The organism is Thermovenabulum gondwanense (assembly GCF_001601575.1).
Classification (GTDB): Bacteria; Bacillota; Thermosediminibacteria; order Thermosediminibacterales; family Thermosediminibacteraceae; genus Thermovenabulum; species Thermovenabulum gondwanense.
This window is the reverse complement of record NZ_LOHZ01000023.1, coordinates 57,672-115,342: the sequence shown is the minus strand read 5'-3', so window position 1 is coordinate 115,342 and position 57,671 is coordinate 57,672. Positions and strand designations below refer to the sequence as shown.

Here is a 57,671-nt window from a genome sequence, read left to right as displayed (position 1 = left end):
TGCTTCAGGACACTAAATTAATCACCCAGCCCATGCCGGTGGTGAATAAACCCGGTGGTGGCGGTGCTGTAGGGCTCGCTTACATGCAGGAGAAAAAAGGAGACCCGTATGAGGTGATAGTATTTTCACCGCCTCTATTATTAATTAATCTTACCGGACAAACCCAATATTCGTATAAAGATTTAACTCCACTTGCAATGTTAATACACGATTACGGTGCTTTTGCGGTGCCTAAAAATTCAAAATTTAATAGTATTAACGAAGTTATGGAAGCCCTCAAAAAGGACCCCAAAAGCGTAAAAATCGGCGGCGTTTCTTCACCCGGCAGCATGGACCACATACAATTTTTAGCCGCGGCAAAAGCTGCTGGGGTTGAAAACTTGAAGGACATACAATACATTTCTTTCCAGGGCGGGGAACACCTCGCAGCCTTGATGGGCGGTCATATCGACCTTTTATCAACGGGAATGGCCGAAGTGGTAGGGCCAATGCAGAGTGGTGATATTAAAGTGCTCGCGGTAACGGCACCCGAAAGAATAAAAGAAGGGCCTTTATCTCAGGTTCCCACTTTAAAAGAACAGGGAATAAATGCAGAATTTATTAACTGGAGAGGGCTTTTTGGTCCGCCAGAGATGCCGGATTATGCAGTAAAGTATTTAACGGATGCCTTATCAAAAATGGTAAATACTCCCGAATGGGATGAAATGGTTAAAAAATACGGTTGGACAAAAGCATTTATGGGAAGCGAAGAATTTAAAGCATTTTTAGAAAAGACCAACGAAAGCTATAAGGAAATATTAAAGGAAATTGAAATGTACAAAGGACAGTAATGATTAGCTTGCTCCGCAGGTTTTTAGCCTGCGGAGCGCTTTAAAAAAGGGGTGTGATAATCATGAAAAAGGATATGGTTACCGGACTAAGTGCAATAATTTTAGGACTTTTATACACTTACAAAGCATTGAGCCTTCCTAAGGCATCCATTGGTAATCCGATGGCTCCATTATATTTTCCACTTAGCCTTGGTGTTTTGATGATTTTAATAGGAGTAATAGTAGTTATTGTAGAAAAGAGTACGAAAATTATTTCCGAAAGTAAAAAAGAGGCAATAGACGAAAAAGATAAAGGCTATATTAAACTTATAATCGGGACAATAATTGCATCTATAATATATGCTATACTTTTTGATAAAATTGGGTTTATTATTTCGACTATTTTATTCTTAAGTTTTATTCTTTTTATGATTAATGGCAAAGAAAAGTGGGTAACAAATATTATAGTTTCAGTATTATTTACATTTTCAGTTTGGTATATATTTGAAAAATTAATTAATATAAGTTTACCGTAAGAGAGGTGCCGTTTTATGGATATTTTGCAATATTTACTTTACGGTTTTAAAGTTGCTATGACCCCGGTAAATATAATTTGGCTTATCTTTGGCTCTATTTTAGGGACCGTCCTTGGAATGCTCCCCGGTATTGGACCAACAACTGGCATTGCCCTTTTACTCCCTTTAACCTTTACAATGAATCCTACTACAGCTTTAATTACTATGAGTGCTGTTTATTACGGGGCAATGTTTGGAGGGTCAAGAAGCTCAATTCTTTTAAATATACCAGGCGATGGTGCAGCAGTAGCTTCTTGCTTTGATGGTTATCCCATGGCAAAGAACGGTCAAGCGGAAGCAGCCCTTGCTATTTCAGCGATAGCTTCATTTATTAGCGGTATGCTTTCAACTATTGCCTTTGTATTTTTAGCTTTACCTATTGCAAGGTTTGCATTAAAATTTGGTCCTCCAGAATATTTTGCTCTTATGTTATTTGCGCTTGCGGCAACTGCTTCTATTTCTAAGGATGAGCTTTTAAAAGGTATAATATCTTTACTTTTAGGTTTAATGATATCCACTGTAGGTATTGATTTACAGTCCGGTGTTCAAAGATTTACTTTCGGAATTCCCGAACTGCAAATGGGCATAGATTTTATTGTGGTAATTATCGGTATTTACGGAATGAGCGAGGTATTTATCAATTTTGAGACAATCTTAAAACAGGGAACAAAGCCAATACAGACAAAATTTAAAAGAATATGGATTACAATGGAACAATGGAAGAGAAGTATTTTACCTATATTAAGAGAGACTCCTGTTGGGTTTTTTATCGGAGTGCTTCCTGGTGCGGGCGGAACTATAGCAGCAATGATGGCTTATAATAATGAAAAGCAGCTTTCAAAAGAGCCAGAAAAGTTTGGCAAGGGTGCAATAGAAGGGCTTGCTGCACCCGAAGCGGCCAATAATGCTTGTTCCGTAGGTGCTCTCATTCCAATGCTTACCCTTGGTGTTCCGGGCTCCGGTACTACAGCAGTAATGCTTGGTGCTTTAATGATTTACGGTTTACAGCCAGGGCCGCTTCTTTTCCAACAGCACCCTGAAATAGGTTGGGGTGTTATTGCAAGTATGTTCTTAGGTAATGTAATTTGTGCTATTATTAATATCCCCTTGGCGGGACTTCTTGTTAGGGTATTATCCATACCACCGAAAATTCTCTATCCGATTATAATAGGTATATGCTTTATTGGTGTATATGCTATAAATATGAGCGTAGTAGATTTTTACCTATTAATAATTTTTGGGATAATTGGTTATTTCATGAAAAAATACGATATACCGACAGCTCCTTTAATATTAGCATGTATAGTTGGGGCAAATATAGAGCAGTATTTTAGACAATCTTTAATGCTTTCAAACGGTAGCTTGAGAATATTTTTCCGCTCGGGAATTTCAATAACATTACTATTTCTTGCTTTGATTTCAATCGTATATCCTTTCATATCCGATTATATAAAAACGAGAAAACAAAAGCCCGGTTATAAAGCTATATAAAGTGATAAAAAACCCGCCTTTTATCTAAAGGTGGGTTTTAAAATTTTTAAAGCGGAAAAACCTATTTTTCTCAAAAATTTTATAAAATCAATCATATTTGCAAAGGTGAAAAATATATATATTTATGTATTTATTAAAGAAGAAAAAATATATAAAAAATTTAAAATTGTGGTGCAGGAAATTTCTATATAATGGAGAATAAGTATAATAGAACCTGCGCCGGAATTAAAAATTAAATTAAAAGGAGGTGTTGCCTGGCGTCAGGAGAGCCTGACGGCCGGCGGTGGTCATGAGGAAGATACTTATGATATCACCGGAAAAATGCACTGGCTGCAGGACCTGCGAGCTTGCCTGTTCTTTTGTCAAAACAGAAGTATTTAACACGAAAGTATCACGAATTACCGTATTTGCCTTCGATGAAGCGGCAGTTTCGGTACCGATGACTTGCATGCAGTGCGATACGCCCTACTGCATGAAGGTGTGTCCGACCTCGGCTATTTCTAAAACGGAAGACGGTGTGGTAAAGGTTAACGGCGAAAAGTGCATAGGTTGCAAACTCTGCATAGCAGCATGCCCTCTGGGAAATATCACCTTAAGCACCGTAGAAGGCAAAATAGTAAAATGCGATCTGTGTGGCGGAGAACCGAAATGTGTGGAATTTTGTCCGACCGGTGCAATAGAATTTAAGGAAGTTTCCCCAAATGTTTTAGAAAGGAAGAAAGCAATAGCCAGGAAATTTAAAGAACTTTTAGGGGAGGCGAAGGAATAATGTTCGGTTGGACCGGAAAGATTATAAGGGTAAATCTTACGGAGGGTAGCATAAAGGTAGAAAACCTTAAAATAAAGGATGCTTATGAATATTTAGGTGGAAGGGGTCTTGGGGTTAAAATACTCTTTGATGAGGTTGATCCGAAAGTTGACCCTTTAAGCCCCGAGAATAAATTGATTTTTATGACCGGCCCCCTTACCGGCACTCTGGCACCCTGCTCGGGAAGATATGAAGTGGTAGCAAAGGCTCCACTTACGGGAACGGTGGGAGGAGCCAATTCGGGTGGACATTTTGGGCCGGAATTGAAGTTTGCCGGCTATGACGGCATAATATTTGAAGGCAAAGCTGATAAACCCGTTTACCTTTGGATAAACGATGACAAAATAGAACTGAGGTCCGCAAAACATTTGTGGGGGAAAAATGTGTTTGACACCACCGATGAGCTTTTAAAGGAGACCTCGGAAGATGCAAGGGTGGCATGCATTGGTCCCGGCGGAGAAAAAATGGTGCTTTTTGCCACTGTAATGAACGATAAGCACAGGGCTGCGGGACGTTCGGGCATGGGAGCGGTTATGGGCTCAAAGAATTTAAAGGCGGTTGTTGTAAGAGGAACGGGCTCCATTAAAGTGAAGGACCCGGATACCTTTATGAATGCAGTAAAAGAAGCCTATAAAAAATTGAAGGAACAACCGGTAACCAGTGCGGGGCTTCCCACCTACGGTACGGCAATTCTTATAAATATCCTGAACCAGGTAGGTTCCCTTCCCACGAGAAACTGGAGGGATGGCGGATATTTCGAATATGCCGAAGAAATAAGCGGCGAAGCTCTCAGGGAAAAATATCTTGTTAAAAATAAAGCCTGCTTTGGATGTCCTATTGCTTGCGGCAGGGTTACCAGGATTCCGGAAGGAAAATTTAAGGGATTTGGCGAAGGACCGGAATACGAAGCTGCCTGGGCTTTAGGGGCGGATTGCGGTGTAAGGGATTTAGCGGCGGTAAGCAAAGCAAACTTTATTTGCAATGAACTGGGGATTGACCCGATAACCATGGGCGCTACCATTGCCTGCGTAATGGAGATGTATGAAAAAGGAATCATTTCAAAAGAAGAAATAGGCTTTGAAGCTCCCTTCGGGAGCGCCGACGCTCTTGTGGAATTGACCAGAATGGCCGGTTTACGGGAAGGATTTGGTGATAAGCTGGCTTTGGGGTCTTACCGTTTGGCTGAACTTTATGGATACCCCCAACTTTCCATGTCGGTCAAGAAGCAGGAAATGCCCGCCTATGACGGCAGGGGAGTACAGGGTATGGGCCTGGAATACGCCACATCAAACCGCGGTGGGTGCCACGTAAGGGGTTATATGACCTCGGTAGAGGTTTTGGGAATCCCCGTAAAACTTGATCCGCTGGTAACTACGGATAAAGCCAAGTGGCTTAAGGCTTTTCAGGATGCGACCGCGGTTGTGGATTCTTCCAATATTTGTCTTTTCACCACCTTTGCCATAGGTGTTCCGGATATAAATGCTATGATGAAAGGTCTCGTAGGTTGGGATTATACCGATGAAGATGTTTTGAAAATTGGAGAAAGGATCTGGAATTTAGAGAGATTGTTTAACTTAAATGCGGGAATTACGAAAGATGATGATACATTACCGCCAAGACTTTTAACGGAGCCTTTAAAAGTAGGCCCGGCAAAGGGCAAGGTGGTAGAGCTTGATACAATGTTAAGGGAATACTACGAAGTAAGAGGATGGGATGAAGAAGGCATTCCCACCGAAGAAAAATTAAAGGAACTCGGCATAGAATAAATAACAAAAGTTTGGGATGCCGCGGGCCCCGGAAAAGGGGCCTGCGGTATGCTTAGAAGGGGAAATCTTATGAAAGTGAAATTTTTTGCCCATTACAGGGAATATACCGGCACAAAGGAAATCGATGTAAAAAACTGTAAGACGGTAGGGGAGCTGTTAAAAAAGCTATCGGAAATCTACGGAGAAAAACTTTCAAAGGAATTTTTTGATGGAGAAGGTTTGAGCAGCAGGGTAATAGTGCTTGTAAACGGCAGGAATATAGTTCACCTCTCAAATCTAAATACTCCGTTAAAAGATGAGGATGAGATAAGCCTTTTTCCGGTCGTCGCCGGCGGCCTGTAAAACGGCTTTTTATTTTTGAGGAAGGTGAGCATATGATTGAATCCATACTGAAGCGGTATCCGAAAGAAAGACGATTTCTTCTTGCAATTCTCCAGGATATTCAAAGGACGTACAACTATTTACCGCGAAAAGCTTTAAACGAAGTCCGGGAGTACCTGGATATTCCTTTAAGCAGCCTTTACAGCATGGCAACTTTCTACAGGGCATTAAGCCTGAAACCCAAAGGGAAATACGTTATAAGGGTTTGCGACGGTACCGCCTGCCATATAAGAGGCTCCATGAATCTCTTGGAAGAAATTAAAAGGGAGCTCTCCCTTTTGCCGGGAGAAATAACTCCGGACGGTAAATTTTCTTTGGAGACGGTTAACTGCCTCGGCTCCTGTGCCATAGCCCCCGTCATGATGATAAACGAAAGGGTTTACGGCAACCTTAAGCCGGATATGTTAAAGGAAATTTTTAGCAGCTTAGGGGGTGAGGAAAATGGTTGAGGATAATATGCCCGATAAAAAAACGGTATTGATATGCTGCGGTACGGGCTGTTTGGCTAACAACAGTTATGAAATATATAGAGAGCTTAAAAAAAGGGTAGAAGCTGCCGGTGAAGATATATCGGTTAAGCCCGTGCTTAAAACAACGGGTTGTAACGGCCTTTGTGAAAAAGGGCCGGTAATTACCATTCTACCGGAGGATATTTTTTACTGCAAGGTTAAGATTTCGGATGTGGATGAAATTTTCGAAAAGACCCTCTTAAAAGGTGAGATTATTGAAAGGCTTCTATATCTGGATATAAAAACGGGTAAAAAGGTTAAATCCCACAAGGAAAGCGAGTTTTTTAAAAGGCAGAAAAAAATTGCTTTGCGAAATATTGGTCAGATAGACCCGGCCAATATCGAGGATTATATCCAAAGGGGAGGCTACAGGGCACTTAAAAAGGCTTTGTTTGAAATGTCGCCCGATGAGATAATTAATGAGGTAGAAAAATCGGGTTTAAGGGGAAGGGGAGGTGCGGGATTTCCTACCGGTTACAAGTGGAAGCAGGCAAAAAAAATAAACAGTTTTCCGAAATACGTTATATGTAACGGCGATGAGGGAGACCCCGGGGCTTTTATGGACAGGAGTGTAATGGAAGGAGATCCGCATAGCATTATAGAAGGGATGATAATAGGTGCTTATGCCGTAGGTGCCCAAAAAGGGTTCGTCTATATAAGGGATGAGTACGCCCTTGCGGTAAAGAATGTCTCAAGGGCAATAAAGGATGCTTATGGAAGGGGATTCTTAGGCGAGAATATTTTGGGCAGCGGTTTTAACCTGGATATAGAAATTGTCAGGGGCGGAGGGGCTTTTGTATGCGGAGAATCCACAGCCCTTATGGCCTCTATAGAAGGAAGGGTAGGAGAACCCAGGGTAAAATACATAAGGTCTACGGAAAAAGGATTATGGGGACAGCCTACGGTTTTAAACAATGTGGAGACATGGGCAAACGTACCCGTTATCGTTGATCGGGGAGCAAAGTGGTTTTCCTCCATAGGCACCGAAAAAAGCAAGGGTACAAAAGTTTTTTCACTGGTAGGCAAGGTAAACAATACGGGGCTTATTGAAGTGCCCATGGGGGTTACCTTGAGGGAAATCATTTTCGATATCGGCGGAGGCATCCCCGGTGGAAAAAAATTTAAGGCCGTACAGACGGGAGGGCCTTCGGGAGGATGTATACCCGAATCCCTTCTGGATTTACCCGTTGATTTCGATTCCCTTGATAAGGCAGGATCCATGATGGGCTCTGGCGGTATGATAGTAATGGATGAGAGCAACTGCATGGTTGAAGTTGCAAGATATTACCTGAAATTCCTTTCGGAAGAATCCTGTGGAAAGTGCACTCCCTGCCGGGAAGGAATAAGGCGGATGCTGGAAATACTGGAGGATATATGCGCCGGTAAGGGAAGGGAAGAGGATATCAAGCTTTTACTGGAACTTGCGGAAACGGTAAGGGAGGCTTCTTTGTGCGGGCTTGGGAAAACCGCCCCCAATCCGGTGCTTACTACAATTAAATACTTCAAAGATGAATATCTTGCTCATATAAAAGAAAAGCGGTGCCCTGCAGGGGTATGTAAGGAGCTTACCTCTTACAGGATAAATCAGGAGCTTTGCAAACGGTGCGGGGTATGTGCAAAAAAATGCCCTGCCGGTGCTATTTTTTCAAAACCCAAAAGCCCCTATGTAATAGACAACAACAAATGTATAGTCTGCGGAGCCTGCAGGGAAGCCTGCAGGTTTAACGCCATCGAAGTTATGGGGAGGCGGGAAGGATGAAAATAAAAATTGACGGTTTGGAATGTGAGGCAAATTACGGGGAATATATACTCGAGGTTGCAAAAAGAAACGGCATACATATACCCACATTGTGCCATACGGACGCCCTGCCGGGGCAGGGAAGCTGCAGGCTCTGCATTGTGGAGGTGATCGAAGGTGGTAAAAATAAGGTGGTTGTGTCCTGCCTTTACCCCGTAACCAATGAAATAGAAGTTTTAACAAATTCAGACAAAATAAGAAGGATGAGGAAAAACATAATAAGGCTTCTTGCGGCAAGGGCACCGGAAAGCGAACATATAAGAAAACTTAAAGAAGAATACAAAGTTCCTGAAGAAAAAAGGTTTAATGTAGATAAAGGAGAAAAGTGCATTCTATGCGGACTTTGCGTGAGGGCATGCGAGGCGGTGGGTGTTTATGCGATATCGTCGGTGAACCGGGGGATTACAAAAAAAATTTCTCCTCCCTTCGAAGAACCTCCCGAAGACTGTATCGGGTGCGGTGCGTGTGCCCAGGTTTGTCCTACGGGGGCGATAGCTTTAAAGGAATTTGAGGGCAAAAGGGTTATCTGGGATAAAACCTTTGAGCTCGTAAAATGCAGCGTTTGCGGAAACTATTTTACGACCCGCGAACAGTATGAATTTTTAAAGCAAAAATACGGCTTAGAGGCGGAAGAATTTCTTTGTGACAAATGCCGGAAAAAGTCTACCGCTCAAAAATTGGTTTTCTAAAATTTACCGCCCCGTTATAAGTTAGGGGCGGTTCTCAAAAAAATATTGATAAATTTTACGAAATAGTGATAAAATTTTATTTAATATAATTTTTTGAAACAAAATTAGGAAAGGAGGAGATTCTTACCTTTTCCGGTATAAATCGTTAATTAGCTCCGTTATATCTAAAATGTACTCTCCTCGCCCGGGCCAATCTATTTTAATATAGGGTGAATTCAGTGCGGCTATGTGAGAATTTTTTTCCGAGTAAATTTTTAAAGATAATTCCTCAACGAATCTACCGGGATCTAAAAAAATATTTGTGTTCACTTTCAGGTAAATTTTATCTTCCAGATCTAAAAAAAGTATTTTAAACGGTTTTGCAGGTTCTGCTTCAAAAGTCTCCGTATAGTTTTTAAAATCGTAAACTTTTTTTCTTCCTATGGCAGCAATTCTCTTTCCTCCAAGAACACAGCCGGAAAACTTGAAAATATCGCTGGATGAGGTTTCTTTTATTTCGGAATCATTAATAAGTATTATATTATGAAACTCATAAAAATCCGAAATGAATGTAGTCCTGTTGGTAAAAAACTCAACGCCTATTTCCATATTGACCCTCCTCAAGAAGTATAACGGTATATCTTATATTATTCAAAATACGGTAAATAGGTTACTTATTTTATTAAAAGGAGGAGACTATGAATCCAAAAAAGTTTGGGGACTTTAAACAGCTCATTATGAAAATAAATAACAAAGTAAATGAGGAAATGTACGGCAGGGGGCTGGATTGGCAGAAGGTCGAAATCTTTGGAGATAAAATAGTGATAATAGCCTGCAATAAAAGAATATCCGTTTTAAAACACCTGGATGAAAAAGAATATTTTGTCACCAGGTTGATGGATTTAGCGCTACTCTCCGAGTTTAAACTGAGGTTCAAACAAAAGTTTGAAGAGGAAACCGGACTTAAAATAAAAAGCCTCCTGAAAGATTACGATCCGGAACAGGAATATGCCGGCACTATTATAATTACCACAATGCCCGTGGAAGAATTTTTGGAGAAATCTTCATAGTGAAAATAAATACTATTGACAAAATAATATATTCACTGTATATTTTTATATAGACAAGCTGAATATGGTGGAAATGACTGGATAAGAGAGATCCCCTTTAGAGGGATAGCTCGAGGCCGTCAGATAAATGCTGCAGGGTGTAAGATTTTCTTACATACCCTTTTGCGGTATTTATTTGGCGGCCTTTAAATTTTTTAAAAGGAGGAATAAATTTTGAAAATCAAGGAAATTGTTAGCGCTTTAAACGAAATAACGGGAGGAAGGGTAGTTGCGGACCTGTCGGATATCACTCTGGGTAAAAACCCCTTTGTGGTAATGAAATCTTCAAATATACCTGGCAAGGAGGTTATTGAAATCCCGGGACTGGTGTTTGGCGACCCGGAAAAAGAAGTTAAAAAGGTTGCTATTACCATGACCCTCACCGAGCAGTCCATTGAGCTTGCCGGGGCTACGGGCGTGGACCTGATAATTGCCCATCATCCGGTAGCTGATGCGGCGAATTCAGGGGGTGTAACCCTGAAAAACTACCTCGGATTATACGGAATATCGGTAATAGAATTGCACGAAGCTTTTCACGGCCTGCACCCGGGGATTTCTTATATTCACGGTCACAGGGCGTATAAGGTGGATATAAGTTACGGAGGGATACCGGGAAATATAATGTATGTGGGTAAAGTCCTGGAAGGCATCAATACGCTGAAGGATATGATAGAAAGAATAAATTCCTTTATGGATATTAAAAGAGAATTTCTGTCTTTAGAAAAGGAAAAGAGCGCATACGGCAATGAAGATCTGATTAATTCAGCAACGGCAGCTTTAGCCGAGATTTACCTTGGGAACCCGGATTCAAAGGTACAGCACATTTTACATATTTTCCCCCATACCGGATTTGAACCGGTACATCTTTTAAAAGCAAAATCGGAATATCCCGAAATCGATACCGTAATATGCTCCATAAGCCGGGTAAAGAGGGAAAGCCCTCTTGTCGAAAAGGCAAAGGAATTGGGCCTTAATTTCATATGCGGAAATTCCCATGCTTATGAAATCTTTGAAAATGGATTACCTTTAGCCCTGGCTTTAAAATCTTACTTAAAAGACGATATCGAGATTCGCATTTTCAGGGAAAAGGTTTACTCATTCCCGGTCGTGGCCTTCGGCTCGGACAAAATAAAGGAATATGCGGATTATATAAGCCAAAATTATCTGATAAAAAAGATGTAACAATTAAAATAAGGTCCTCTCTGGGGGGTGATGGGGAAAAATTTTTAAATAAATTATTCTTAAAAAAATCAATCAATTAAATTTTAAGGAGGGGTATTATGGCGGTTAAAGAAAAAGAAGTATTGGGCACCAGGAAGATGGAAAGAATCGAATACGTAGGCCTTACGGTTCTGGGATTATCCCTTGCGGTATTATTTTTCAGGCCCGGAGTGATAGGCGGAATTTTCGATGCCATGGTTAACAAAACCGTCCCCGTTATAGTAAAGGTATATTTAACTGGAACCCTTGGGTGCGCTATAATCCTGAGTGTTATGACCGGAAGGATTCTTGAAAGACTCGGATTCACCGATGCTCTTGTAAGATTATATATACCTCTGGCCCGGTGGATTAAAATTACACCCCTTGTAATAGTTCCCGCAATTTACAATATCCTGGGAGATATAAATGCTGCGGGCAGAATAACAGCCCCCTATTTGAAAAAGGTAGGAGCAACAAAAGACGAGCAAAAAATTGCGGTAGCCACCATGTGTCAGGGAAATCAATCCTTTTCCACTTTGATGCTCGGTATTTTAGCCTTTGCTACCGGCGGCATCTGGGCTTTTCCTGTAATATTCATAGGGCTTTTTTTGCCGGTTATCCTCGTTCCTCTATTGTTAAAGGTCACCCTTTACAGAAACGTCAGCTTTAAAGATATTTCCGATATGCCCCGGTTTACCCCCAGCACGCCTATTGTCCCCACTATTTTTAACGGTGCCCGGGAAGGCGCGGAACTCTTGTTCCTGCTTTTGATACCGGCAGCAGCGGTAATTTTTGCAATAATGGGGGCCCTGGATTATATCGGCATATGGAAGCCCATAGAAAATGCCCTGACAGGATTTCTCGGGGCTCTCTCCATTGATCCTCAGACGGGAATACAGTCCATACTGGTTTCTCCAACCCTTGCCATGAACACCCTTGTTCAGACCATAAAAAATATACCTCCCCGTTTTGCCATAGGTTCCTTTATCATTGCAGCTTCGGGCTTTCCTCTTCAAATACCCTTAGCACAGATTCCGGCGGTTTGGTCGCAGAATTCCGATTTGACCGCTCAGGAAGCTTTAGAAGCAGCGGTTGTAGGAATTATCATCAGGATAATTTCAGCTTTTATCCTGGCAATGATTATCACACCTTTAGTGGTGTAACCGATGGAATATTTTATATCGATGCCGAAACACGGTTTGACGATGAGAGAAGGAACCGTTATAAAGTGGTTGAAAAAAGAAGGCGAAGAAGTTAAAGCAGGGGAAGAAGTTGTGGAAATTTTTACCGGGAAGGTAAATATAATGATCACCGCAGCAAATGAAGGTATTTTGAAAAAAATACTTGTAAATGAAGGCTGTGTGGCTGAGGTAGGAACTCCTATTGGGATAATTGAAGATATAAACTAAAAAGAGGCAGGAAAATTCCCTGCCTCTTGCTTTTTCCTATTTATAATTTAATGTAAAATTTATTGAAAAATATTCTTAATTTTGTAATAATCTAATTATAAACAAAGAAAAATAAATTAAAAAAAGGGGTATTTTGTATGATTCATATTGTAACCGACAGTGCGGCGGACCTTCCCGCAGAAATTTTAAAGGAGCATAATATTCATGTAGTGCCTTTAACGGTGAAAATTAATGGAGTGGAGTACAGGGAAGGAGTTGACCTTTCACCGCTGGAATTTCAACAAAAGATGTTAAGTTCCCGGGAACTTCCGGTAACATCTCAGCCCTCACCCTATAACTTTTTTAATGTATTTCAGGAACTATCGAAAAAAGGACAGGTGCTTTGCCTTACGCTTTCTTCAAAGCTAAGCGGTACTTTCCAATCAGCCTGTGTGGCAAAAAACATGCTGGGGGAAAAGGTAAAGGTTTATGATACTCTTGCAGGTTCTCTCGGCCAGGGAATTCAGGTGATAAAAGCGGCTAAATGGGCAGCCGAAGGGCTGAGCATTGATGAGATAATAGAGAAGTTGGATGCGGTAAGAAAGGAAATGAGTATACTAATCCTTCTGGATACCTTGGAGAACATAGTAAAGGGTGGAAGGTTGAGCAGATTTCAGGGTTCCTTAGCAAAGGTCCTTGATATCAAGGTAATTTTGCACGCGGTGGAAGGTGCGGTAGAGGTTCTGGATAAGGTAAGAGGTAAAAAAAGATTTCTTATGAGAGCGGTAGAAGTTATATCGGAAAGAGGCAAGGACTTTTCCGAAAAAATCTTTGGTATCACTCATTTAGATAATGAAGAAGACGCTAATTTCCTGAAAGGGGTAATAAAAGAAAGATTTAACCCCAAAGAGGTTATTGTATGTCCCATGGGTTCCACTATGGGAACCTATGCTGGTAAGGGCGGGATGATTATTTCCTTCGGGTAAAAATAATCCTCTGCTATTTTTTGACAAATTAAAACGTATTTTATCAAAGCAATAAAAAAATTGTCAATAAGAAAAATATAAAAATAAGTAAAAAAATTTCAAAAACATATTGAAAAAAATATTTGTGTTTGATATATTAATTCATGAGCTTAAAAATAAAAGAGCCTCAGCAAAGTGGGGGGATAGGGGAATGCTGAGGCTTTGGAAAGGGAGGTTTCGAAGAACTCCCTTATTTGCGCAATTTTTTAAATATTAATTCTTCTAAAAATAATTTTAATATACTTGTCCAGCAATGTCAATATTATTAATTAGGAATTTTTTAAATTCTTCCACCCTGGTTTATAAAAAACAGGGTATTTTTTATTTTATTTCTACATTAATTATAAACCTATAATTTGATATTTTTTGTTAAATTTTTATGAATTATTTACGATATCGGAGTGTATAAAGGAAGCATGCGAAGATATATTAGGCCTACCTATTAATAAGGTTTAGAATATAGAAAAACTTAAAAAATCCCCCGAAAAATTTTCTCGGGGGATTTACTATAATTATAAAACAGCTAATTCTTCATCTTTTAAATCAGTTATAAACATATGTCCGGGTGAATGGGTAATCATGATATCCGGCTTTGAACTCAATGCAACGGATTGGGGAGTAACTCCGCACGCCCAGAAAACTGGCACTTCGTTTTCCTTAATCTCAACAGGGTCGCCAAAATCGGGCTTTTCAATATTTTTTATCCCAATTTTTACAGGATCACCTATATGAACGGGTGCGCCGTGTACTGCAGGGAATCTTGATGTTACCTGAACTGCACGGATTACCAATTTTTCCGGTATCGGCCTCATGCTTACTACCATTTTTCCTGAAAAAACACCGGCAGGAACTGTATCTATATTTGTAATATACATGGGTACATTCTTGTTTTCTTCTATGTGCCTTACTGGGATACCGTTTTCTAATAATGCTTTTTCAAAGGTAAAGCTGCATCCCAGCAAAAAGGAAACGAAGTCGTCTTGCCAGATTTCTTTTATGTCTGTTACCTCATCAAAAAGCGTTCCGTTTTTGTAAATCCTGTATTTCGGAATATCGGTCCTGATATCCCCATCCTTTGCTATTTTTGGGACCGGGTTTCCCGCATCTAATACATCCAATAGGGGGCATGGTTTGGGGTTTCTAAAGGAAAATAGCAGAAAATCATATGCATACTTTTTTGGAAGTATTACCAGATTAGCCTGGACAAAACCAAGGGTCATACCGCAGGTTGGCCCCTGCCATTTACCATCTCTTATCAGTTTTCTTGCCTCAAAGGCAAGTAAATTATTCATATTATAAAACCTCCACTATTGAAAAATATTCCTTACCTTTTACTTTAATATTATAGTAATTTAAAGGGACCGCCGTTTCTTTAATAATTCTTATTTTTTCCTCAGTTTGTGCCAAAATCTTGTGGGCTTCTTCTACGGTCACCGCTTTAAACTTAATCCTATCGCCGGGCTTTAGCTGAGCAAGCCTGTCTAAATCAGGGGATATTAGGGTAGCAATTTTTACGTATCCTCCTGTGGTTTGAGCATCTTTAAGCATTACAATGGGTTTTCCGTTTGCAGGCACCTGCACCGCGCCCGGAACGAGGCCATCGGTTATTATATCGTGCTTTTTTGCTTTAATTTCCGGGCCTTCCAAACGAAGACCCATTCTATCCGAATCCTTGCTTATTGTGTACTCCGAGCTCAAAAATTTATCAATCATTTCCTTTTCGAAGTAGTCGTCCTGAGGCCCCAAAATAACCCTTACTTCCATAAAGGAGGGATATTTTGGTATGTATTCATCCCTTACTTTTACTAATTTACATTCTATATTAGTTTCCTTTGCCTTTAAGATATCATCTTTTAAAAGCCTTCTTCCCATGTAGCCCCCGATGTTTCCCCTTGTATACGTAGAAAAGCTTCCCATCTTAAAGTCCCCTTCAAATCCCCCTTTTACCGCAAGATAGGCACGGCATCCGGACTTTAACTGCCCAAAGGTAATAGTATCGCCCTTTTTTACCGGTATTACTGACCAGTTAGGGACCAAATTGCCGTTTAAATATACGGGGATTTGTGCACCGGTAACCGAAATAAATGTTTTATTCAGGGCTTCCAAATGCGGGCCCATCATGGTTATTTCAAGAGCGGGGCAATTCTCCGGATTTTCAAGCAATATATTTGCTATTTTAAACGAAAATTCATCCGCAGCACCCGAGGTAGGTACACCCTGATGCTCGTAACCATACCGGCCCATGTCCTGTATTGTTGTAAAAAGTCCGGGGTTTAATACTTTAAAAACCTCCAATTTCTAATACCTCCCGAAAATCAATTAGCGTAATCATAAGTCTTTACGTTAAATTTTCCATTATTTACTTCCTCTCTTATTTTATAAAACTCTTCTTTTGCGATCCTTACAAATTTCAAATAATTACCCGCCTCCAAAAGTATCGGTCTCTCGTTTTTTGGGTCGTAAATTTTTACCGGTGTCTGCCCTATGAGCCTCCAACCGCCGGGGCTTTCTATAGGGTAAATGCCTGTCTGCTTATCCGCAATTCCTACAGAGCCTGCTGGTATTTTTTCCCTCGGCCTTTCAAGACGCGGGGTAGCTATTTTTTCAGACATTCCACCGAGGTACGCAAAACCCATGGTAAATCCCAGCATGTAAATACGGTATAAGGGCTTTGTGTGAATTTCTATTACCTCTTCAGGGGTCAATTTATTATAGGATGCTACGAATTCTAAGTCGGGACCAAACTCATCACCGTAGACGACAGGTATTTCTATTACCTTTGCATTTTTATATGAAGATTTGTCGATAGAAGAAAGCATATTCTCTATTTTTGATGTAATTTCTTTATATGGGATTGTAAGAGGTTCATATTTTATCAAAAGGGACCGGTAAGTTGGTACAAGGGATATTATTCCCTTAATATTTTTTTCTTTTAAAAAGCCGTAAAGGGCCATTACCTTATCATTACATTCTTCCGATATTTCGTTTCCGAATTCAACTAGAACAGCTTTGTCTCCTTCGGGTAAAATTTTTGGTTTTTCGTACATCTTTTATCTCTCCCGATCAGAATAAATTTTTCATTGGTTGAATTTCAATGCCGTTTTCCTTGAATAGTTTATTAAGCTTAGACGCAAAATCAACGGCTTTGGGGTTATCACCGTGGATGCATACGGTTTTTGACCTTACCTCTACCTCACTCCCGTCCACCGCCACAACCTTACCTTCCTTAACCATTTTTAAAATTCTTTTACATGCTTCTTCTTCATCGTGAATGACAGCATTTGGAGCACTTCTTGGTACAAGGGTGCCGTCTGGATTGTAGTTTCTATCTGCAAAAAATTCTATGGCATATTTAATCCCTTTTTTGTTTGCACAGTATTCCAGCTCCGAATTGCCCAATCCTACGCAGATTAAATCCTCGTCCACCAATCCTATTGCTTCCACGATTGCTGCTGCGAGTTTGGCATCCTTCATTGCCATATTGTAAAGGGCGCCGTGGGCTTTAACGTGTTGAAGCTTTAATCCTTGAGCCTCTGCAAAAGCCTTTAATGCACCAATTTGATATATAAGGTAGTTTTTAACTTCTTCAGGAGAAACGTCCATATTTCTCCTGCCAAATCCCAGAAGGTCCGGAAAACCCGGATGAGCTCCTATTTCTACATTGTATTCCCTGCAGTATTTTACAGTTTTTGCCATTACATTAGGGTCTCCTGCGTGAAACCCGCAGGCGATATTTGCGGAGGATATGTATTTTACTATCTCTTCATCCCTTCCTATCTTATAGGCTCCAAAGCTTTCGCCGATGTCGCTGTTTAAGTCGATTTTAAAAAGCATTTTAAGACCTCCCCTGTAAGGATTTTTAACTTTATTATATTGCAAAATTTATACCCGTAAATTCCATTATTATTAAAAGAATTAATATATATTTTAAATAGGCAGAATTCTTTTTAATAAATATTTTTATTATAATTATTTTATACAGTTACTAATTTAAGATATTTGCAAATCGTGTGCGATATTGCACATTTATTCAAAAAATGGAGGAATTTTTATGGTTAAATCATTTTTATTTATGTCCTTTTTCTTTATTTATACGATTTTAATAGTTTATTCAACTCGCAGCGGATTTTACGATACCTACAATGTGGAAGATTTTTTTCTTGCGGGTAAAAAATTAAATACCTTTTACAGTACGGGTACCTTTATCGCAACCTGGTTTTCGGCAGCTTCCATCCTGGGTTTGGGCAGCTATCTTTATATTTACGGCATATCGGCGGTTTTTTACAGTATCCTGCCGTGGTTTTTCGGAGCCGTTTTACTGTATTTTCTGTCCAAAACCATTAGGAAAAGTAATATTCACACCTTTCCTGAATTTTTTCAGGAAAAATATAATTCTCAGCTTTTACAAAAAAGTTCATCCATTATAATGATTATTTCGTATGTATTTTATATCACCATGCAAATAAAGGGTTTCGGTATGGTTATGAGTATGCTCCTTGATATTCCTTATAGCCTTTCCCTTTTACTTGTGTATCTTTATATTTTTTATACTACCTTCGGCGGCCTTTTTTCCGTCGTTAAATCCGATGCATTAAATGCTGCTGTTATATTTGTTTCTTTATTCATCTTTGCGGTCTATATAATTAAGTTAAATAAAGGTTTGGCCAATTTATATATAAATGCTTTAAATGTGGATACACCGCCTTTATTAATCTGGAATATATCCACCCCCAGGGGAGGGTTGCTTGATCCTTTTTGTAAAGGGCTCAGGCCTCCCTTATACCTTTTATCCTCATTTTTCGGATGGGGTTTAGGGCTTGCTGCCAATCCCCAGTACATTATAAGGATTGTTTCTGCAAAAAGCGATAAAACAGCAAAGAATATGATAGTTTATTCTTTAATCATACTTTCCGTGATTTACTTTTTTGTAATTTTCGGGTCCATAGGTTTACGGGTTCTAATACCTATTTTTGTAGATAGTTCAAACAAAAATATAGATGATATAGTGCCGCTCTTGTTTAATCGTATCGCTCCTTCGTGGATAACCGGGGTATTTTTAATAGGGATAATTGCTGCTTCGGTATCCACCGCAAACTCAGAATTACTTCTGATATCCACCAGCTTTTGGAATGACTTACTAAAGAGGTTTTATAAAAATATCGGCGATGAGGATAAAATCCTGAATATAAACCGAATTTTAATAGGTATTGCTGGAACCGTATCGATGATACTTTCCTTAAATCCGCCTGAAAACCTTATCGAATACGGAGGCAATATATGGGGAATCTTTTCTTCATCAATATTTGTACCGCTTTATGCCACAATGTTTATAAAAAAACCTAAAAAGTTAAGTGCTGAAATATCCTTTTTCTCAGGCCTTATTACTTATATGCTGTTTTTTATACTTCAAAACAGGGCAAATATTCCTTATATAAAATTGATTCATCCGGGAATGCCCGGTTTTATAGTATCACTTGCAGGGTTTATTGTGGGGGAGGTGAAAAAACATGAGAAGCATTGAGTCAAGGATACTTATACCTTTTTTGATAATAATAATATTTTCGTTGGCAGTCCTCGGATTTACCTCCTATTACGGATCCTATAAGATTTTTAAAAGTTTATTATATTATCTCCCCGACTATAATGAAAGCCTTTATACTGGTTTTGTTTCTTCAAAGCTGCTCGAACTTCAAAAATACACAATACTTGTTGCGATTATATCCATAATCGTAGCATCCCAGCTTACTTTTTTCTTTACCTATGGTATTGTAAAACCCATAAAAAAGCTGTCCATCGCATGTGAAAGGGTGGCAAAGGGCGATTTTGAGGTAAAGGTGGAGTATAAAAGCGAGGATGAAATAGGTACTTTAAAAGATGCTTTCAATACTATGGTAGCAAAAATAAAAGAATACATAGAGAATATAGAAAAGATAAATAGGCTTTCTCTGGTGGGGGAAATGTCTGCATCCCTTGCCCATGAAATCAGAAACCCACTTCAGGGTATAAAATCCTGCCTTCAGGTTATAGAGACAGACCTTAAAGAAAGCAACTTTTCAAAAGAACTTTTCCCTTTGGTATATAACGAAATAAACAGGATCGATAAGATAATTTCAGATTTGTTAAGCTACGGAAGGCCCTCCGAGCCTCACTTTGAATTGATAGTTTTAGATAATGTTTTAAATGAAATTTTACCCCTTGTGGATTCTATGATAAAAAAGAAAAGTTTGAACCTTAAAATAGATTTGGAAAAAGATCTTGAAATTTATGTGGATTCTTCTCATCTTAAGCAGATTATAATTAACGTAATATCCAATGCGGTGAAAGCCTGCAGGGAAAAGGATTCCATTTTCATAAAGGCACAAAAAAAGGATGGTGAGGTTGTAATAGAAATAAGGGACACCGGAATAGGGATTGCAAAGGAAAACCTTTCAAAAATATTCAACCCCTTTTTTACCGCTTTCGGAGAAGGTACGGGATTGGGGCTATGCGTGGTTCAGGTTCTGGTAAATCAAAATAACGGCAAATTAAAAGTAGAAAGTGAAGAAAACAACGGTACATCATTTTATATATCATTTCCTTGTGCGATATCGCACACTATGAGCGGAAACTAACAAAGTTATGATTAGCTGCATTATTATATAAAAGCCCGAATATTGCTAAAACGGGCTTTTTTATTTTTGGAATGATATTTGCAAAACTAAAATAACAAAAATAATTGATAAACTAATTTATTTTACGGGAGGTGAAGGAGGGATTTTATCCCTAAGTTAAACCTTTAAAAAACTACATTATTAAAATCCATTGAAAAAAGGGAGGTTAATGAGGTGGAAAAAAAGACATTTTGGCAAAAAATAAAAAACATAGGTCCGGGAGCGATAGTCGTTGCGGCATTTATAGGACCGGGAACCGTTACCACATGTACCCTTGCGGGCGTAAACTACAAATATACCCTTTTGTGGGCAATGCTTTTTGCTACCATAGCAACAATAATCCTGCAAGAAATGTCTGCAAGAATAGGTATAGTATCCAATAGAGGCCTCGGAGATGCAATAAGGGAGGCTTTTGCCGAGAATCCGGGAGTAAAATACCTTGTTATTGCTCTGGTTATTGCCGCTTTAGGTATCGGCAACTCTGCATTCCAGAGCGGTAATATCAGCGGGGCATCGATGGGTCTTGAAGTTATATTAGGTGGCACCAGAAAATTGTGGGTTGCTATAATTGCAGTGGTTGCAAGTCTTCTTTTGTGGACGGGAAGCTACAGGCTTATTGAGAAGGTTTTGATCGGACTTGTAATTTTAATGAGCGTTGTTTTCGTAATCACTTCAATCGTTATCTCCCCAAATTGGTCGGAGGTAATGTCAGGGCTTTTCATACCGAGAATACCGGCGGGTGCCCTTGTCGTTACTCTGGGGCTTATAGGTACGACGGTTGTGCCTTATAACCTGTACCTGCACTCGTCAGCTGCTGCTGAAAGATGGGGTAAGGAAAAGGATAAAAAAGAAGCCATTTCGGATTCAAGGTTAGACTCCATAATCTCTATAGGTTTAGGCGGAATTATATCAATAGCTATTATAATCACCTCCGCATCCATGTTTGGTCAGGGCGTCACTATAAAGTCCGCTGCTGACATGGCTCGCCAGTTGGAACCCTTACTTGGCCCCTGGGCAAAATGGTTTTTTGCTTTGGGACTGTTCGGTGCTGGCATTTCCTCGGCTATCACCGCACCTATGGCAGCGGCTTTTGCTATTACAGGAGTATTGGGCCTCGGAAGGGACCTCAAAAATTCTACATTTAGATTAATATGGTTAATAGTAATGCTCGTAGGTGCCTTTGTGGCGTTCATGGGAGCAAATCCGGTACAGATAATAGTTTTTGCTCAAGCAATAAACGGTGTACTACTTCCAATTTCCGCTGTATTACTGCTGATGGTTATGAACAAAAAGAATATAATGAACGAATATGTAAACAACGCAACATCAAATATTTTGGGGTATTTCATTGTTATATTTACGATAATTTTAGGTATAAGGATGATCCTGAAAGCATTAAAAATAATATAATTTGAATATAATTAAAAGCAGGTCAAAATATGGCCTGCTTTTTTTATTTTAGCAGGATATTTATAATAAAGTATAGAAATTATTTTTAAGTTCTAAAAAGCAGGTGGTTAATATTGAAAGCAAAAAAAATACTAATTATAGATGACGAACCGGCTATCTGCAAAGCCCTTCAAATCTCGCTAAAATCGGAAGGATTTGAAGTTGATACCGCATTTTCTGCAAAAGAAGGAATAAAGAAATTCAAGGGATTTTTACCCGATGTGGTTATTCTTGACCTTCGCCTTCCCGATTCGGATGGCATAAAGGTAATGGAATCAATCAAGGCTATAGAAAGGGATACGATAGTTATACTAATAACCGCATATGGAGATACAAAAACTGCGGTGGAGGCAGTGAAAAAGGGAGCATATGATTTTATTACAAAGCCCTTTGACCTTGAGGAACTTAAGATTACTCTAAAAAAGGCCTTGAAGGAAAAAGCTCTTTTGGAGGAAAACCATATTCTTAAATCTTTGCAGGGGAAAAGTGCTTTTATAACTAAAGATAATGAAATATTAAATTTTTTTTCTCAAATAGAAAACATGGCCAATACCGACTGCCCCATTCTTATTGAAGGTGAAACGGGCACGGGCAAAGAGGTAATGGCAAAAATGATACATGAAAGCAGTGACAGAAGGACAAAACCGTTCATTCCCATCAACTGCAGTGCAATTCCTGCGAATTTATTTGAAAGCGAGCTTTTTGGCTATGAGAAAAACGCCTTTACGGGAGCAACGGAAAGAAAAAAAGGTTTGATTGAACTGGCGGACGGAGGTACCCTTTTTCTTGACGAAGTAGGAGAAATCCCTTTGGAACTTCAGGCAAAGCTCCTTCGTTTTTTGGAGGAAAAGGCAATAAGGAGGGTTGGAGGATTAAACTACATCCCTGTTGATGTAAGAATTATTTCTGCTACAAACAGAAATTTAAAGGAGGAAATAGAAAGGGGAAATTTCAGAAGGGATTTATATTACAGGCTCTGCGTTGTAAACTTTAAGATTCCACCATTAAGGGAAAGAAAAGAAGATATTTTACCCATTTCGGAACATTTTTTAAAGGTTTTCAATACCCAATTCAATAAAAATATCAAAGGTTTTACCGAAAAGGCAAAGGAAATTTTTTTAGATTACAGCTGGCCGGGCAATGTGAGGGAATTAAGGAACATTATAGAAAGGGCGGTTATAATAGCAAGAGGAGAATATATTACCGAAAAAGAACTGCCCCTTGAAATGAGGGGTTCGATAGATGATATAGTTTTAGAAAAATACCCAAAAACCGATGTAATACCCCTGGAAGAGCTGGAAAAATACCATATAAAATTGGCACTTGAAAAAACCGGGGGCAATATTTCAAAAGCTGCAAAACTTTTGGGTATTAGCCGGTTCGCTCTTCAAAGGAGGATAAAAAAATATTTTGAAAGCGACTAACCCTTCATTTTTGAAAGGGTTTATTTTTTGCCTTTGTACCTTGTCGAAAATCGTATATAATAATAGGTAAGAAAGGGGTGAGAGATAATGATAAAAGTACTCGTAGCTGATGATTCTGCACTCATGAGGCTTATGATAAAGGATATCTTAGAAAGTGACCCCGAAATTAAGGTTATAGATACTGCAAGAAACGGGAAAGATGCCGTTGAAAAGGCAAGAAAACTAAAGCCCGATGTCATAACGATGGATGTTAACATGCCAGAAATGGATGGATTAGAGGCTTTGAAAATTATTAAAGAGGAGAAACTCGGCAGAGTAATAATGCTTTCCTCCATAACCAGGGAAGGGGCAGACATTACTCTTAAAGCATTGGAATCCGGTGCTTTTGATTTTATACCAAAGCCCGGAGGCAGCATATCGATAAATTTAAAGGACCTTTCCGAAGAAATTATTGAAAAAGTAAAAGCTGCGGCTAAAAACGGATTCCGGGAGCTTTCAATGGCAATTCGCGAAAAGAGAGATTTTTCGGATATAAAATATAGTACCTCTACTTCTAATTCGCTAAAAGCCGTTGTCATAGGCATATCCACGGGAGGACCAAAAAATATTATGGAAGTATTACCTTACATACCCCCTGACATAAATGCCGCAATATTTTTGATACAGCATATGCCTCCCGCATTTACCAATCAGTTTGCAAAAAGGCTCAACGAAAGCTGTAAAATAAAAGTGGTGGAAGCGGAGGACAAAATGAAGGTAGAGAAAGGTGTGTGCTATGTCGGTAAAGGGGGTTATAACCTCCTTCTTGAGGGGGATAAAAATTCTCCCGTAATAAACCTTACCGATTATCCTAAACACCGATTTATGCCTTCCGCAGATGTGGCTATGAATTCAATACTGCAAATATTCGGGGAAGATACCATAGGAGTTTTGATGACGGGCATGGGCTCCGATGGGGCAGAAGCAATGGTTAAAATAAGAAAAGCCGGAGGAAGGACCATTGCAGAATCCGAGGAGACCGCAGTAATATTCGGAATGCCGAGAGCTGCAATAGAAAAGGGAGGAGCGGAATTCGTCCTCCCAAATTACAAAATTGCGGAAAAAATTGTGGAATTAGCTGGACTTAGAAAATAGTTCGGAAAGGAGTTCTATTACCCTTAATTTATTCTCCATGTTTTCTTTATCCTCATTAATTTTTGAGACAAGTTTTGCATCCTTCAGGTAAGAGTTTACAGTGGAAAGGGATAAATATACTTCTACCTCCTTACCGCAGCGGAAAAGGATTAACGACCTTTTTTTATCCTTTTCTTTAACCTTTTCTATTTCATAAAAGGAAACATAGCCTAAGGTGCCGTCGTTTAACGAAAAGGGCTTTTCCCTGAATTTTACCGGGATCATTATGTAAAAAGAGGATAAAGGGAGGGGGACCCCGTTTCTTCTGTGGATAACCCTTCCGTATTCCTTTCTAATTAAGGTCAAATCCTTTCCGAAATGCCTTGCCATACGGGAAATCAGGGCTTTTACCGTTCTGTTTTCGCGTATTTCCTTTCCATTTTTTAAAACGACTATACTGGTATTCCCCTGGTCTTTTTCATATATGGGAATAAGAGCGGCTATGCCTTCATTTATTAAAGCTTCGAAATTTTCTTTTGCCACCAAAAGTCCCCCCTTTTCATACATATTACCAAACATATGTTCTATTATAATTATATAATAGAAATTAAAAATTAAGCAAGGGAAAAAATATTAAAATCGAACCGATCGCCCGGACATTCGGTAGCCGCCCCCACCACATCCTTATGCCGCAATATTCCTGTTTTCGGGATTTTATAAACATCCATCAGGTATATCAGGAGCTCTTTTAAGGCCTTTATCTGGGCATCGGTGGGCTTCATGTGTCCTTTTTTGCCGTCAGGATTATCCTTTGAGGAAAAATTTCCGGTAACCGCAATCCCGATGGACCTAACATTCATTTCGCCAGCACTGCAGTGAGCTCCTGGAGCAAAATCCGGCCTTCCCGGCTCTACTTTGCCATCCGCCCTGATGAGGTAATGATATCCAATACTGATTATCACTCCTCCATCGGAAGTAGCCGGGTAGCCTTTTTCAATATATTCCTTGACCAGGTAATCCGGAGAAGTAATTTTCACACCGAAACCTCTTTTTGCGTGGATTCTGTTAATTTCCAGTGCCGACATGTCAGACCCGGCAGTATGGTGCAAAACGATAAAGCGTGGGTAAAGCCTATCCATGTAATTCCCTCCCGTTAATTTTTTTGTTCCTTTATTCCCTCTATAACTTTGGCCAGCTCGAAAATGCTCGATGTGAGGCTCTCCATTTTTGACTCAATCCTTACGAGAAGGTAGATTGAGACAACTATGGGAAACCCCACATTGGCTACCTGAGCCACCAGTCCTTCCATAAAAACCCTTCCTTTCTATAAGACTATGAAAATTTTATTCATTTTGTTAATTAAAAAGGATTTTAAAAAGCGGGGATAACCCCGCTTTTTTTATGCCGTTGGTATAACTTCGATGACATCCCTTACCACTATCCGCGCTCCCAGTACCTTTACTAAATCTCCTCCCGAGGTAGAAAAGATGTTTTTTAAAATTATCAGGTTCATTGCATTTTGAACGTTTTCAGGAGTAAGGTCCTGCTTGGGCTCGGGCAGGGTAAATCTTACGGTTTTGCCGGCAGAATTCTGAAAGGATAGCTCCAAATTACTGGTCATTTATTTCACCTCCGTGTTAATTATTTTTAATTGATTAAACTTCGCTTAGTTCTACTTCTAAGGTCTTTCTTACCGCCTTTAGCGAGTACGATTGTAAGGCGGCTAAGGCTTTGGCTACATCCATTACATCCTGGTCCTGAGCATCGGTTTTGAGATTTCTGAAAGACCTGGTTTTCACCACCGGCTTTCCCTGATCGTCAAGGCCGGTTTCCACATGGATTTCCAGAACCGCGTTGATAGGAGTTACGTTCACCATTTTTGTCACCTCCGATTTATTTTATTGCCGCGCGACAATTCTAATTATAAAGGGGTTAGAAAGAAAAAGAAAAAGCCGGGGGAATCCCGGTCGGTGCTCGATATAGAACGAGTGTTTGCATTTAATAATTAACAAACATTTAATATTCTAAAATTTGAAGTTACTCTTTAATAAATAATGATTTTTTCATATATTTGAAAGAGTAACTTATAAGCAAAATTTTACATAAAAAATATTATTTGGTAAAATAACTACAGATTTCGACATAAAGGGGGATTTTAATGAAAAGCATAAAAACAAAGATGATTTTGCTTTTCACGCTTATCATTTTTATCGGAATGGCAGCCCTCTCCTTTGCCGGTTATTATTTTGCCAGGGAATCCCTCACCGGGGAAGTGGAAAAAGCCCTTGTAAATATTTCGTATGAAGTGTCAAAGACGATAGCCCAGAGAATAGAGCACAGGTTAACATTACTCTCAACTGTCTCAATGGATGAAAAAGTAAGGGATGCTGGTACACCAATGGCAGAAAAAGTTGAAATAGTAAAAAGAAAAATGGGAGATACGGACTTTAAAACGGTGGGTATAACTTTAGAAAATGGAGATTTATATTTAAATAATGGAAAAGTAATAAACGTATCCGACAGAGAATATTTTAAAAAAGCCCTCTCGGGGCAAAGGGTGGTAACCGAACCTTTAATTAGCAGGGATGACGGTTCCATTGTAGTGGTTTATGCCGTGCCGCTGAAGGATTTATCGGGCAGGATATCCGGAGCGGTAATAGGAACGGTGGATGCCAAAAAGCTTTCAAATATTATTTCCGATGTAAAATACGGAGAAACGGGATACGGAATAATATTTTCCGGGGATGGGACAATAATAGCTCATAAGGATTTTCAAAGGGTGCAAAACAGGGAAAACTACATTGAAATGGCTAGAACAAAGCCCGAATACGCCGAACTGGCAGGTATTATTCAAAGAGCTGTTTCCGAAAAATCCATGGGATTTGGCAAATACACCTTTGAGGGACAGAAAAAATACTTGGGATATTGCTATATGCCCGATACGGGCTGGATAATTGGAGTTAATGTCCTGGAATCTGAAATTCTTGGTTCCGTAGGAATTTTAAGGAAAACACTCCTCTTTATTTCCGCGATATTTTTGATATTGGCTGCTCTGATTACATATTTTGTAAGCCGGAGCATTTCAAATCCGATAATTGAAATTGTGCAGTATATAAAAAATTTATCCGGCGGAGATTATTCCAGGAAACTACCGGAAAGATTTTTAAGGTATAAAGATGAGATTGGAGAACTTTCCCATGCAGTAGAAATATTGAGAGAAAATGTCTGCATAGTTGTAAAAAATATGAAGGAAAACGCATCCCGGCTGCTTAACAGCTCCGAATCTTTAAGTGCCGCAGCAGAAGAGATCGCGGCATCTTCGGCAGAAGTGGCAAAAACCATTCAGGAGGTTTCGGTAGGCACCACAAATCAGGCTTCGGATAGTCAGGAAATTGTGGCACTAATAAAAAACATTACCGATAATATTGATAATGTGTACAGGAAATTGAAGGCCGTAAAAGAAAGCTCTGAAAACGCTCAGGAAAAAACAGATGAAGGTAAGAATGTACTGGATGGATTGATACGGAGCATAGAAAATATAAGAAAGGCTTTCGAAGAAGTGACATCCAGGGTAAAAAATCTGATTTCTTCGGTCTCTCAGGTGGGAGAAATAAACGAAATTATTAACGGAATTGCGGAACAGACAAATTTACTGGCGTTAAATGCAGCAATCGAGGCTGCAAGGGCGGGAGAAGTAGGAAGAGGTTTTGCAGTAGTAGCTTCGGAAATAAGGAAGCTGGCAGAAGAAACCAAATCCTCATCGGTGAGAATTAAAAAATTAATAAACGATATAGGAAAGGAAACAGAAGAAGTATCCAGCACTTCCGGTCGGGTGTACGATATGCTGAATTCCCAGGTATCAGCAGTAAAGGATACTTTGACATCCTTCGATAACATACTTAGCTCTATCAGCAATATCGCACCTCTAATAAACGATACTTATTTCGCTTTAGATGAAACCGTGAAATCCAAGGATACGGTGCTGTCAAAGGCTGAAAGCATAACTTCGGTGGTTGAAGAAATATCCGCTTCAGCCGAGGAGGTCTCAGCCTCGGCACAAGAGTTGAGCGCCAGCACTGAAGAAATAGCGGCTACCGCCCAAAACCTTACCGACATTGCCCGGGAAATGACCGAATCGGTGAATAAGTTTAAAGTGGAGTAAAAGAAGTCCTTGTTTTAAGAAATAATCTTTAAGCTAAAGAAAGATAAGGTTTGATAATATTATAAAAATTAAGCTCTCCTTGATGAAATTTCTTATAAAATATTGCCATCAAGGAGAGCTTTTTTATTTTTAAACTTAATTAATTGTTACAATATCATTTCTTTTCCCCGACTAACTCCCCCTTTACTATATAATCCCCCGTCCATTCGCTGTATTCTCTGCGGTAAATTGATTTACATACTTCTACATCCATTGAATAATTTAATAAGCATTTTAGAGCTTTTTCGTTAATCGAAGAACCATCTAAAGTGGTTATTACGATTTTGTATCTTATGTCAATGTTTCTGCACATCTTATAAAGTTTTAATAAATTCTCTTTTTCGATATCCTCATATAGCTCGAGCCTATCACCGAATATATCTTTTTTGAAGAATTTTTTTGCTGCATCAATTAAACTGCTATCCTTTAGAACATATATTCCTAACATTAAAAGGGCATCTTCTAACATATTTTCAATCGTAGGAATCCAGACTATTTCTTTTGTTTTTACATTAGATGCATTGTTTGATTTAGAAAAGAGATTTAAAGAATTTAAAATCCACGCAGGCCGATCGTTTTCCGATAAAAATAAAACGTGCGTCGGGATAATTCCGCCGTGATTTGAATGAGAATGACCGACTAATATTTCACAGGTAAAAGAACCCATACCAATCACCCTTTATATAATTTTTTGCTGTTAAAATATTCCACAAATCTTCGTTAATTCCTTCATAAAAATTAAAAATTTTAAATGTCAATGACAAATTTTTAAAGGAAATTGCCTGTCTGTTTTAATACTGATATCCTTGAATTGTCCGAAAGGGCAAATTCGAGGAAAGGAGAATAAAATATATGAGAAAACCTCTTTTAGTTTTGATAGTTGTTTTTACATTGATACTTTTATCGGCCTGCGGAGGCTCAAAGAATGAACAAAACCAGGCACAAACAAATACCCAATCTCAGCAAAACACTTCTATTGAGAAAGAAAAGACTTCAACAGAAAATCAAAACCCGACAGCTCAGATGAATGTGAGTGAAGGTGGAAAAAGCGCAAAAATTCCTGAAAAGTATCCGGCTGATGTGTTTCCTATATACAAGGATAGTTTAATTTTTAATGCGTTAGAACTGGATGGTAGCTTTACCATTACAGCATACTCAAAGGACGATGTAAAAATTGTAATGGACTACTATAAAAAAGTACTGGAAGGCGCAAAGGTGACCAATGAAACGGTTACCGACGAAAGCTTTACATCTTTCGGAAGTAAGGGAGGATATACTTATCAGTTAGACGTTGGGAAAAGTAACGAGATAGAGGGGTATATTACTTCAATAGCCATTATGTTGATGCCGGAGAAAAAGTAAAAATTACTTTATTCACCGCTTAGCCAGTCATAAATTTTATTATAAAGGCTACTATCCTTTGGTAAACATCCTTTTCAAATCCAAAAAGGTTATTCAACTTATTTTCTAATCCGTTTTTTTCGGCTCTACGGGCTAAGTACAAAGATATGTTTTCTATATAATAATTATTATGTTTTTTTGGCAGCTGCCTGACTCCCGTTCTCCAGCGGCTAATTAACGAAGGATCTATGGATAATGTTTTGGCAAGCTGGATATTTGAAACCTCAAGGGTTTTCATCAACAAATCCAGACGTGAACCGAAGTTTATGATGCCCGCCTCCTCGAATAAATATTTATTATATTTCAAATATTATATCATAAATAAACAAAAAATAAAAAACCCGGTAAATACTACCGGGTTTTTTTAGATAACATCCAAGTATTTTTTACTTTTCTTTTCGTCGATTTTAACTTCAATTACTTCCGTATTTTTTATGTTTCCTTCGGACTTCATAGCATTTAATGCAAGGTTTTCCCCGCTTCGGAAATGACCATGCTGTTTCTTCATAATGTGTATTATCGAGATGTTTTTTATAATTATTTAGATAATTATCTCATCATTTTTTATCCAAAACACATTATTAACACTACCTGCATATTTAACCAATTCTTCTGTAAAACCGCTTTTTGAAAACAAAAAATAATATTTTTTGCCGTAGTTGAATAACATGCTCTTTTCAATTAGGCTATCCAGGGCGTCTTTATCCATTTTTGAATTTTTCCATTTACATTCACAAAGTAATATATTATTTTTATCAAAAGCCACTATGTCTATCTCTTCTTCACGCTTTTTAAAAGGATTATTACCCCACCATTTGCCTATTTTTTCAAATATGAAAGGCAGTTTTCTATTTTTATTCAATATCTTAAGATAGTCCGTGCAAATTTCTTCATAAACCCCGCCCAAGTATTCACTAATATAGGGCTTTATTTTATTTTCAACAACTTCCTCCGAAAGCCCCATTTCAATGAGGTCTTTATTCGGGAACACAAATCTGTACCAGAATCTAAAAAAGTTATCCTTAATTTTATATATGCTTTTTCTGCTTTTTTCTTTTATTTCAGCGGGAGATAATTTTTCAATTATTTTTAAATCAACTAATGTAGAAATATATTTAGCACATTTATCCGTATCCGTTCCTACCCTTGTGGCTATTTCATTTAATTTGCTGCTGCCGCTGGCAATGGCTTCTATTATTGAGTTGTACATCGCCGGTTCCCTTACTTCCTGTTTCAGAAGGAGCTTTGGTTCCTCATATAGATAGGATACTTTATCTAAAATTTTTTCTTTAATATTTTCATAAATTCCTTTTGCATCATCGAAGTTGTTCAAATATTGAGGAATACCACCCAGTATTCCGTAAGCAGTTACTTGATCTTCAAAATTGAAATTTGGGCAAAATTTTCTGCTTTCGAAGAAATTAAAGGGTTCTATCATCATTTGAGCTGTTCTGCGACCGTAAAGAGGGCTTTTATAGCTTAAAATTTCTTTCTCAATGAAACTTACGGATGAACCGCAGATAATCAAAAACAGCTTGGTATTTTTTAAGCTATGATCTATAAGATTTTGTAGAAGAGAAGGTATGGCCTTATTTGCATTTACAATATAAGGGAATTCATCTATAACCAGCAATATTCGCCTTTCTTTTGCTCGTTCTGCTAAAAAAAGAAATGCCTTTTCCCAGGATTCAAAAGAGCTAATAAAGCCGCTTAATCCAAAAAATGAGAGGATTTTTTCCGAAAAGGACTGAAGGGCCATTTTGTCATTGTACTCTTCAGCCACATAAAAGATAGCAGGTTTATCCTTGCAAAATTCTTTAAGTAAAGTTGTTTTTCCTACTCTTCTTCTTCCATATACTACAACAAATTGGAATTTATCTTCTTTATATAACCTGTTTAATGTACCTAATTCTTCTTCCCGGCCTATAAACATAATATCACCTCATAAAAAAATATTAACTTTAGATTTACTAACTCATAAGTTACTAACTTTAGAGTTAGTAAAATTATAACACAACATTAAAATTATTGCCATGATTTTATTTTTTATGCATTTTAAAATACTGTGTTAATTTTTGATATAATTAATAACAAGGAAAAAGAAAAAAAGAAGGAGAAAAGAATGGCCTTTTTCGACAAAATACCCGAAAACCTATTTTCAGTGCTTTCATCGAAAAATAAACATATTTATGTAGAATGCCTTTTTATAATCTTTAAGGCTTACAGGGAGGAAGTGCTGTTAAGAAAGGACGACCTTGTGGAAAGGTTAAAGAGCTTTCTCGAGGTTTCCAACTTTTCACCCGAAGGTGAGGAAGAAGAACTTCCCGAGGATAACAATCTTTCCTCCATTGCCCATTTTATATTGAGGAAGCTTGAAAAAACCGGGTGGATTTATAGGGATTACGCTGAAAATTTTTTTGAAGAACTGATATACCTTCACGACTACTCTATTAAAATCTTAAATACCCTTTATGAAATACAATATCAAGAGAAAAAAGATTACAATTCCTTTGTCCACTCGGCATACAATAACTTAAAAAATCAGGATGTGGAAAGAAGCGAAGATGCCATTTTTGCCCTTTTGGAAGCCCACAAAAAGACAAGAGAGCTTATAGATGAACTGAAAAGCCTTTTAAACAACCTGAGGAAATACCATCAGATGCTGTATGAAAAGGAAGAGGTAAGGGAGATTCTAAAAGAGCACTTCGACGAATTTAAAGAACTGATAGATGACAGGATATACCACCCTTTAAAGACCTTCGACTCCATTCCCCGGTATAAAACCCCCATAATTAATATATTGAACTCATGGCTTACCGACAGGGAGATGATGGACCTCCTTGTAAAATCATCGCTAAAAAGAAGGATATACAAAGACGAAGGAGAGGCTATTTCAAAAATAACGGGAATGATAAACGATATTTTGGAAATTTACTATAAAATCGACCTTTTGCTTTACGAAATAGACAAGAAAAGGGCTTCATACACCAGGGCTTCGGTGGAAAGGATGCAGTACCTCTTAAATGCGGATTTAAGCATTAAGGGGAAAATTGTTGAGATATTAAAAGCCCTGCCCGAAAGGGAAAACATATACGAAGCAGTGAATAAAAATATCAACATATTTTTACAAAATTACATCGACGAAAATTCCCTTTACATTAAAAAGCCTGAGAGGAAAATACCCGACGATAAATTTATTAAAATACCCGAAATCGGCGATGATGCAAGCGATTTTGAAAGGGAAATGGACTTTTTAAAGGAGAGGCTAAAAAACAGTTTCACACGCCAGAAAATCTATAAATTTTTTAAAGAGCTTTTAAAAGGGAAAAGCGAAATTCTATCAAAGGATATAAAGCTTGAAAACGATGAAGAATTCATAATGCTCATCCTCGGGGTATTCATGCACGACGAAAAGGGCTCCTTTTACGATGTGGTGTTCGAAAAGGGAAGTGTTTTCGTAAATGGGTATAAAATCCCGCAAATGAGGATAAAAAAGAAGGTGTAAAGATGTGGTATGAAGAATATGAAAATTTAAGCGATGCCGATAAAAGGGAGTTTACAAGGCTCGTCAACTTTTTGCTTTCTCACAATTTTATATTAAGGGAAAAATTCGATACAAAATTAATGGGCCTCAGGATAAACCCGGACTATAGATTTATCGAGCGCCACTTTGAGATTTTTACGAACTACCTTTCCATTGCCGGATGGGAACTGCAAAAGGACAATAATTACGGGGTGATATCTCTTTACAACAGGTTTGAACTAAACAGGGCGAGATTGAAGAAATTCGACACCCTGGTGCTCTTTGCATTAAGGCTTTTATACGAGGAAGAAAGGGAAAAGCTGTCTTTAAGGAAAGAGGTAATAGTGACCAAGGGGGATGTTGTAAAAAAACTTTTAAACATAGGTGTTATAGATAAAAAACCGGCTGAAAGGGACTTAAAGGATGCGCTGAATTTTTTCAAAAATTATCAGATAATAGAAAAAATGGATAATGCAGCGGACGAATACGAGAGCAAAATAATAATTTACCCTACCATTTTGTTTATTATTACCAATGAAAAGATAAACTCAATTTACAACATGCTGGGCGAAGATTTTTCCGATGAAGAAAACGACCTTGCGGAGGAGGAATAAAAAATGTCTTTAGAATGGGCAGAAATTAATAAGGAATATACCTATAAAGATTATTTAAAATTTCCCGATGACAAAAGGGTAGAAATAATTGAAGGCCGCATTTACGACATGTCACCCTCGCCTTCAAGGATTCATCAGAAAGTGGTAATGGAACTTGCATTTTCTATCGAAAACTACCTGAGAACTTCAAAAATGCCCTGCGAAGTCTATATCGCTCCATTTGACGTAATCTTTATTGAGGAAAATCAAGAGATAGAAGAATCAAAAAGCATAGTGCAGCCCGATATTTTCGTAGTCTGCGACAAAGCCAAATTGACAGAAAGGGGATGCATGGGGAGCCCCGATTTGATAATCGAGGTGGTTTCACCGAATAACTCCTCCCATGATTATATCAGAAAACTTCATCTATATAACCGCTTTAAGGTAAAAGAGTACTGGATAGTAAATCCGCAAACCAGGGACATTCTCGTCTACAGGCTTAATGTGGAAGGTGAATTCGGTCACCCGGAGTATTATACCTTTTCCGATAAAGTAAAGGTGCGGATTTTTAAAGATTTTGAGGTAGATTTTAACTTTATAAAAGATAGACTGACTCAATAAACCGCAGGGGGAGATAAATTGAAGCTTTTAAAAAAACTTTTGCTTATCAACTGGCATTACATTTACCATGAAATAATCGAATTTGAAATTATAAATTTCCTCACCGGGAAAAACGGTGCCGGAAAATCCACGATAATAGACGCTTTACAGGTGCTCATACTTGGTGATACAAAAGGAGACTTTTTCAACAAAGCTGCCAACGATAAATCCAAAAGGACTTTGAAAAGCTACCTAAGGGGAGAAATTGCCGACGACGGTGAAGGCGGCTTTGTAGTTTTAAGAAGCGGCAATTTTACGAGCTACATAGCGGGAGAATTTTACGATACGGTGAAAAAAACGAGCTTTTCTTACGGAGTTGCATTTGACGTTTACGAGGATGGAGAAATTAACCATAAGTTTTTTTATTTGGACTTTGCATTACCCGAAAATCAATTCGTAATGGGAGGCTTTCCTTTAAATATAAGGAATTTAAGGACATACTTTAACTCTAAATACAAAGAAAGGTATAAAATCTTCGATTCCAATCGGGAGTACCAGATTCACTTTATAACAAAAATGGGGAGTTTGAACGAAAAATTTTACAGGGTTTTTAGAAAATCCGTCCCCTTTTCTCCTATTATCGATATAGAAAATTTCATAAGCGAGTACGTCTGCGATGTGCAAAATAAGATAGATATTTCCAGTATGCAGGAAAACCTGAGGTATTATAAAGAGCTGGAGTACCAGGCCGAGCAGGTTAAAAAAAGGGTTCAAACATTAAAGGAAATAGAAGAGCTTTTTGAAAGCTTTTTAAACGAAGAAAAAAGGTTAAAAGAGCAGGAATACCTCATAAAAAGAGCTGAAGTGGAAAAGAAGAAGAACGAAATACAGGATTTACAAAAGGCGATAAGTGAAAAAGAGAATACAATAAAAGAAAAAGAACAGCATAGGCTTTCCCTTGAGGAAAAGTTAAAAGCCCTCGAAGGACAGAGGGAAGCACTTATAAAGGAAAAATACAGCTTACAGGCCTACCAGAAAAAGGAAATGCTTGAAAGGGAAGAAAAAAGCTTATTAGAAAATATCAAAGGCAAAAAGGCAAGCATATCAAGCTTTTTGGAATTCCTTTCAAGGCTTTTAAAAAATTGGGAAAAGACCGTTGAAGATTTCTCTACCTTTGCAGAAGAAGAGTTTGGTGAAAATTTAGCCTTAAATATAAAAAAAGGTATACAGGGACTAAAAGCCCTTTCCTTTGAAAATGTAGAAAGTATAAAGGAAGAAGATTTGTCCCTTTTAAAAGAGCTCACTTTTGAATTTAAAAATAAGATTGAAAAACTATACTTTTCTTTAGAACAGGAAAAATCTGCTCTGGAAGCCCTTCTTTTAGAACTGAGAAGTGAAATTGAAAACCTTAAAAAGGGAATAAAGCCCTATGACAAAAAGCTTTTAGAACTAAAAAGCGAAATAGAGACGGCTTTAAAAAATAAATATAGAAGGGATGTCAAGGTTGAAATACTGGCAGACCTTATAGAGGTAAAGGATAAAAAATGGCATAATGCCGTTGAGGCATACCTTCACACCCAGAAGTTTTACCTTATTACGGAGCCGAGGTATTTTGTCGATGCCCTAAAAATTTACGATGAACAAAAGTTTAAAAAAGGTTTTTACGACATAGGGCTTGTGGATACGGGGAAACTGGAAAGGCAAAGCATCAAGGTAGAAAAAAATAGCCTTGCCTTTGAAGTAGTGACCGAGAATAGATACGCCCGCCTTTTTGTGGACTACATCCTGGGCAGGGTAGTAAAATGCGAAAGGGTAGAAGAATTAAGGAATTACGCTACTGCCATTACTCCCGATTGCATGCTGTATCAAAATTACGTTGCAAGGCAGCTCAGTCCCGAAAGGTACAGGACCCCCTATATAGGTAAAAAGTCCTTAGAAAAACTATTAGAGGTAAAATTGGCCGAAAAAGATGAAAAGGAAGGGCTTTTGAATAAGATAAAGGAAAAATACGATACCTTAAGCAAAATAAAAAATATAGAGCCCGTAACGGAGATTTTTATAGAGAATGCAAAAAGCGCAAAGAAGGAAAAGCAAGATTATATTTCCTTAAAAGAGGCTCTGGAAAGGGTAAGAAGGGAGCTTTCAAGCCTTGACCTTTCAAAAATTTTAGAAATAGATGAAAAAATACAAAAAACGGAAAGTGAAATGGAAAATATAAAAAGGGAAAGGGAAAAAATTACCGGCGAAATAAACAAAATAAATTCCGAAATTCAGGTGGATAACTACAGGTTAAAGGAAGTTGAAAAAGAGCTTAATGAAAAACAAAAGGAGATAGAACTTTCCTTTGAACACGAATTTGTAAAGGAAACGGGTGAGCCAAGATTTTTAAGGGAGCTTGAAAACCGAAAACTTCCCGAAAACATTATAAGCGCCTTTTTAAGCCAGGTGGCAAGGACGAGGAGCCAGAAGGAAATAAAGTGGAGCAAGCTAATAAACAAAAGGTCGGACTACAACAGGGAGTACAAAATGCCCTACGATATATCGTCCCCCGATAACGGCGAATACAAAAAGGAACTGGAAAGGCTTTTGAATACCGAACTTCCTTTATACGAGGAAAAAATAAAGGATGCTAAGGAAAAGGCGAGGATGCAGTTTCAGGACGACTTTATCAGTAAGCTAAAGCAAAACATCGATACCGTTTACGCTCAGATAGAGGAACTAAATACCGCCTTAAAGCAGTTTTCCTTCGGAAAGGATAGATACAAATTCGAGGTAAAGCCCAATCCCGCTTACAGAAAATTTTACGAGATGATAATGGACGGGATGCTGCTTGAGGGATACACCATATTTTCCATAGAATTTCAAAACAAACACCGGGACGCTTTAGAAGAGCTTTTCAACCAGATAGTCTACGTGGGTGAACAAAACCTTTCCGTCGACGAGAGGGCAAGGCTTGAGGATAACATTCAAAAATTCACCGACTACAGGACGTATCTAAACTTTGACCTCGTAGTCACCGATGAACAGGGTAGGGAATCGAGGCTTTCCAGGACCCTGCTTAAAAAATCAGGAGGCGAGACCCAGACCCCCTTTTACATCTCCATCCTTGCATCCTTCGGCAGGATATACAGGATGGGGAATATGTACAGGGAAAACAATACCTTGAGGCTCATAATCTTCGATGAAGCCTTCAGCAAAATGGACCACCAGAGGGTGCAGGAAAGCATAAAACTACTGAGAAACATGGGTTTTCAGGCGATTATATCCGCACCTACTGAGAAAATCCAGGACATAGCCACCTTGGTGGACAGGAACCTTTGCGTGATAAGGAGCAAAAACAGGACCATCGTTCGCGCCTTCGACCCCAGGGAGGTGCTGGAGGAGGGTGATGTAAGCATTGGATTATAAAAAAGCCCTGTTAAACAAACTCCTTGAAAAATACGAAAAAAGCAAAATATTTTCCGGCGAATCTAAAGTAGAAAGAAGGATAAAGATAGACTTTACAAAGAAAGAATTTCCCCATTACGACCTGGAAAATGTGGAAGCAAAGGAGAATATACATTATGCATTAAAGGAATTAGAAGGTGAAGGAGTCATTGAAATCAAATGGGCAAAATTCGAAGAAGGGAATATAGTGGAAAAAGTGTTTTTAAATACGCAAAACTTAGAAAAAGCCTATGAAATTGCAAAAAGGGAGCCGAAAGAGTCCATTTTAAACAGGATGACGGAAAAGCTTTTGAATTTAAAAAAAGATGTAAGAGGAATTTGGCTTTCGGATTTCATAGATTATGAATTGGAAAATATTAAGGCTAAAAACTACCCCGCATACCTTCCAAAGGAAGAAGACCTGTTTGAACTCACCTTAAAAGCATTAAAGGGCATAGACGAAAAAGAGGATGAAGAGCTATTAGAGAGGGTTTTCAGCAAAAGATATTTAAAAGGGAGCAAGGAATTTGAGAAAGTGAGGGCAAAGGTATTTGCCGTATTAAAAGAGTTTTTTTTAAAGGAGGATGTGGAAGAAAAAGAAGCCTTTGAAAAAATAGGCATAGTAAAGACCATAGAAGAAATATTATTTTACGGCTCGTTGAAGGTAAGCTTAAAGGGTAATATTTTGGATTTTTCCCTTTTTCCCTTCGGCGCATCCTTAAACAGCCTGTCTATCAAGGAACTTCAAATAATCGATTTATCCTGCGAAAAAATAATTACCGTCGAAAACAAGGCAAATTTTTATTACCTTATAAAAGATGCGGATTTAAAAGAAGATTTCATCCTCTACCTTGGAGGTTTTTACAGCCCATCAAAAAGGCTTTTTTTAGAAAAGCTTTACGAGTTTATTAAAGAAAAAAATAAACCCGTAAAAATATTCCACTGGGGAGACATAGACCTCGGCGGGTTTAAAATCTTTTTAAAATTAAAGGAAATAATACCGGATTTAATTCCCTTATATATGGATAGAGAAACCCTGATAAAGTATAAAGACTTAGGAGAACCTTTGGAAAAGGTTTATGAAGAAAAATTGAGGAGCTTATTGGAAAAACAGGATTTTAAAGAATTCCATGATGTAATAAAAGAGATGCTGAAACTCGGCGTAAGGCTCGAACAGGAGGCCGTGATTTCGTAAGGAGGAACATAAATGATTAAATACGGTAAAAAGTTGCCAGAGGATATATTAAATAGAGCTTTGGAGAAGCTTCCCGAAGTTTTCAAAAACTATCCGGAAATAATAGCAGCTTATATTTACGGTTCCTATGCTACAGGTAAAACCACGGATTTAAGCGACATTGACATTGCAGTGCTTTTAAAAACAAAAGCAACGGATAAAGAAATTTTCGATATGGAACTCAAACTTATAGGAGATATTTCCGATGCCCTTGAAACGGATGAATTCGACCTTGTCATACTCAACAATTGTCCTCCGTATCTGAAATACGAAGTAATTTCATCAAATAAATTAATTTACGAAAAGGATAAAGAAGCAAGGTGCGATTTTCAAGTAAGGGCTTTTGAGGAGTATTTTGATGTAAAGCACATATATGACGAGTACAATTATTATCTCAAAAAAAGTATAAAAGAAGGGAGGTTTTTAGCTTGAATAAAGAAAAAATCTACAGGCAGCTATCTTTATTAAAAAAGTATTTGAAAGAATTAAACAGCTTAAAAAATACTCCTTTTGATGAATTTGAAGAAAATTCGATTATAAGGGCAGCAGCTGAAAGGCTTTTACAGGTAGCAATTGAAACCGTGCAGAATATTGGTAATCATATTATTGCCAGCAGGGGCTACAGGAATCCTAAAGACTATGCCGATATATTTAGAGTCCTCGAAGAAGAAAAGATTTTGCCCCATGATTTTTCGGAAAATTTGCAGCAGATGGCTAAATTCAGGAACAGGCTTGTACATATTTACTGGGATATAGATATAAAAAAGGTTTATGATATTATACAAAATAATTTGGAGGATTTTGAAAGATTTGCCCAGATAATAATTGAAGAAATGGATAAAGAAAACTAAAAAAGGGAATTTCAAAATAAAAATTTTCCTGCTAAAATTAATCTTGGTGTATTTTATAAAACGGGGGTAGTTATCTTGCAAAAGCCGGATAAGAAAAATGATAAAAAAAGCGAAAAGAAAAATAAAAATACTAACCAAAAGAAAAATTATGATTCAATCTTTTCCTTCAAAAAAATTTTATATTTTGGACTTTTAATCCTCGTATTTTACCCTCCCTACTTTAGGGGCATGTTTTTCGACAAGGAATTTTTGCCCACCCATATTTTCACGGGAATCCTTGTTCTACTCTGGGCAATATCGGGAGGGCTTAATTACAGAAAAAGCGGGCTTTTTAAAGGGATTTCCGATTATGCGGCACTGGCTGTGGTTTTTTCCTACCTTTTATCTATGTTCGTCTCCGTTAACCTGCGCTTTGCCGTAGGAGAATTTTTGCGGTATCTAAATTACTTTTTTGCCTATGCTTTGACGGTAGACCTTTTAAAATCCGAAAAAGAAGTGAAGGGATTACTCTGGACTGTTTTAATTTCAGCCTTAGGGGTATCAATAATAGGCCTCGGCGCTGCTGCTGGCACCATAAACTATAATGGCGCTTTTGTGGGTGGGAGGATAAACTCAAGCCTTCAGTACCCAAATACCTTAGCGGCATACCTGACCGCAGCCTTTTTAATCGGGCTCGGCGTAAAATCAGCTACAAAAAGTTTAACGGAAAACATGGCGCTTTCGGCATTAAACTATACATACCTTATCACCTTTATTTTTACCCTTTCCCGTGCGGCGTGGCTTTTGTTCCCGGTATTTTACCTTGTATTCCTCCTGGGGCTTTCTAAGGAAAACAAATCAAAGGGAATTTTATTTTTCGCTGAATCCTTTATTTCATCATTGATAGCCTCCATAGGCCTTGGAAATGCCATCTCTTCGGGTAAGGGCACTCAAATTTGGCTGTGGTACTTTACCGGGCTAATAGCATCTTTGGTGCTATCGTATATTATATATTTCTTAATCGAAAAAAAGGGACTTTATATAGATTTCAAAAAAGCGGTGGCCTTTGCCGTGATTATTTTAGTTTTATTCAGGCTTTCCGTATATTTCACCGGCGGGGAAATACTTCCCGATGTGGTTAAAGAAAGGATAAAACAGATAGATCCGAATCAATTAAGTGTTCAGCAGAGATTATCGTATTACCGCGATGCAATAAAGATGATAAAACAAAGGCCAATACTCGGATATGGCGGCGGCGGCTGGAAATCCGCTTACTTTGCCTTCCAGTCTTACAGGTATTTCACAACGGAGGTTCACAGCTTCCCCCTGCAGCTCACCGTTGAAACCGGAATTATCGGGCTTTTATCCTTTGCAGCGATGTTTATTTCAATTGCTGTTAAGACGATAAAGGTTTTAAGAAGCGACTCCCTCTCACTGCAAGAAAAATCCTATTTATGGTCCTCTTTTACAGGGGCAGTAGCCCTCTTGGGCCACAGCTCCGTAGACTTCAACCTTTCCCTTGGAGCTGTAGCAATGCTTCTGTGGGTGCTTTTAGCAGTGGCCAAAAACCTTTCTTTTAAAGAAGAAACGAAAGGGGTAAATCAGGAAGCATTTTTTATACCCAAGCCGGTATTTGTATTTATAGCCCTAATATTGATTGTGATTTCCTTTACACTTTTTGCAGGCTACAACTACGGACAGGCAGCGGTAAAAGCTTTGCAGGAAGGCGACGGGGCAAAGGCAATGGCAAACTTTGAGAAGGCAAAAAAATACGACCCCTTAACGGTATCCTTTATAGCCGACCTTTCGCAAATTTACGAGGTAATAGGGGAAAATCAAAATAATAAAACGATGCTGGAAAAATCCTTAGAATTAAAAGAAAAGGCCGCAGCTTTAGAACCTTTTAATGCAAAGTACAAGCTTATGCTCGGTGCAGCTTATTTAAAGAGGGGAAAGCTCGATGAGGGTATAAATGCTTTAGAAGAAGCGGTAAAATTAAACCCTTTTAATACGGAAATGTGGCAGACGCTTTCGGAAGGTTACGAAAAGGTAGCGGAAATATATATAATAAAGGATAATAAAGATAAGGCAAAAACGCTTTTAGAAAAATGTGCTCAAATCCCTGAAAAAATAAAAGAATTAAACCATATAGCACCCAAAAACGACCCGGCGGTAGTAAAACTTACCGCTACAAAAGAGCTCGCCCTTTATACCTTTAAATCGGAAAAGCTCTTAAACGACATGACAAAAGAAAATGTTGTAAAATTAAAAGATATAGACGATATTTCAAAAGTACAGGATTATTCCTTAGACCTGGACGAAGACGGGAAAAAGGATTGGGAATAGCGTAAAAAAACTTCGGCCAAAAGCCGAAGTTTTTTTCATAAATATTTTATAGACATCATTTTATGATATAATATATGTCAAGAGGTGATGTTAAATGAAAACGACATTATATGTCAATAAAAAACTTCTGGAAGAAGCTATGAGGTTAATGGGGACCAACAAGATGACCGAGGCTGTAAATAAAGCTCTTGAGGATTTTGTCCGCAGGTATAAATTAGAAAGGCTTGCAAACCGCATTGGCAATGAAGAACTTACTTTAGACAAATCTGATCTGGAGGAAATGCGCAAAGATGACTGATAAATATCTCGTTGATACTTCTATATGGATAGAAAGCTTAAAAAGAAACGGTGACGTAAAAATACAGCAGTGGATGAAGAGGGCATTGTTGGAAGAAAGGATTGTCATTGTCCCAATAATAAAAGTAGAGATTTTATCCGGAGCTTTGAATAAAAAACAGTTTATCGAACTTAAAGAAGAACTTGATTCGCTGACCGTTTTGGACAGGGAACCCGAGGTATGGGAAAAAACTGCCAATTTAAGCTTTACCCTCCGGCGAAAAGGACTTAATATACCCATAACCGATATTTTAATTAGCTCATGGGCATTAATATACGATTGTGTTTTGGTACATCAGGATAGGCACTATGAGATGATAAAAGAAATAGAAGGTAACTTAAAAACACTAAATTTCCTATATTGAAAATAAAAGCATTAGCAACTTGACCTCAAAAAAACTTCGGCAAAAAGCCGAAGTTTTTTTATACCCTGTCGGTCCATACCTCATGAATATGTATATTTTAAAATAAATTTTATTTTTATAGGTTACCCTCATGAATCATTCAATAAATTTAAGGGTAGCCGATTTTTATTACATTAATTCTTTAGTAGTTCAGTATCTTGACATTTTAATATATTAGTTGTATATTTTAAAAAATAACAAAAAAAATTAAGATATAATTATTTATAAATTTAAAAATAGGGATATTTTACATAATAATAGGAGGTATACAGAAATTTGGCAAAACTTTTGGAATTCAAAAACTATAGTTTAGGTTTCAAAAACTATAAAGGTAATGTCTATAATTTGTTGGATAATATTAATTTTGATGTTGAAGAAGGAGAAGCAGTGGGGGTAGTGGGTGAGTCAGGATGCGGGAAAAGCATGATGAGTCTTTCTATTATGGGTCTTTTGCCTCCTTCGGCGGTAATTCAAGGGGGGCAAATTTTATTTAAAGGTGAAGATCTTATTAAAAAAAGTAAAGAAGAAATACAAAAAATCCGAGGAAAAGAAATTTCAATGATTTTTCAAGAACCTATGACAGCGCTTAATCCTGTTTTGACAATCGGTTTTCAAATCGGTGAAGTTTTAAAAACACATTTTCCCAATCTTAAAAAAGAAGAAATTGCAAAGGCTGTGATAAAACAATTAGAGTTAGTAGGTATACCAAACCCTGAGATAAGGGTAAAACAATATCCTCATCAATTTTCCGGGGGTATGAGACAAAGAGTAATGATCGCTATGGCTATAATATGCCACCCAAGGTTACTTATTGCTGATGAAGCTACAACTGCTTTGGACGTGACAATACAGGCTCAAATTTTAGATTTAATGAAAAGGCTTAAGAAAGACGGCTCACTTATGGTTGTGACTCATAATCTTGGGGTGGTAGCACAATTATGCGATAAAGTGGTAGTTATGTATGCTGGTAGAATTGTTGAGAGAGGGAGTTTAGCAGATATTTTAGAAAAACCCTTACATCCTTATACTCGCGGATTGATAGCTGCTATTCCAAAACTATCATCAAACAAAGAAGAATTATACACTATCCCGGGAAGTGTACCCACTATAGACAGCTTTGAAAAAGGTTGCCGCTTTTACTCAAGATGTGAATATGGTGTTGAGAAATGTAAAATCGAAGTTCCGCCAATAGAAGAAATAAATAAAAATCATTATGTACAGTGTTGGCTTTATAGCGGTGCAGGAGGTACTAATTATGAATAATGTCATTCTTGAAGTAAAGAATTTAACAAAACATTTTGAAGTGGGTACGGGATTTTTTGGGTCAAAAAAGATTGTGCATGCCGTCGAAGATGTTACTTTTAAACTTTTCGAATCAGAAACCCTGGGGATAGTGGGAGAATCTGGATCCGGCAAATCTACGCTTGCCCGGCTGATTACAGGGTTAATAAATGCTACTTCTGGTCAAGTGATTTATAAAGGGAAAGATATAACAGGATATAAAAAAGCTGTTGATAATCAGATACCTAAGGAAATACAAATGGTTTTTCAGGATCCTTATGCTTCTTTAAATCCTCGAATAAGGATTGGAGACGCAATAGCTGAGCCAATAGCTGTACATAAGGTTATTAGTGAAAAAAAAGAAATTCGTGCAGAAGTCGAAAGGCTTCTTAAATTGGTAGGCTTACAACCAGAAATGTACGATAGATTTCCCCATGAATTTTCAGGGGGGCAGAGGCAAAGAATTGTTATAGCCAGAGCCCTTGCTCTAAGGCCGAGAATTTTAATTTGTGATGAAGCAGTATCAGCATTGGATGTTTCGATACAGGCCCAAATTCTGAATTTATTTAACCAATTAAAAAGAAAACTTAATTTAACCTATATATTTATTGGACATGATTTATCGGTAGTGCGATATATCAGTGATAGGATTATGGTTATGTATTTGGGAGAAATAGTAGAGTTGGCTGCTGCGGATGATATCTTTAATAAAAAATTTCATCCCTATACACAAGCCCTGATTTCGGCAATACCGGAAATTTCTCCTACTTTTAAAAGTCAAAGGATAATATTGGAGGGGGACATTCCAAGTCCTATTGACCCACCAAAAGGATGTAAATTTAATACAAGGTGCTTTAAAAGTAAGGAAATATGCAAAAATCAACATCCGGTTTTGAAAGAAGTTCTGCCAGGACATTATGTGCGTTGTCATTTTGTGGAGTGAATAGAGGGGAGAAGCTGAAATGGGTAGATATTTGATATTTCGATTATTAAAAGGATTATTAACTTTATTTGTATCTATTACTATCACTTTTTTTATTCTTCGCTTGATGCCTGCAGACCCGGTTTCAATATTTGTAGATCCTAAAATGAGTGCGGAAGTGCAGCAAGCGATTATAAAGAGATTTGGATTGGACAAGCCGATAAGCCAGCAGTATTTTATTTTTTTAAAAGGATTAGCTAAGGGAGATCTTGGTTTATCATTTAAAAATCAAAGACCTGTTATGGAAGTCATAATGCAAAAATTACCGTGGACTTTACTGTTGCTTTTTATAGTAGTAATTATTTCGCTTTTAATAGGTATACCGATAGGAGTTATTGCGGCGACAAAACGAGGTTATTTTTTAGATAAATTGATTAACATAGGCGTGGTTTTAGGAATTTCAGTGTTTGTTCCTTTTTTGGCTTTCGGTTTTTTATACGTTTTTGCATATTATCTTAAACTTTTTCCAACCGGAGGTGCTTATACGCCTCCACCCGGCAAGGGAATTAGCTATTATCTCGATGTGGCTAAACATGCCGTTCTTCCTTCTTTAACACTTTTTACTGCTAATATAGCAAGTATAGTGCTATATACCAGAAATAGCATGATTGATGTTCTGAACGAAGATTATATAAGGACTGCCTATTCCAAAGGTTTAAAAGACAAATATGTTATTAAAGTGCATGCTTTAAAAAATGCAATGATTCCTACAATTACCGTAACTGGTCTCATGATAGGAACAATGGTGGGCGGCGCAGTTATGACCGAAACAATTTTTTCATGGCCGGGAGTGGGCAGATTAATATATGATTCGGTTGCGGCGTTAGATTTTCCTGTCCTGCAGGGTGCATTCCTTATTCTTGCGACCAGTGTAATAGTTATGAATATAATAACAGATTTAGTTATTGCATGGTTAGATCCGCGGATTAAAGTTGGAGGATGATTCTATGAACAAAAAAAAGAATTTTATTCAATTATTTATTTCAAATCAATTAGCAATTACAGGTTTTATCGGTGTAGCAATAATAGTTTTATTAGGACTTTTTGCTCCTTTTATTGCAGAACAACCTAAGGGATACGGAAGTGAAATATTATTGGCTCCATCGATGAAGCATCTTTTTGGAACAGACAATTTGGGTCTTGATGTCTTTGCTGAAGTCATATGGGGGGCAAGAACTTCACTTTTTGTCTCATCTGTTGCTGTAATAGTAGCTATTGTTATTGGGGTGCCTGCTGGTTTAATTTCAGGATATAAGAAAGGCATTGTGGGTTCTATTATTGATGGTTTAATTGATATATTTCTAACCCTGCCGGTATTGCCTCTTATGATTGTTATTGCAGCTGTTGTAGGTTCCTCTGTCGTCAATGTAGCAATTGTTATTGGGTTGTTTTCGTGGCCTTCTCTTGCAAGGGTTGCCCGCAACGCCACCTTAAAAATTTCAGAAATGCAATTTATAGAAGCTGCAAAATGTTTGGGGATTCCTTCTTTCAGTATTATTTTTAGACATATATTATTGAATATTATGGGGCCTATATTAGTAAATATTACCCTGATAATGGCTACCGCAGTATTATCTGAATCGGGTCTTAGTTTTTTAGGGCTTGGGGATCCTACTACCTGGTCCTGGGGGACTATTCTTAAAAAAGCTTGGGATACAGGTGCTGTAATAGATACTCCTAATCCCTGGTGGTGGTGGTTCTGGCCAAGTATATTTATAATGTTTTATGTGGTTTCTTTTAACCTCTTGGGGACAGGTATAAATGATATATTGAATCCAAAGACAAGGGACTAATTTATAGGGGGTAGAAAATTTGTACGATGTTGTTATAAGAAATGGTTTGATAATTGATGGGACCGGTTCTTCTCCTTTTAGAGGAGATATAGCTATTGAGGGTGAAAGAATTATAAAAATAGCTCCATACATAGAAGAGAAAGGATTAAAGGAAGTTAATGCTGAAGGGAAGATAGTTATTCCTGGCTTTATTGATCCACATGTTCATGAAGAGTGGGTTTGTCTGGTAGATGGATCCTATGAGCTTTTTTTAAGGCAAGGGGTAACTACGGTTGTTAACGGAAATTGCGGACATTCTATAGTACCAGGACCCGTAGAAAATATTATTGAGTATTATTGGGGAAATGGCTTAATGAGTAATAAGCAAAGAGAAAAATACAAAAAAAGTTTCCCAAACTGGAATGATTTTAATGGTTATGCCGAAGTTGTAAAGGAAAAAGGAACTAATATAAATTTTGTAACCCTTTTGGGACATGGGACAATTAGATGGACGGTGATGCGTGGAGCGCAGAAAAGAGCCCCCTCAATAGAGGAGGCAAAGCAAATAGAAAATATAATAAGGCATAATATGGAACAAGGAGCATGGGGAATTTCTTTTGGATTGGATTACGTTCCAAGTCGTTATGCTGATCTTGATGAATTAGTTACTGTTGCAAAAATAATAGCAGAATACGATGGAGTAGCAGCTGCACATCTTCGCCATTCTATAGGTATAAAAGAGGCTACTGAAGAATTTGTAGAAGTCGGCAGAAGATCTGGTGTAAGGATTCAGGTTTCTCATTTAAAACCTACGTGCCCGGAAGCTTTTGATGTGGTAAAACAAGCTGCAGAAGAAGGAATGAGGATATTGGTGGATACAATTCCGAGAAGCACGGGCCATTGTACAAGTAAGTCCCGATTACTTCAATTTATAATGGCTATTTCCGATGAATTGTTTCACTCTGGTGTGGAAGGGGTAAAAGAAGCTCTTAAAACGAAAGAAGGAAGAGAAATTATAAAAAAAGATGCGTACATTTTTGCAGGAGACAAGTCTGATAAATTTATAATTTTATCGGAAGACCCTCTTTTAGAAGGTAAATCAATTAAAGAAATTGCAGAAATAAGAAATCAAGACCCTGATGAGACAATTTTAGACTTACTTGCTGATGAAAAAAATTATGTATTCTGGTTGGGTGGACCTTCGAGGGAGGATTTTCCGGCGGAAGGTCATTGTGAATCAATAGTTAAAAATCCGTATGTATGCGTAGGAACTGATGAAATAATGGGGGATATAGAAGACCCATACGATTGGTATGAGCTGCAAAGAAGAGGTGGATTTCCAATTTTTATGAAAATGTATCTTTCGAAAAATGTGCCCATAGAAGAAATAGTAAGAAGGAATACTTCTATGGTGGCTAAACATTTTAATATTAAAGAAAGGGGGGAAATAAAAGAGGGCAATTATGCAGATATAGCAGTAATCGACCTCGAAGCTTATAATTTTCCATCACCCGAAGAAATAGATTATCGCAAACCTCTAACTATGGCTTCAGGGGTTGATACGGTTTTGGTTAACGGAAAAATCACATTGGAAAGAGGACAACTCAAAAAGACTATGGCTGGTAAAGTTTTAAAAAGACAAAATTGATAGGAGGAAGACTTATGAAGAAAAGGCAAAATATTTATTTAATGATAATGTTAATTGTTTTTACACTAATAATTACATCTTGCGGTGCAAAGCAAACACAACCTGCTTCTAACAATAGCAATCAACAAACAACACAAAGCGGGCCTAAGGTGGGAGGAAACCTTGTTGTAGGTATTACGGGAGATCCATACAGTATAGCTCCCTGGGTTTCTAATGACCTTAATTCAGCTATGCTTGCTAATTTGTATTTACCTACATTAATGGTAACCGATGAAAAAGGAAACAAAATACCTTATCTTATAAAAGAGTATAAAATGAGCGATGATGCAAAGGAATATACCATTACTATTTATGATGGTATTAACTGGCATGATGGAGTTCCTTTTACCGCTGAAGATATAGCTTTTACATCGGAGTATATGGTAAAGCATAAGTTGGGGTATGCTGCAGACATGTTTGCAAACGTGGAAAAAGCAGAAGTTGTTGATAAAACCACGGTAAAATTTCATTTGAAAAAACCGCAGGTCAATTTCTTATCTCAAGTAGGTTTTTGGGTTAATATAATGCCCAAGCATATATTTGAAAAAGTAGATGATCCTATGAATTTTAATTATGACGGCACGGGATACGGTCCATTTAAACTAAAAGAGTATAAAAAAGGAGAATATTATACTCTTGAAAGGGTTCCAAATTGGCCTTTAGCCAATAATGGACAAGGAGCATATTTAGAAACAGTTACCTTTAGAGTTTTTCCGGATCATAATGCCTTAGTATTGGCTATGAAAAATGGTGAGGTTAATGTAATTGCTTCTGCTATGCCTGTAGCATCTCAAAAACAGTTGGAAGCTTCTCCGGATAAATTTGGAGTATTAAAGGTAATGTCTCTTGGTTATGGTTATTTTGGTTTTAATTATAAAAATGAATTGCTAAAGGATAAAAATGTAAGGAAAGCTATTGCTATGACAATAGACAGAGATGCGCTTGTAAATACTGCATTGCAGGGCGGCGCTGTTAAAATGGAAACTCCAATTTCTCCTGTTTACACAGATCTTGTAAAATCCAATATTAAATTTCCTCCTTTTGATATAGAAGGAGCTAAAAAAGTATTAGAAGATGCAGGATATAAATTAAACAAAGATGGTGTAAGAGAAAAAAATGGTAAAAAATTGGAGTTTGAATTAATATACCGTACAACAACTGTAAACGTGGATTCAACAGTGAACATATTTAAAGCAAATGCAGAAAAAGCGGGGATAAAAATTAATCTAAAACCTGTAGATAACGCTACATATACGGATAGGGTAGTTAAACAGAGAAACTTTGATATAAACTTTATTGAATGGGGAGTAATTGATGACGCGGATTCATCACTTGCAACAATATATAAATCCGATGCAGCTTTGAATTTCATGGGCTATAAAAATGAAAAAATAGATGAACTGCTTGAAAAAGTCCAATATGAACCTGATTATCAAAAACGTGTTGAAATGATGAATGAATTCCAAAAAGAATTTGTAGAAGAATTACCTACCGTAAATGTTTATGTAAAAATAAATGCTTATGGATATTCAAAGGATTTTGAAGGCTGGTCCTTAACACCAGGGCTTTTTGGGCCGGTTGCTGCAAAAGATTTAGTAAAGGTTTATAAGAAGTAATTATATTGAAGAAATATTAGGAGATGATTTTAATGGGTTTAAAAACAGCATACAAAGGATATAAAGCGTACTCATATTTAGAGCCTGGGGTAGATTATGAAGTTTTTGAATTTGCCCCATGGAACTGGGCAGGGGAATATTTAATTCCTCTTGATGAAGCTCAAGAAGAAAGAGTCAAGCGTTTAGCCAAGGAAAAAATTTTTATCGCTTTACATGAACATCCCGTCCTATTTCCTAAGAAAATAGAAGAAACCATAGAATATAACAAAGCAGGGCGAGAATTTTGCGCATATGATGCATTAGCGCTTTCGTATTATGATTGTGTATTTGATAATATGATGGACGGTACAAACACTATTTCTTCAAAATCTGGATGGAAATGGCAGGATGTAATACATGATTTAGGGATGCGCTTGTGTGATATTGCTCATCAGGATTTTCTCATTCATTGTAAAAGAGTAGAAGATATATATCGAGCTCATGAAGAGGGGAAAATTGCGTGGGTTGCTTGCATTGAAGGAGCAGCTCCTATAGAAAATGAGTTAGACCGAATAGATATTCTATATGGACTGGGAGTACGTCAATTAGGTATTACTTATTCAGAATCAAATGCCCTTGGAAATGGATTAAAAGAAGATAATGATGGCGGACTAACTAAATTCGGGAAAGAAGCAGTCAAGCGAATGAATAAAGTAGGAATGCTGATTGATGTTTCTCATTGCGGGCCCAAAACTGCTTATGATGTAGCTTTGTATTCAGAAAAACCCATTATTGCCAGCCATGTTGGAGCAAGAGCTTTATGGGATAGCAAACGTTTATTCCATGATGACCTAATTAAAGCAATTGCGGAAAAAGGTGGGGTTATAGCTGTAGAAGCTGCTCCGCATACTACAATGACTAAAACTCGTATGACACATGATATAGATTCTGTAATGGAACATTTCGAATACATTGCAAATCTTGTGGGCATAGATCATGTTTCATTTGGAATAGATTCATTATATGGCGATCATGTGGGATTGCATCATGTTTTTGCTGCAAATTTATCAAAGAAAGAAACAAGCAATAATAATGTGGAGTATGAAGAAGTCCCATATGTAAAAGGGTTGGAAAATCCTACGGAAGCATCGTGGAATATTCTCAGGTGGCTGGTAAAACATGGGTATTCCGATGAGGATATTGAAAAAGTAATAGGCGGCAATGCAATTAGGGTACTAAAACAAGTTTGGAGTTAGTATTTTAGGTTGCATGTCGATATAGAGGTGGGCATATTTATCAGATGCCCGCCTCTTTATTTATCTAAATTTTTGAGATTAATATATATACGGTAGAATTTAAAAAAATTATAAAAAAATAAAATTTTAAGAAGGAATATTAAAATTGTTGTAGAATAACTTAGTATAAGAACATATTATTATGATAACGTACGAGGCGGTGATAACATGGCTGTTAATAGAAGAAAACCCTTACCTTTATATTATCAATTAAAAAATGAATTATTAGAGGATATAAAAAAAGGTGTATATAGAGAAAACGAAAAAATACCAAGCGAAAATGAACTGCAGAAATTGTATAATGTTAGTCTTATAACAGTCAGGAAAGCATTGTCAGATCTTGTACAAGAAGGAATATTGTATAGAATCCAAGGGAAAGGTACTTTTGTAGCAAAACCTAAAATACAGCGATTTTTAAGTTTACAAAGTTTTACTGAAGAAATGAAGCAGAAAGGGATAGAACTAGAAACTAAGATATTAAAATTTTTAAAGGAATATGCTGACAATGAGATAGGAGAAGCATTAAATTTAGACTCGGATAAAAATGTATGGGTTATTGAAAGATTAAGAATCGGAAATGGTGAACCTATAGCTATACAAAAAAGCTATCTACCTTGTTATTTATTTAAAAACTTTAACCTGGAATATTTCAAAAATAGCAATTCTTTATATGAGATTATAAAAACAAAATATGATATTGTTCCGTATAGAGCGGAAGAAATATATTATTCAAAAAATATTAATGACAAAAATATTGCAGAACAATTATCAGTTGGTTTAAAAACTGCCGCGTTTTTAGTAAAAAGGATTACTTTTAATCAAGAAGGGATTCCATTTGAATTTACAGTTTCGTTATTGAGGGGCGATATATATTCTATACGTGTAAACTTAAAGACAGAGGGGTAAGGTGGTTATAATGATAAAGTTATTAAGAGTGGATGATAGGTTGATACACGGTCAAATTATTACAAAATGGATAAGGCATTATGATATCACTTTAATAGTAGCAGTAGATGATGAGACTGCAAAAAACCCTGTATTGAAATCTATTGCGACTATGGCTGTACCAAAGAATATTAAGTGTATCATATGTAAAGCTGAAGAAGTAAAAGATGTCGTAAATTCAATTAACGAAAAAGAAAACGTAATGATGATAGTAAGGTTTCCTAAAATTGCATATGAATTAATTAATAATGGCATAAAAGTTCACAGATTAAATATTGGAAATGTATCTAAAAAAATTAATAGCAATCAAAAGATTTTTGAAATTACACATAATATTTTCTTAACGGACGAGGAGGTAGGTTATTTGAATGATTTAGAAGAAAATAAGGGGGTGAATATTGATTTTCAATTATTACCGGAGACTCCAATTTATTTTTGGAGTAAGGTGAAGCTGAATTTTAAATAAGGAGGGTGAAAATTGTGGTTTTAAAAATTTCTTTAATAGCTCTTCTTTCTTATCTTGGAGCAATAGGGGCACCATGGTTTTTTGGAACTACTGGAGGATTTTATACCCTTGGTAGGCCTCTTATAGCTTCAGCGCTTGTAGGTTTTATTTTGGGTGATATGAAAACTGCTTTAGAAGTAGGAATTTTAATTCAAGCTATGTATATCGGCATTATTACACCAGGAGCTGTGATGCCTTTTGATGTAGATTATATAGGTTATTTAACCACTGCTCTTATTATTTTATCGAAGGCTAATCCGAATATTGCACCAACTCTGGCAGTCCCTGTGGGTTTGATTGGTGTAACAATCTGGAATATAATCTGGGTCATTAATGTATATTTCGCCCACAGGGCAGACAAATATGCTAATGAAGGAAATGATAAAGGCATCATAGCCATGAATATTGGTGCCCAAACGGTCAACTTTGCAATGAGATTTATACCTGCATTTTTAATTCTATATTTTGGACACGGCTTTTTACAGAATTTACTAAACATGATACCACCAATTATTACTCATTATTTGGCTGTAGTGGGGGGAATATTACCTGCCCTGGGAATAGGATTATTACTTAATATGATAATAAAAGACAAAAGTTATTTCGGCATATTTATTCTTGGATTTATGTTAGTAAAATATCTAAATCTTCCGATAATAGCGATTGCCGTAATGGGAGTTGTATTGTCCGTATTCTGGTTTAAATTTAGGGGAGGTGAATCATATAATGGATGAATACAAAAAGTTAAGTTCTAAAGCATTATTCAGGTCATGGCTGACATGGTTTTTCTTTAACGGTTCATCACAGAGTGGAGAAAGAATGCAGGGTATAGCTTTCTGCCATTCAATGTTACCGATAATTGAAGAATTATATCATAATAAAGAAGAAAAAGTAAAAGCATTAAAAAGGCATTTAGTATTGTTTAATGTAGAACCACAAATAGGAAGTGTAATACATGGAGTTACTGCTGCTTTTGAAGAACAGAGAGCAAATGGTGCAGAAATTGATGATGATACTATTAATACAGTTAAGGTGGCGCTCATGGGTCCTCTTTCGGGAATTGGTGATACACTTATCCCGGGCACATTAATTCCTATATTATTAGCTATCGCCATAGGGATAACAAAAACTGCGGGAGTAATTGGACCAATTTTTTATGCGTTATTGTATCCTACCTTGATAGCCCTTGTTTCTTGGTATCTATTTAAATTTGGATATCATGCAGGACTTGGGGGTATCCAGGATATTATGCAGGGTGGTAGAATTAATGCTCTGACAGATGCTTTAAGTGTACTCGGATTATTAGTAATGGGTGCGCTTTCAGCATCATATGTCAATCTTTCCACAATTGTTAAATATACTTCTGGTGAAATGGCAATCGAATTTCAAAAGATATTAGATTCTATTTTCCCGGGCATATTGTCATTATTAACAGTAATTTTAGTTTGGTATCTTTTATCAATTAAGAAAAAATCTCCTTTATGGGTTATGGGATTTATATTCATAGTTACTTTTATTGGTGTGGTTGCAAAAATTTTATAAAAAAAGGAGTGCTATAAATGTCGGCAAAAACGTATCAAGAGAGAGCTTTGAAAATTCTTAAAAATATTATTGAAAAAGAGAGTGAAAATATTAGAAAAGCAAGTGAAATAATGGCTGAAAGCATTGCAAGTGGCCATCTTGTTCATCTCTTTGGTAGTGGTCATTCAGCTTTACCTGTAATGGATATATTTCCAAGATACGGGAGTTATGTTGGTTTACATCCACTGGTAGATCCCAGATTAATATGGTTTAATGTTATTGGCCCCGGTGGCGCTAGAGAACTTTTATGGATTGAAAGACAGGAAGGATATATTAAAAATTTTTTGCAGAGTTTTAATTTTTATAAGGAAGATTCGATGGTTGTATATTCCCATGGAGGATTAAATGCTGCCCCAATTGAGGCTGCTTTATATGCAAAAGATAAGGGAATGAAGGTAATAGGAATTACTTCAATGGATAATTATAAACATGTTAAACCTTTACATTCCAGTGGGAAGAGCTTAGCAGACATTGCTGATATTGTTATAGATAATTGTGCACCTTTAGAAGATGCTCTTGTAGAGATAGAAGGGCAGGAAGCAAAAATTGGTGCTAGCTCTACATTATCAGTAATATTTATTTCGATGTCTTTGTTATGTGAAACAGCAAAGATACTTAAAGAAAAGGGAATTGACTTGCCTACATTTGTTTCACCAAATGTCACCAATTTACCCAAAGATAATAATGATATTGTTTATGCAAAATACACTGAATATGTAAAAAATTTAAAGGTGTGATTTTCTTGAAAATAATATTGATTGGTCACGGGAATTTTCCGTATGGTCTGGTTGATGCTGCCAGAATGATAATTGGCGAATTAGATTTTCTAAAATCCATTAGTTTTGGTGAAAATGACGATATATCTGGTTTTGAAGAAAAAATTAAAATTGAAATCGAAAATAGCGATGAAGATATATTAGTTATGGCAGATTTATTTGGGGGGAGTCCATTTAATATTGCAATGAAGCTGGCTAGTCAACATAAAAAAAATAAGATAAAAGTTTTAGCTGGAGTTAACCTTCCGATAGTTCTTGAATTATCATCTTTATTGCTTAACAATTGTGATATAGATTTTATTGTCTCTAAATTAAAAACATCTGGGAAAGAAGCCATTGTAGAAGGATTTCAGGAACTTAATTTTATTAACAATGATTAATAAAAATTCTAAATAAAAAACCTTCGGCTTTAGGCCGAAGGTTTTTTCATTGCTCTACAATCACCTCATTTTCCTCATAAGTTATCCAATCGCTGAAGCTTCCTATGTAAACCCTTGATTTTATCCCAAGCTCATCCAATGTGAAAAAGTTAAAGGTAGCATCTATTCCGGAACCGCAGTAGACGATTATATCTTTTTTCCCCTTCAAAGATGAAAATCTTTCTTCAAGTACTTCTATATCCTTTAATTCACCGTTTTCCTTCAAGTTCTCCTTCCAGAAAAAGTTTACCGCAGAAGGGATATGCCCTTTTTTAAAATCTATGGGCTCAATTAAACCCTTATACCTTTCGGGCATCCTGGAATCAACTATAGCCGCATCTTCCCTTCCAATAGCCGCCCTTACATCGTTTACATCGGCCACCAATTCTAAATGAAACTCGGGTGAAAAATCGGATACATCCTTATACCCATTTTCACCGCTTCCCTTTTCCAAAGGATATCCCTTATCTACCCACATTTTTATACTGCCATCGAGGATAAAATTTTTTTCATGGCCTATGAGCCTTAGCATAAAGCAAAACCTTGCTGCGGATGCTATCTTTTGCTCATCATAAGCCACGACAATGGTATCCTTACCGATTCCCAGGCTTTTAACCCATTCTGCAAATTCCTTCAAATCCGGCAAAGGATGCCTCCCACCGTGCTTTCCTTTTGGACCGGATAAATACCTTTCTAAGTCAACAAAAACGGCATTTTTAATATGACCATCTTCAAAAGCCTTTTTTCCGTATTCCTTATCAAAAAGGTCGCTTCTCACATCGAAAATCTTCACATTCTCATTATTTAGATTTTCATAAAGCCAATCCGCCGAAACGAAGTTTTTCATTTTGGTGCCTCCTTCTTATTTATATCCGTACTTTCCCAGTACTCAACAAAGAATACCGCAAAAAATCCCAGCATAATACCTAAAACTATGGAAAGGGAGATATTTAGAGCTTTTTTTGGCGAAATAGGTTCTCATGGTTTTATAGGAATATATTTTTGGGTCAAGCTTTAATTCGTTTATTGTTCTTTCAATAACAACGGGATTTAATATTTCTTCTTTAATGTTATTTACAGAGGAATAAGGGTAAGAATTTAATGATGAAAGCATTGCGGTTACATCTTTATCGATTTGGTCGGTTTCAAAGAGAAAATTAGAATTATTATCGGTTTTTTCATTTAAAAGGACGGAACTGGTATTGCTGCCGAGAAAACCAACGACAGGGTATATCCCCGAAACGTTTATCTTACATTCCGCTTCATAGATAGGCCTGATGATAAAAAAGCTTAAAACTATAGAGACGATAAGACACACTGTGACAAAGGATAATAAAACTTTTTTCCGCTTTAATATGATTTCAATAAGTTCTCTTAAAGTTATTTCTTCTTCCACGGTTATTGTCCCTCCCAAAATAAATGAAAATAATTAGCAATTAATAACAACAAATAAAATTTTAACATAAAGTCCTTAAAATTTCATTAATCTCCAAGTAGGAAAATTTATATTTTTGCAATAAAATGATAGGAGAAGGTTAAACTTATAAATATTGATTTTTTTATTTAAAACTATCAAAATTTAAGAAAAATCGGCGAAAAATGGTAAAAAATGAAAAAATAAAGAAGGAAAACTGGAAGTTATGTCGTATAAATAATAAACGGATTGTTTTTTTCAAATAAACAAAATTATGGAGATGTTTTTATGAGTAAATCTTTGGTAAGAAAAATAATATATTATTTAAATGTTACTTTAGATATTACCCTAATTTTTTCAAG

General features: G+C 37.2%; 61 protein-coding genes (2 of these 61 cut by a window edge). 45 read left to right on the top strand and 16 right to left on the bottom strand.

Translation table 11 applies throughout. From position 1 onward, the window contains the following. The 9 genes from ATZ99_RS04040 to ATZ99_RS04000 all read left to right on the top strand — a co-directional run. Window positions 1–830, top strand: the 3' portion of a protein-coding gene (locus ATZ99_RS04040) for a tripartite tricarboxylate transporter substrate binding protein (protein ID WP_068747964.1). 193 nt of this gene lie to the left of the window's left edge; the window shows 830 of its 1,023 coding nt (coding positions 194–1,023); the start codon falls outside the window, past its left edge; it ends in the stop codon at window positions 828–830. A 62-nt stretch (window positions 831–892) separates the two neighbouring features. Continuing rightward, window positions 893–1,345: a tripartite tricarboxylate transporter TctB family protein gene (locus ATZ99_RS04035; RefSeq protein WP_068747963.1), complete on the top strand. Its 453-nt coding sequence runs from the start codon at window positions 893–895 to the stop codon at window positions 1,343–1,345. Window positions 1,346–1,360: 15 nt separating this feature from the next. Next, entirely contained in the window at window positions 1,361–2,875 is a 1,515-nt protein-coding gene (locus ATZ99_RS04030) for a tripartite tricarboxylate transporter permease (RefSeq protein ID WP_068747962.1), read from the top strand. Between the two features lie 289 nt (window positions 2,876–3,164). Next, on the top strand, window positions 3,165–3,644 hold the full coding sequence (locus ATZ99_RS04025) for a 4Fe-4S dicluster domain-containing protein (RefSeq protein ID WP_068747961.1): 480 nt from the start codon (window positions 3,165–3,167) through the stop codon (window positions 3,642–3,644). Then, window positions 3,644–5,449, top strand: coding sequence for an aldehyde ferredoxin oxidoreductase family protein (locus ATZ99_RS04020; RefSeq protein ID WP_068747960.1), 1,806 nt, complete (start codon window positions 3,644–3,646; stop codon window positions 5,447–5,449). The genes ATZ99_RS04025 and ATZ99_RS04020 overlap by 1 nt, the downstream gene beginning before the upstream one ends. Before the next feature lie 69 nt (window positions 5,450–5,518). After that, entirely contained in the window at window positions 5,519–5,791 is a 273-nt protein-coding gene (locus ATZ99_RS04015) for a ubiquitin-like small modifier protein 1 (protein WP_083947343.1), read from the top strand. Window positions 5,792–5,802: 11 nt separating this feature from the next. Continuing rightward, window positions 5,803–6,279, top strand: a complete 477-nt coding sequence (gene nuoE / locus ATZ99_RS04010; protein ID WP_281178158.1) for an NADH-quinone oxidoreductase subunit NuoE — start codon at window positions 5,803–5,805, stop codon at window positions 6,277–6,279. Next, the gene (nuoF, locus tag ATZ99_RS04005) at window positions 6,272–8,098 is read left to right on the top strand and encodes an NADH-quinone oxidoreductase subunit NuoF (protein ID WP_068747957.1); all 1,827 of its coding nucleotides are present in this window, start codon (window positions 6,272–6,274) and stop codon (window positions 8,096–8,098) included. The genes nuoE and nuoF overlap by 8 nt, the downstream gene beginning before the upstream one ends. Beyond that, window positions 8,095–8,826 carry a 4Fe-4S dicluster domain-containing protein gene (locus ATZ99_RS04000; RefSeq protein ID WP_068747956.1) on the top strand — a complete coding sequence of 244 codons (732 nt, stop codon included), beginning with the start codon at window positions 8,095–8,097 and terminating at the stop codon, window positions 8,824–8,826. The genes nuoF and ATZ99_RS04000 overlap by 4 nt, the downstream gene beginning before the upstream one ends. Before the next feature lie 123 nt (window positions 8,827–8,949). Here ATZ99_RS04000 and ATZ99_RS03995 read toward each other — a convergent pair whose 3' ends face one another. Beyond that, complete coding sequence (locus ATZ99_RS03995) at window positions 8,950–9,414, bottom strand: hypothetical protein (RefSeq protein WP_068747955.1); 465 nt, start codon at window positions 9,412–9,414, stop codon at window positions 8,950–8,952. 89 nt (window positions 9,415–9,503) lie between these two features. On the opposite strand from ATZ99_RS03995, the gene ATZ99_RS03990 reads away from it, so the two are divergent. From ATZ99_RS03990 to ATZ99_RS03970, 5 genes are all read left to right on the top strand, one after another. Next, window positions 9,504–9,875, top strand: coding sequence for a Na-translocating system protein MpsC family protein (locus tag ATZ99_RS03990; protein WP_068747954.1), 372 nt, complete (start codon window positions 9,504–9,506; stop codon window positions 9,873–9,875). 213 nt (window positions 9,876–10,088) lie between these two features. Then, window positions 10,089–11,096 carry a Nif3-like dinuclear metal center hexameric protein gene (locus tag ATZ99_RS03985; RefSeq protein ID WP_068747953.1) on the top strand — a complete coding sequence of 336 codons (1,008 nt, stop codon included), beginning with the start codon at window positions 10,089–10,091 and terminating at the stop codon, window positions 11,094–11,096. Window positions 11,097–11,194: 98 nt separating this feature from the next. Beyond that, window positions 11,195–12,277, top strand: a complete 1,083-nt coding sequence (locus ATZ99_RS03980; RefSeq protein WP_068747952.1) for a hypothetical protein — start codon at window positions 11,195–11,197, stop codon at window positions 12,275–12,277. Window positions 12,278–12,280: 3 nt separating this feature from the next. Further along, window positions 12,281–12,523 (top strand): biotin/lipoyl-containing protein, encoded by a 243-nt coding sequence (locus tag ATZ99_RS03975; RefSeq protein WP_068747951.1) that lies wholly within the window; start codon window positions 12,281–12,283, stop codon window positions 12,521–12,523. A gap of 137 nt (window positions 12,524–12,660) precedes the next feature. Continuing rightward, window positions 12,661–13,488, top strand: a complete 828-nt coding sequence (locus tag ATZ99_RS03970; protein WP_068747950.1) for a DegV family protein — start codon at window positions 12,661–12,663, stop codon at window positions 13,486–13,488. A 551-nt stretch (window positions 13,489–14,039) separates the two neighbouring features. Here ATZ99_RS03970 and ATZ99_RS03965 read toward each other — a convergent pair. Genes ATZ99_RS03965 through ATZ99_RS03950 form a run of 4 tightly spaced genes read right to left on the bottom strand, consistent with a single transcriptional unit; the run spans window position 14,040 to window position 17,361 of the window. After that, entirely contained in the window at window positions 14,040–14,819 is a 780-nt protein-coding gene (locus tag ATZ99_RS03965) for a putative hydro-lyase (protein WP_068747949.1), read from the bottom strand. A 1-nt stretch (window position 14,820) separates the two neighbouring features. Continuing rightward, window positions 14,821–15,822, bottom strand: coding sequence for a 5-oxoprolinase subunit C family protein (locus ATZ99_RS03960; protein WP_068747948.1), 1,002 nt, complete (start codon window positions 15,820–15,822; stop codon window positions 14,821–14,823). A 20-nt stretch (window positions 15,823–15,842) separates the two neighbouring features. After that, window positions 15,843–16,574, bottom strand: a complete 732-nt coding sequence (pxpB, locus tag ATZ99_RS03955; protein WP_068747947.1) for a 5-oxoprolinase subunit PxpB — start codon at window positions 16,572–16,574, stop codon at window positions 15,843–15,845. A gap of 16 nt (window positions 16,575–16,590) precedes the next feature. Further along, window positions 16,591–17,361, bottom strand: a complete 771-nt coding sequence (locus ATZ99_RS03950; RefSeq protein WP_068747946.1) for a LamB/YcsF family protein — start codon at window positions 17,359–17,361, stop codon at window positions 16,591–16,593. Window positions 17,362–17,578: 217 nt separating this feature from the next. Between ATZ99_RS03950 and ATZ99_RS03945 the strand changes: the two genes are divergently transcribed. The 5 genes from ATZ99_RS03945 to ATZ99_RS03925 all read left to right on the top strand — a co-directional run bounded on the left by ATZ99_RS03945 (window position 17,579) and on the right by ATZ99_RS03925 (window position 24,184). Further along, window positions 17,579–19,048 (top strand): sodium:solute symporter family protein, encoded by a 1,470-nt coding sequence (locus tag ATZ99_RS03945; RefSeq protein WP_068747945.1) that lies wholly within the window; start codon window positions 17,579–17,581, stop codon window positions 19,046–19,048. Continuing rightward, on the top strand, window positions 19,035–20,138 hold the full coding sequence (locus tag ATZ99_RS03940) for a sensor histidine kinase (protein ID WP_068747944.1): 1,104 nt from the start codon (window positions 19,035–19,037) through the stop codon (window positions 20,136–20,138). Before ATZ99_RS03945 ends, ATZ99_RS03940 begins: the two co-directional genes overlap by 14 nt. A gap of 213 nt (window positions 20,139–20,351) precedes the next feature. Beyond that, entirely contained in the window at window positions 20,352–21,587 is a 1,236-nt protein-coding gene (locus ATZ99_RS03935) for an Nramp family divalent metal transporter (RefSeq protein WP_068747943.1), read from the top strand. A 113-nt stretch (window positions 21,588–21,700) separates the two neighbouring features. Beyond that, the gene (locus ATZ99_RS03930; RefSeq protein ID WP_068747942.1) at window positions 21,701–23,050 is read left to right on the top strand and encodes a sigma-54-dependent transcriptional regulator; all 1,350 of its coding nucleotides are present in this window, start codon (window positions 21,701–21,703) and stop codon (window positions 23,048–23,050) included. A gap of 87 nt (window positions 23,051–23,137) precedes the next feature. Next, window positions 23,138–24,184, top strand: a complete 1,047-nt coding sequence (locus tag ATZ99_RS03925; RefSeq protein WP_068747941.1) for a protein-glutamate methylesterase/protein-glutamine glutaminase — start codon at window positions 23,138–23,140, stop codon at window positions 24,182–24,184. On the opposite strand, the gene ATZ99_RS03920 is transcribed toward ATZ99_RS03925, so the two are convergent. The 5 genes from ATZ99_RS03920 to ATZ99_RS03905 form a co-directional block, all read right to left on the bottom strand. Further along, entirely contained in the window at window positions 24,164–24,706 is a 543-nt protein-coding gene (locus ATZ99_RS03920; RefSeq protein WP_068747940.1) for a competence protein ComK, read from the bottom strand. The genes ATZ99_RS03925 and ATZ99_RS03920 overlap by 21 nt on opposite strands. A 71-nt stretch (window positions 24,707–24,777) precedes the next feature. Beyond that, a complete protein-coding gene (locus ATZ99_RS03915; protein ID WP_068747939.1) occupies window positions 24,778–25,302 on the bottom strand; it encodes a peptidoglycan recognition protein family protein in 525 nt (174 codons plus the stop codon). 14 nt (window positions 25,303–25,316) lie between these two features. Beyond that, window positions 25,317–25,472 carry a YvrJ family protein gene (locus ATZ99_RS11565; RefSeq protein ID WP_083947333.1) on the bottom strand — a complete coding sequence of 52 codons (156 nt, stop codon included), beginning with the start codon at window positions 25,470–25,472 and terminating at the stop codon, window positions 25,317–25,319. Window positions 25,473–25,562: 90 nt separating this feature from the next. After that, window positions 25,563–25,784 carry a DUF2922 domain-containing protein gene (locus tag ATZ99_RS03910; protein WP_068747938.1) on the bottom strand — a complete coding sequence of 74 codons (222 nt, stop codon included), beginning with the start codon at window positions 25,782–25,784 and terminating at the stop codon, window positions 25,563–25,565. Between the two features lie 34 nt (window positions 25,785–25,818). Further along, window positions 25,819–26,040, bottom strand: coding sequence for a DUF1659 domain-containing protein (locus tag ATZ99_RS03905; protein ID WP_068747937.1), 222 nt, complete (start codon window positions 26,038–26,040; stop codon window positions 25,819–25,821). Between the two features lie 281 nt (window positions 26,041–26,321). Here ATZ99_RS03905 and ATZ99_RS03900 point away from each other — a divergent pair, with 281 nt between their 5' ends. Next, complete coding sequence (locus ATZ99_RS03900; RefSeq protein ID WP_068747936.1) at window positions 26,322–28,325, top strand: methyl-accepting chemotaxis protein; 2,004 nt, start codon at window positions 26,322–26,324, stop codon at window positions 28,323–28,325. A 154-nt stretch (window positions 28,326–28,479) separates the two neighbouring features. Here ATZ99_RS03900 and ATZ99_RS11975 read toward each other — a convergent pair whose 3' ends face one another. Further along, window positions 28,480–29,031 carry a hypothetical protein gene (locus ATZ99_RS11975; RefSeq protein ID WP_222927067.1) on the bottom strand — a complete coding sequence of 184 codons (552 nt, stop codon included), beginning with the start codon at window positions 29,029–29,031 and terminating at the stop codon, window positions 28,480–28,482. 185 nt (window positions 29,032–29,216) lie between these two features. On the opposite strand from ATZ99_RS11975, the gene ATZ99_RS03890 reads away from it, so the two are divergent. After that, window positions 29,217–29,726: a hypothetical protein gene (locus tag ATZ99_RS03890; protein ID WP_068747935.1), complete on the top strand. Its 510-nt coding sequence runs from the start codon at window positions 29,217–29,219 to the stop codon at window positions 29,724–29,726. A 19-nt stretch (window positions 29,727–29,745) separates the two neighbouring features. On the opposite strand, the gene ATZ99_RS03885 is transcribed toward ATZ99_RS03890, so the two are convergent. Genes ATZ99_RS03885 through ATZ99_RS03880 form a run of 3 tightly spaced genes read right to left on the bottom strand, consistent with a single transcriptional unit; the run spans window position 29,746 to window position 31,698 of the window. Then, window positions 29,746–30,072 carry a hypothetical protein gene (locus ATZ99_RS03885; protein WP_157074702.1) on the bottom strand — a complete coding sequence of 109 codons (327 nt, stop codon included), beginning with the start codon at window positions 30,070–30,072 and terminating at the stop codon, window positions 29,746–29,748. Window positions 30,073–30,129: 57 nt separating this feature from the next. Further along, the gene (locus tag ATZ99_RS11800) at window positions 30,130–30,273 is read right to left on the bottom strand and encodes a hypothetical protein (RefSeq protein WP_157074701.1); all 144 of its coding nucleotides are present in this window, start codon (window positions 30,271–30,273) and stop codon (window positions 30,130–30,132) included. Between the two features lie 33 nt (window positions 30,274–30,306). Further along, the gene (locus tag ATZ99_RS03880) at window positions 30,307–31,698 is read right to left on the bottom strand and encodes an ATP-binding protein (RefSeq protein WP_068747933.1); all 1,392 of its coding nucleotides are present in this window, start codon (window positions 31,696–31,698) and stop codon (window positions 30,307–30,309) included. Window positions 31,699–31,887: 189 nt separating this feature from the next. Here ATZ99_RS03880 and ATZ99_RS03875 point away from each other — a divergent pair, with 189 nt between their 5' ends. The 23 genes from ATZ99_RS03875 to ATZ99_RS03765 all read left to right on the top strand — a co-directional run bounded on the left by ATZ99_RS03875 (window position 31,888) and on the right by ATZ99_RS03765 (window position 55,856). After that, window positions 31,888–33,270 (top strand): Wadjet anti-phage system protein JetA family protein, encoded by a 1,383-nt coding sequence (locus ATZ99_RS03875; RefSeq protein ID WP_068747932.1) that lies wholly within the window; start codon window positions 31,888–31,890, stop codon window positions 33,268–33,270. Window positions 33,271–33,272: 2 nt separating this feature from the next. Continuing rightward, window positions 33,273–33,902, top strand: a complete 630-nt coding sequence (locus ATZ99_RS03870; protein WP_068747931.1) for a DUF4194 domain-containing protein — start codon at window positions 33,273–33,275, stop codon at window positions 33,900–33,902. A 3-nt stretch (window positions 33,903–33,905) separates the two neighbouring features. Continuing rightward, entirely contained in the window at window positions 33,906–34,502 is a 597-nt protein-coding gene (locus ATZ99_RS03865; RefSeq protein ID WP_068747930.1) for a Uma2 family endonuclease, read from the top strand. Between the two features lie 18 nt (window positions 34,503–34,520). Then, window positions 34,521–37,889, top strand: coding sequence for an ATP-binding protein (locus tag ATZ99_RS03860; protein ID WP_068747929.1), 3,369 nt, complete (start codon window positions 34,521–34,523; stop codon window positions 37,887–37,889). After that, a complete protein-coding gene (locus ATZ99_RS03855) occupies window positions 37,879–39,102 on the top strand; it encodes a Wadjet anti-phage system protein JetD domain-containing protein (RefSeq protein WP_068747928.1) in 1,224 nt (407 codons plus the stop codon). The genes ATZ99_RS03860 and ATZ99_RS03855 overlap by 11 nt, the downstream gene beginning before the upstream one ends. A gap of 12 nt (window positions 39,103–39,114) precedes the next feature. Next, window positions 39,115–39,573 (top strand): type VII toxin-antitoxin system MntA family adenylyltransferase antitoxin, encoded by a 459-nt coding sequence (gene mntA / locus ATZ99_RS03850; protein WP_068747927.1) that lies wholly within the window; start codon window positions 39,115–39,117, stop codon window positions 39,571–39,573. After that, complete coding sequence (hepT, locus tag ATZ99_RS03845; protein ID WP_068747926.1) at window positions 39,570–39,992, top strand: type VII toxin-antitoxin system HepT family RNase toxin; 423 nt, start codon at window positions 39,570–39,572, stop codon at window positions 39,990–39,992. The genes mntA and hepT overlap by 4 nt, the downstream gene beginning before the upstream one ends. A 75-nt stretch (window positions 39,993–40,067) precedes the next feature. Further along, the gene (locus ATZ99_RS03840; RefSeq protein WP_068747925.1) at window positions 40,068–42,317 is read left to right on the top strand and encodes an O-antigen ligase family protein; all 2,250 of its coding nucleotides are present in this window, start codon (window positions 40,068–40,070) and stop codon (window positions 42,315–42,317) included. Between the two features lie 94 nt (window positions 42,318–42,411). Beyond that, window positions 42,412–42,615 carry a type II toxin-antitoxin system VapB family antitoxin gene (locus ATZ99_RS03835; RefSeq protein WP_068747924.1) on the top strand — a complete coding sequence of 68 codons (204 nt, stop codon included), beginning with the start codon at window positions 42,412–42,414 and terminating at the stop codon, window positions 42,613–42,615. Then, a complete protein-coding gene (vapC, locus tag ATZ99_RS03830) occupies window positions 42,608–43,018 on the top strand; it encodes a type II toxin-antitoxin system VapC family toxin (protein WP_068747923.1) in 411 nt (136 codons plus the stop codon). Before ATZ99_RS03835 ends, vapC begins: the two co-directional genes overlap by 8 nt. 315 nt (window positions 43,019–43,333) lie before the next feature. Continuing rightward, the gene (locus ATZ99_RS03825; protein WP_068747922.1) at window positions 43,334–44,320 is read left to right on the top strand and encodes an ABC transporter ATP-binding protein; all 987 of its coding nucleotides are present in this window, start codon (window positions 43,334–43,336) and stop codon (window positions 44,318–44,320) included. Then, window positions 44,313–45,281, top strand: a complete 969-nt coding sequence (locus tag ATZ99_RS03820) for an ABC transporter ATP-binding protein (protein WP_068747921.1) — start codon at window positions 44,313–44,315, stop codon at window positions 45,279–45,281. The genes ATZ99_RS03825 and ATZ99_RS03820 overlap by 8 nt, the downstream gene beginning before the upstream one ends. A 19-nt stretch (window positions 45,282–45,300) precedes the next feature. Then, entirely contained in the window at window positions 45,301–46,263 is a 963-nt protein-coding gene (locus tag ATZ99_RS03815; protein ID WP_068747920.1) for an ABC transporter permease, read from the top strand. A gap of 4 nt (window positions 46,264–46,267) precedes the next feature. After that, window positions 46,268–47,113, top strand: a complete 846-nt coding sequence (locus tag ATZ99_RS03810; protein ID WP_068747919.1) for an ABC transporter permease — start codon at window positions 46,268–46,270, stop codon at window positions 47,111–47,113. Between the two features lie 19 nt (window positions 47,114–47,132). After that, the gene (locus ATZ99_RS03805) at window positions 47,133–48,740 is read left to right on the top strand and encodes an N-acyl-D-amino-acid deacylase family protein (RefSeq protein WP_068747918.1); all 1,608 of its coding nucleotides are present in this window, start codon (window positions 47,133–47,135) and stop codon (window positions 48,738–48,740) included. A 14-nt stretch (window positions 48,741–48,754) separates the two neighbouring features. Then, window positions 48,755–50,395: an ABC transporter substrate-binding protein gene (locus ATZ99_RS03800; RefSeq protein WP_068747917.1), complete on the top strand. Its 1,641-nt coding sequence runs from the start codon at window positions 48,755–48,757 to the stop codon at window positions 50,393–50,395. A gap of 32 nt (window positions 50,396–50,427) precedes the next feature. After that, window positions 50,428–51,630 (top strand): dipeptidase, encoded by a 1,203-nt coding sequence (locus ATZ99_RS03795; RefSeq protein ID WP_222927066.1) that lies wholly within the window; start codon window positions 50,428–50,430, stop codon window positions 51,628–51,630. Window positions 51,631–51,837: 207 nt separating this feature from the next. Further along, a complete protein-coding gene (locus ATZ99_RS03790) occupies window positions 51,838–52,575 on the top strand; it encodes a GntR family transcriptional regulator (protein WP_068747915.1) in 738 nt (245 codons plus the stop codon). 10 nt (window positions 52,576–52,585) lie between these two features. Further along, window positions 52,586–53,080 (top strand): PTS sugar transporter subunit IIB, encoded by a 495-nt coding sequence (locus tag ATZ99_RS03785; RefSeq protein WP_068747914.1) that lies wholly within the window; start codon window positions 52,586–52,588, stop codon window positions 53,078–53,080. A 5-nt stretch (window positions 53,081–53,085) separates the two neighbouring features. Then, window positions 53,086–53,853 carry a PTS mannose/fructose/sorbose/N-acetylgalactosamine transporter subunit IIC gene (locus ATZ99_RS03780; protein ID WP_222927065.1) on the top strand — a complete coding sequence of 256 codons (768 nt, stop codon included), beginning with the start codon at window positions 53,086–53,088 and terminating at the stop codon, window positions 53,851–53,853. After that, a complete protein-coding gene (locus ATZ99_RS03775) occupies window positions 53,846–54,661 on the top strand; it encodes a PTS system mannose/fructose/sorbose family transporter subunit IID (RefSeq protein WP_068747912.1) in 816 nt (271 codons plus the stop codon). Before ATZ99_RS03780 ends, ATZ99_RS03775 begins: the two co-directional genes overlap by 8 nt. A 17-nt stretch (window positions 54,662–54,678) precedes the next feature. Beyond that, window positions 54,679–55,437 (top strand): sugar isomerase domain-containing protein, encoded by a 759-nt coding sequence (locus ATZ99_RS03770; RefSeq protein ID WP_068747911.1) that lies wholly within the window; start codon window positions 54,679–54,681, stop codon window positions 55,435–55,437. A 5-nt stretch (window positions 55,438–55,442) separates the two neighbouring features. Beyond that, window positions 55,443–55,856 carry a PTS sugar transporter subunit IIA gene (locus tag ATZ99_RS03765; RefSeq protein WP_068747910.1) on the top strand — a complete coding sequence of 138 codons (414 nt, stop codon included), beginning with the start codon at window positions 55,443–55,445 and terminating at the stop codon, window positions 55,854–55,856. A gap of 46 nt (window positions 55,857–55,902) precedes the next feature. On the opposite strand, the gene ATZ99_RS03760 is transcribed toward ATZ99_RS03765, so the two are convergent. Next, window positions 55,903–56,742, bottom strand: coding sequence for a sulfurtransferase (locus tag ATZ99_RS03760; protein WP_068747909.1), 840 nt, complete (start codon window positions 56,740–56,742; stop codon window positions 55,903–55,905). A gap of 42 nt (window positions 56,743–56,784) precedes the next feature. Next, complete coding sequence (locus ATZ99_RS03755; RefSeq protein ID WP_068747908.1) at window positions 56,785–57,291, bottom strand: Wzz/FepE/Etk N-terminal domain-containing protein; 507 nt, start codon at window positions 57,289–57,291, stop codon at window positions 56,785–56,787. A 306-nt stretch (window positions 57,292–57,597) separates the two neighbouring features. On the opposite strand from ATZ99_RS03755, the gene ATZ99_RS03750 reads away from it, so the two are divergent. Next, window positions 57,598–57,671: the 5' end (the start) of a sugar transferase gene (locus tag ATZ99_RS03750; RefSeq protein ID WP_068747907.1), read on the top strand. It continues 1,315 nt past the right edge of the window; the window shows 74 of its 1,389 coding nt (coding positions 1–74); it begins with the start codon at window positions 57,598–57,600; the stop codon falls past the right edge of the window.

Coding starts and splice junctions, on each gene's coding strand:
- ATZ99_RS04035 (WP_068747963.1), top strand. CDS start 893: ATGAAAAAGGATATGGTTACCGGACTAAGTGCAATAATTTTAGGACTT.
- ATZ99_RS04030 (WP_068747962.1), top strand. CDS start 1,361: ATGGATATTTTGCAATATTTACTTTACGGTTTTAAAGTTGCTATGACC.
- ATZ99_RS04025 (WP_068747961.1), top strand. CDS start 3,165: ATGAGGAAGATACTTATGATATCACCGGAAAAATGCACTGGCTGCAGG.
- ATZ99_RS04020 (WP_068747960.1), top strand. CDS start 3,644: ATGTTCGGTTGGACCGGAAAGATTATAAGGGTAAATCTTACGGAGGGT.
- ATZ99_RS04015 (WP_083947343.1), top strand. CDS start 5,519: ATGAAAGTGAAATTTTTTGCCCATTACAGGGAATATACCGGCACAAAG.
- nuoF (WP_068747957.1), top strand. CDS start 6,272: ATGGTTGAGGATAATATGCCCGATAAAAAAACGGTATTGATATGCTGC.
- ATZ99_RS04000 (WP_068747956.1), top strand. CDS start 8,095: ATGAAAATAAAAATTGACGGTTTGGAATGTGAGGCAAATTACGGGGAA.
- ATZ99_RS03995 (WP_068747955.1), bottom strand. CDS start 9,414: ATGGAAATAGGCGTTGAGTTTTTTACCAACAGGACTACATTCATTTCG.
- ATZ99_RS03990 (WP_068747954.1), top strand. CDS start 9,504: ATGAATCCAAAAAAGTTTGGGGACTTTAAACAGCTCATTATGAAAATA.
- ATZ99_RS03980 (WP_068747952.1), top strand. CDS start 11,195: ATGGCGGTTAAAGAAAAAGAAGTATTGGGCACCAGGAAGATGGAAAGA.
- ATZ99_RS03975 (WP_068747951.1), top strand. CDS start 12,281: ATGGAATATTTTATATCGATGCCGAAACACGGTTTGACGATGAGAGAA.
- ATZ99_RS03970 (WP_068747950.1), top strand. CDS start 12,661: ATGATTCATATTGTAACCGACAGTGCGGCGGACCTTCCCGCAGAAATT.
- ATZ99_RS03965 (WP_068747949.1), bottom strand. CDS start 14,819: ATGAATAATTTACTTGCCTTTGAGGCAAGAAAACTGATAAGAGATGGT.
- pxpB (WP_068747947.1), bottom strand. CDS start 16,574: ATGTACGAAAAACCAAAAATTTTACCCGAAGGAGACAAAGCTGTTCTA.
- ATZ99_RS03950 (WP_068747946.1), bottom strand. CDS start 17,361: ATGCTTTTTAAAATCGACTTAAACAGCGACATCGGCGAAAGCTTTGGA.
- ATZ99_RS03945 (WP_068747945.1), top strand. CDS start 17,579: ATGGTTAAATCATTTTTATTTATGTCCTTTTTCTTTATTTATACGATT.
- ATZ99_RS03940 (WP_068747944.1), top strand. CDS start 19,035: ATGAGAAGCATTGAGTCAAGGATACTTATACCTTTTTTGATAATAATA.
- ATZ99_RS03925 (WP_068747941.1), top strand. CDS start 23,138: ATGATAAAAGTACTCGTAGCTGATGATTCTGCACTCATGAGGCTTATG.
- ATZ99_RS03915 (WP_068747939.1), bottom strand. CDS start 25,302: ATGGATAGGCTTTACCCACGCTTTATCGTTTTGCACCATACTGCCGGG.
- ATZ99_RS11565 (WP_083947333.1), bottom strand. CDS start 25,472: ATGGAAGGACTGGTGGCTCAGGTAGCCAATGTGGGGTTTCCCATAGTT.
- ATZ99_RS03910 (WP_068747938.1), bottom strand. CDS start 25,784: ATGACCAGTAATTTGGAGCTATCCTTTCAGAATTCTGCCGGCAAAACC.
- ATZ99_RS03905 (WP_068747937.1), bottom strand. CDS start 26,040: ATGGTGAACGTAACTCCTATCAACGCGGTTCTGGAAATCCATGTGGAA.
- ATZ99_RS03900 (WP_068747936.1), top strand. CDS start 26,322: ATGAAAAGCATAAAAACAAAGATGATTTTGCTTTTCACGCTTATCATT.
- ATZ99_RS11975 (WP_222927067.1), bottom strand. CDS start 29,031: ATGGGTTCTTTTACCTGTGAAATATTAGTCGGTCATTCTCATTCAAAT.
- ATZ99_RS03890 (WP_068747935.1), top strand. CDS start 29,217: ATGAGAAAACCTCTTTTAGTTTTGATAGTTGTTTTTACATTGATACTT.
- ATZ99_RS11800 (WP_157074701.1), bottom strand. CDS start 30,273: ATGAAGAAACAGCATGGTCATTTCCGAAGCGGGGAAAACCTTGCATTA.
- ATZ99_RS03880 (WP_068747933.1), bottom strand. CDS start 31,698: ATGTTTATAGGCCGGGAAGAAGAATTAGGTACATTAAACAGGTTATAT.
- ATZ99_RS03875 (WP_068747932.1), top strand. CDS start 31,888: ATGGCCTTTTTCGACAAAATACCCGAAAACCTATTTTCAGTGCTTTCA.
- ATZ99_RS03870 (WP_068747931.1), top strand. CDS start 33,273: ATGTGGTATGAAGAATATGAAAATTTAAGCGATGCCGATAAAAGGGAG.
- ATZ99_RS03865 (WP_068747930.1), top strand. CDS start 33,906: ATGTCTTTAGAATGGGCAGAAATTAATAAGGAATATACCTATAAAGAT.
- mntA (WP_068747927.1), top strand. CDS start 39,115: ATGATTAAATACGGTAAAAAGTTGCCAGAGGATATATTAAATAGAGCT.
- ATZ99_RS03835 (WP_068747924.1), top strand. CDS start 42,412: ATGAAAACGACATTATATGTCAATAAAAAACTTCTGGAAGAAGCTATG.
- vapC (WP_068747923.1), top strand. CDS start 42,608: ATGACTGATAAATATCTCGTTGATACTTCTATATGGATAGAAAGCTTA.
- ATZ99_RS03820 (WP_068747921.1), top strand. CDS start 44,313: ATGAATAATGTCATTCTTGAAGTAAAGAATTTAACAAAACATTTTGAA.
- ATZ99_RS03815 (WP_068747920.1), top strand. CDS start 45,301: ATGGGTAGATATTTGATATTTCGATTATTAAAAGGATTATTAACTTTA.
- ATZ99_RS03810 (WP_068747919.1), top strand. CDS start 46,268: ATGAACAAAAAAAAGAATTTTATTCAATTATTTATTTCAAATCAATTA.
- ATZ99_RS03800 (WP_068747917.1), top strand. CDS start 48,755: ATGAAGAAAAGGCAAAATATTTATTTAATGATAATGTTAATTGTTTTT.
- ATZ99_RS03795 (WP_222927066.1), top strand. CDS start 50,428: ATGGGTTTAAAAACAGCATACAAAGGATATAAAGCGTACTCATATTTA.
- ATZ99_RS03790 (WP_068747915.1), top strand. CDS start 51,838: ATGGCTGTTAATAGAAGAAAACCCTTACCTTTATATTATCAATTAAAA.
- ATZ99_RS03785 (WP_068747914.1), top strand. CDS start 52,586: ATGATAAAGTTATTAAGAGTGGATGATAGGTTGATACACGGTCAAATT.
- ATZ99_RS03775 (WP_068747912.1), top strand. CDS start 53,846: ATGGATGAATACAAAAAGTTAAGTTCTAAAGCATTATTCAGGTCATGG.
- ATZ99_RS03770 (WP_068747911.1), top strand. CDS start 54,679: ATGTCGGCAAAAACGTATCAAGAGAGAGCTTTGAAAATTCTTAAAAAT.
- ATZ99_RS03760 (WP_068747909.1), bottom strand. CDS start 56,742: ATGAAAAACTTCGTTTCGGCGGATTGGCTTTATGAAAATCTAAATAAT.